Genomic DNA, 55,987 nt, shown 5'->3' on the forward strand with positions numbered 1-55,987 from the left:
CCGCCGGTACGCGGGTTCGGCGAGGCTTGACGCCGCCCTTACCGACCGGAGACCACGGCCGGACGAGAGGCGCCCGAAGGTAGATCGGCGATGCCGTACCGGAATGCGGGCCGCCGGATCTCAGCGTGGGACGGGGCCGGTGGTCGAGCGGATGACCAGGTGCGGCACGACCAGGGTCTGCTTCGGCGCCCGGAACGGGTCGTCGATGCGCGCGCACAGGCGCTCGGCCGCGACCCGGCCCATATCGCGGCGGGGCTGGTCGACGCTGGTCAGCGCGATGTGGCGGATCGCGGCCAGGTGGGTGTTGTCGTATCCGACGATCGAGATGTCGTTCGGTACGCGCAGGCCGCGCTCGTCGGCGGCGGACAGGACGCCGGTGGCGACGAGGTCGTTCGGCGCGAAGATGGCCGTCGGCGGCTCGGCGTGGTCGAGCAGCTTGCGGGCGGCGCGGTAGCCGCCCTCCTCGGTGAAGTCGCCGGGCTCCACGACGATCCGGTCCTCCAGCCCGTGCCGGCGCATCGCGTGTTCGTACCCGGCTCTGCGGTAGTGCGCCGTCGTCGAGGGGGCGCCCTCGATGTGGGCGATCCGGCGATGGCCGAGTTCGACGAGGTGGTCGATGGCGAGCCGTGCGCCGAGTTCGTCGTCGTCGACGACGATGTCCACGCCCTCGATGTCGCGCTCGCCCACGACGACGACGGGGACGTTCTTCGCCGTGTCGGTCAGCGTCTCCGGCACGACGCTGAGCAGCACTAGCCCGTCGACGCGCATTTCCAGGAACGCCTCGACGGCCTCCGCCTCGAACTGCGGGTCCCAGCGTCCGCTGCCGACGAGCATCCGCAGCCCCGCGCCGTGCAGGCTCTCCTGCAACCCGTCGAGGAACTCGGCGAAGAACGGGTTGTGCAGGTCGGCGACCAGCGCGCCGATCAGCCGGGTCCGGCCCTCGACCAGGCTGCGGGCGACCGCGTTGGGGCGGTAGCCGAGCTCCCTGGCGGCCTTCAGCACGGCCTGCCGGCGCGCCTCGCTGACGTGCGGCGACCCGCGCATGACGAGCGATACCAGCGACTTCGACACGCCGGCACGCTCCGCCACGTTACGGATGGTCGGCTTCGCCGCCGGCACCTTGGGCACGGCCGCCTCCTGGCGTGGGTCCTCGGGCATTTGGGGGTTCTCCTGTCCCGGCGACCGCCTGAATCAGGGACAGATACCGGCGGACCGCCGCAAGGGAGGAGATGCCATGATGCCCTTCTATTGCCCTCCTCGCCCCTGACCGTCAGTAATGGGCATGCACGGAAGGCATTTCGGGCCAGGTCACTACATCTGGTCTAGGCGCTGACCAGCCATTGACCGAACCACCGCCGGAAAGCCTGCTCCGATACGCTTCCACTGTGGGTGATCGCGCAACCGCTCCGGACGAACAGTCGGAGCCGCCCCGGCGTTCTGGCGGCGGCCGACCGGCCCGACGTCGGCTGAGCGTCGACGAGCGCCGCGAGGAGCTGATCGCCGCCGCCCTGGAGCTGTTCAGCGACCGGCCGCCCGAGGAGATCTCGATCGACGACGTGGCCGACGCGGCGGGGGCCTCCCGCGCGCTGGTCTACCACTACTTCGGCGGCAAGCAGGAGCTCTACCTCGCCGCGCTGCACACCGCCGCGAAGCAGCTCGGCGAGCTGCTCGACCCGCCGGCGGAGGGCCGGGGCCTGGAGCGGCTGGCCGTGTCGCTGCACCGGTACTTCGACTTCGTCGAGCACTACGCCGCGGCGTTCGTCGCGCTGCTGCGGGGCGGCCCGGCCTACCGGACCGGCGAGATCGGCGAGGTCATCGAGGGCATCCGCAACTTCGTCATGAACCGCATCACCGCCACGATCGGCGCGGACGAGCCGGGCCCGATCCTGCGCATCACGCTGCGGTCGTGGATGGCGTCCGTGGAGACCGCGGGTCTCGACTGGCTCGAACACCGCGACATCCCCCGGGACGAACTCGAACGCCTGCTCATCGACCACCATGTCGTGCTGCTCGACGTCGCCGCCCGGCACGACCCCGAAGTGGCGGCGCTCATCGAGCGGCTGTCCCGAGAGTCCCGCGCCACCTGATCCCCCCAGAGGCGCGACACGCCGGACAGCGTGGATGCCCCGCCCGGTCTCGGGCGGGGCATCCATCACTTGGAGTCCGTGCAACCCCCCGGCTCGGCCCCGAAGTCACGGGACCGGTCGAACCTCACGGAAGCTCCCCGACCTGCCGCTGGCGGCGGACCTCCGCCACCTCGCGGCTCATGCGACACGCCCGGCGACGGCCGGCCGTGCGCCCCCCAGTGAACGTCGCCGGCGGGTCCGTACCGGTCACCGACGACTGATCGGGGTGCTCCGACTACTCCGACCGCTGCTGCGGGATCCCCCCCAGCAGAGCGCGGACCTCGGCCTCGCGGTAGCGCCGATGCCCTCCCAGCGTCCGGATTGACGTCAACTTCCCGGCCTTCGCCCAACGGGTGACGGTCTTGGGGTCGACGCGGAACATCGTCGCCACCTCTGCCGGCGTCAGCAGGGGCTCGGCCTCTGGCGTACGAGCTGACATTTGTGCGGCCTCTCCTCCGTGGACCGATGACAGCGATCCAGCGTTTGAACCTCGCGCGTGCCACTGATGTCTCTTATGGTCTGGATGGACCACTTTGACATCACAAGACGTAACCATGCCACCACTGAGCGCAACAGGCAAGTCCCTGATAGCAACTCTGTGATTTTTGGTGGTCGAGTCACGCTGCGTGATTCTAGCGACACGTATAGTCGCATCGCGCGGTGATTCGGCTAATTTTGCTCAGTTGGCGGATTCAAGAGCTCGTACAACCCGCCACCGGGCGGTCACGCGCTTGTGCATCGCGACGGCGACCTCGGCCTGCCCGGTCTCCAGTCCCATGATCGCAGCAGCGATCTCTCCGACCGACTCATCGGCGCGCAACGCCGCGTCGTCGAGCAGGTGCACCAGTCCGCCGTAGTCGAGTTCCACCAGGGAGTGCGGGTGAAACTCCTCGAGCCAGCGGCCCACCGACTCGACGTCCCCGAGGTCCAGCCCGTCGCCCACCTGACGCCGCAGGACGCCTCGGGCGCGCGCGACACGGCGGCGGGCCTGGGCCATCGGCGTGACGTAGATCAGCGTGCGCGTCGGCGTGGCGGTCATCGGGCCCCCGGACCCGGGCTCCGCCTGACCGCCGAGCACCAGCCAGCGCTCCTTGGCCACGAACGGCAGGAACCAGGCGAGCGGCACCTGCCAGGTACTGGACAGGATGTGCGGGCTCAGCGACCCGGACGACCGCTTCCAGCTCTCGAACGCCTCGTCCGCCTGCGCGGCGACGCGCGGCGGCACGAACATGTCCGCCAGCCCGTCGGGCATCTCCGCGCGGAACCGGTCGAACGCCAGCCATGACCGCAGGCGCGTCTCCCAGGGGCAGACATATGTCACGCCCTCGACACGCCGGACGTACGCGTCACCGCTCTCCCGCGTCGGCGCGACGATGGGCGGAACCGCGATCATCCGCCACAGTGCGCGAGTATGCTCGACGTCCAGCGCGCCGACCCGCCGCGGCCGTTCCTGCGAATCGACGTACGCCGACCAACGGGAGCGCTCCGGATCGGGGTAGGCGGTCAGCGGTTCGTACACCCGGAGGTAGGCGGCGTAAGGCAACACGACCGCATCGTTACACGCCTGTACGGAAAACGCTCGTCGCCAGGGCCGCCGAGATGCTCCTGAGACCTGTTCGGCGTTTACCGTGCCGCTGCCCGCACACCGGTCCCAGGACGCCTACCCTGATCCTGTCGGACTCATGCCCCGGTGCCGGCCCCGATCGTGCGATCCACGATGATGCGGCCGGCACCAGGTGTTCAGCCCATGCCTCACCCCGGCCATGGGCAGCGTGTGCTCAGAGAGGAGCCACCACAGTGACGAAGGTCTTCGGCACACCCCACGAGCAGGTCGTCTTCTGCCACGACGAGACCAGCGGCCTCAAGGCGATCATCGCCATCTACTCGACCGCGCTGGGTCCCGCGCTCGGCGGCACCCGCTTCTACCCCTACGGCTCCGAGGACGAGGCCCTTGACGACGTCCTGAACCTCTCCAAGGGCATGGCGTACAAGAACGCCCTGGCCGACCTCGACCTCGGCGGCGGCAAAGCGGTCATCATCGGCGATCCCGCCGTGGACAAGTCCGAGGCGCTGCTGCGCGCGTACGGGCGCTTCGTGCAGTCGCTGAACGGCCGCTACTTCACGGCCTGTGACGTGGGCACCTTCTCCGAGGACATGGACGTCATCGCGCGTGAGTGCGACTACGTGACGGGCCGTACGGTCGCGCACGGCGGCGCCGGCGACTCGTCGATCCTGACGGCGTTCGGGGTGTTCCAGGGCATGCGGGCGGCGGCCGAGCGCGTGTGGGGCTCGCCGACGCTGCGCGGCCGTCGCGTCGGCGTCGAGGGCGTCGGCAAGGTCGGGCACCGGCTCGTCGAGCACCTGCGCGAGGACGGCGCCGACGTGGTGATCACCGACGTCGACGCGGCCGCCGTCGCGCGCGTACGGGCCCGGCACCCGGAGGTCGACGTGGTCGACGGCCACGCGGCCCTCATCGCCTCCGACATCGACGTGTACTCCCCGTGCGCGCTCGGCGCGGCCCTCGACGACGAGACGGTCGCGGTGCTGGGCGCCAAGGTCGTCTGCGGCGGGGCCAACAACCAGCTCGCCCACCCCGGCATCGAGAAGCAGCTCGACGACCGGGGCGTCCTCTACGCGCCGGACTACGTCGTGAACTCCGGCGGCGTGATCCAGGTCGCCGACGAGATCGAGGGGTTCGACTTCGATCGGGCGAAGCAGAAGGCGAGCGGGATCTTCGAGACGACCCGGCGAATCTTCGCAATCGCCGCAGACGAGGGCGTACCGCCCGCGGTTGCGGCGGATCGACTCGCCGAGCGCCGGATGTCCGAAATCGGTCGCCTGCGAGGCATCCTGCTGAACCCGTGATCAGCGCACGCTGCGGATCCTCCCTCCCGCGAAGGCCACCGGAGCGGGCACGGGAGCGGTGGGTTAAGCTCTAGACCAGCCGCTGCCGTGCAGACGACGTACCGAGCTAGGCGCAAAACGGGTACGGTTGTATCCGTAGCCGGTGCGTGGCGTGTCGTCGCGCCCGGTTGCGGATGCGTAAGCGAGCGTAAGTGGGGCCGATACGACGGGTCCCCGACCATCGAGGGGGTCGAGCCAATGGGGCGCGGCCGAGCCAAGGCCAAGCAGGTTAAGGTTGCTCGCCGGCTGAAGTACAACAGCGGCGGGACGGACCTGGATCGCCTGCGCGGCGAGCTGGGCGTCAACCAGAACTCGCAAGATGACCATGACCCCTACGACGACGACTCGTCGTACGAAGACCTCGCATCGCGCTATGCGGACTACGCCGAGGACTACGACGAGAAGGACGGCACGAGCAAGAGCTGAGTGCCGTCCCGGCGTCTGAGCCGCCCGGTCGCCCCGGCCGACCGAGGTCTGAGGGGTATGCCGGGATGTACGACCGAAAAGCGTCCCCGCTGCCAGGGCGGGGACGCTTTTCGTAACACCCGTTCCGGGTAGGCCCGCGCCCTCCCGCCATGGCACCCGGGCAGCGCAGGCGGCATCCGCGGCGCACGGCGCCAGGTCGTACGGCACGGGCAGCGGACAAGCCACCCGTACGCGACCGCCTGGGACGGACGTCTCGGCGGCTCGGCCGGCGCCCCGGGCGTGTGCAGCATGCAAGCCCCCTGAGGCGCATCCGCCCACGCGTGGGCGCCCCGGCACCCGCGGTCCGACGGCGTGCAGAAGTCTCGGGGAACGCGGCCTCAGCCACTCGATTCGCCGTATCTCGTCCGAGTCGCGACGCGGACCCTGCGGCGTTCGCCGAGCCTTTCGACCGGCAGCGCTACGGATCGTGGCCGGGGCGCTACCCGGCCAAGGTTGGGGCTCGGGGTTTGTAGGGGTTCGCCACTGGCACGTTCCACACAGATGTGCCAGATGGCCGGAAATCTCACTCTTCGTACATTTTTGACGCCATGAGCGTTTTTTCAGAAGTTTTCAAGCTGACAGCGGCCTTGACTCTCGGCCATATGCGGCCGTGATCTTTACCGTTTCTTGGGTGAGGATCGGCGTGTTCGAGACCCGTGATCCGGGTCCCAGCCACCCCGCCAGGAGTCACGTACATGCTCCAACCCCCCACCCGGCGGCGACCTCGTCGCCTCCCCCCTCCGCTCGCGGCGTGGTCCGCGGGCGGACGCGTGGGCGCCATCGTCGTGGCGCTCATGGTGGCCGTTCTGACGGTGATCACCGTTCCGGCGGCGTCCGCCTCCGGCATCCCGGCGAAGAAATCCGCACCGCACGCCAAGGCGACCGGTCCGACCGCGCCGGGGCTGCACCCGACCAGCCGGGTCTGCGCCAAGCCCGCGCGGGCCGGCGAGATGGCCTGCCTGGCGTTCGTCCGCGACGACGCCGTCGGGCCGAAGGGCGTGCAGCCGAACAGCACTCCGGCCGGATGGGCGCCCGCCGATCTGGTCGGCGCGTACGCCCTGCCCGACACCGGGGCGGGGCGGACGGTGGCGATCGTCGACGCGTTCGACAGCCCGAACGCCGAGAGCGACCTGGCCGTGTACCGGCAGCAGTACGGGCTGCCGCCGTGCACGACCGCCAACGGCTGCTTCAAGAAGATCGACCAGCGTGGCGGGACCAGCTACCCGCCGCCGGACTCCGGCTGGGCCGGGGAGATCGCGCTCGACGTCGACATGGTCAGCGCGGTCTGCCCGAGCTGCAAGATCCTGCTGGTCGAGGCGGACGACAACTACATGGACAACCTCGGCGCGGCGGTGAACCAGGCGGTCGCGCAGGGCGCCAAGTTCGTCTCCAACAGCTACGGCGGCAGTGAGGGCTCCGACGAGGGTCAGGCCGACGACGCCTACTTCGACCACCCCGGCGTCGTGGTGACGGCCAGCAGCGGCGACGACGGGTACGGGACGAGTTATCCGGCGGCGTCGCCGTACGTGACGGCCGTCGGCGGCACGTCCCTGGTCAAGGACTCCTCCTCGCGCGGTTGGACGGAGACGACGTGGGACGGCGCGGGCAGCGGCTGCTCCACCTACGAGGCGAAGCCGTCGTTCCAGCAGGACACCGGCTGCGCGAAGCGGTCGATCGCCGACGTGTCGGCGGTGGCCGACCCGAACACCGGCGTCGCCGTCTACAACGGCGGCTGGCACGTCTACGGCGGCACCAGCGCGTCCGCGCCGATCATCGCGTCGGTCTACGCGCTCGCGGGCACGCCCGCGGCGGGCTCCTCGCCGAACGCCCTGCCGTACGCGCACCCGGGCGACCTCAACGACGTGACCAGCGGGTCGAACGGCAGTTGCAGCCAGACGTACCTGTGCACGGCGGGGCCTGGGTACGACGGGCCTACCGGGCTCGGCACGCCGAAGGGCGTCGGGGCGTTCCGCTCCGGGCCGCACGGCATCGTGACCGGCACGGTGACGGACGGCACCGCTCCGCTCGCCGCCGCGAAGGTCGCGGCGGGCGACGCCACGACCACGACGGACGGGCAGGGCAACTACACCCTCAGCGTCCCGCCCGGGACGTACGACGTGACCGCGAGCAAGTTCGGCTACGCCGCCAAGACCGTGAGCGGCGTGCAGGTCGCGGACGGCCAGACGGTGACCGAGAACCTCGCGCTGACCGCGAAGACGCGCGTCAACGTGACCGGCCTCGTACGGGACGGGTCCGGCCACGGCTGGCCGATGTACGCGACCGTCCGCGTCAAGGACGAGCCGACCGCGGTGACCTACACCGATCCGAAGACGGGCCGCTACGCGCTGAGCCTGCCCGCCGACGACACGTACACGCTGCAGGTGGACCCGCTGTATCCGGGCTACACGTCCGACTCCCAGGACGTGCGCGTCGGGTCGGCCGACGCGACGCACGACGTCACGACCCTGGTGGACCAGACGACGTGCAGCGCCCCCGGGTACGGGTTCAACTACTCGGGCACGACGCAGGGCTTCGACGGCACCGCCGCCCCGGCCGGCTGGACGGTCGACGACAAGGCCGGCAAGGGCCAGACCTGGGTGTTCAACGATCCGGGCGGGCGCGGCAACAAGACCGGCGGATCCGGCGGCTTCGCCATCATCGACAGTGACAAGTACGGCTCGGGCAACAGCCAGGACAGCTCGCTGGTCACCCCGGTCCTCGACCTCAGCGGCAAGACGCACCCGATCGTGTCCTTCCGCAGCGACTACTACCACTACTCCGGCCAGGCCGGCGACGTGGACCTCAGCGTCGACGGCGGCCAGACGTGGACGACGGTCTCGCACCACGCGGCGAGCGCGCGCGGGCCGCGGACGGAGACCGTGGACCTGTCGGCGGCGGCCGGCAAGAGCGCGGTCCAGGTGCGGTTCCACTTCACCGGCAAGTTCGGCTACTGGTGGCAGGTCGACGACGTCTTCCTGGGCGAGCGCACCTGCGACCCGGTCTCCGGCGGTCTCGTCGTCGGCCAGGTCCTCGACCAGAACACCGGTGCCGGTGTGAACGGCGCCACCGTGACGTCGGCCGACCGGCCGGCGGAGAAGGCGACCTCGGCGGCGACGCCGGACGACCCGAACCTCGGTGACGGCTTCTACTGGCTGTTCTCCTCGGTGACCGGGAGCCACAGGTTCACGGCGTCGGCGAGCGGCTACTCCGCCAAGGACGCCACCGTGAACGTGGCGGCCGGCTGGGCGACGGCGGCCGACTTCACGCTGGCCGCGCCGCGGATCGCGGTGACGCCGACGGAGCTGACGAAGACGGTCGCCTGGCAGGGCCAGGGCAGCGCGACCCTGACGCTGAAGAACACCGGCTCGGCGCCGGTGACCGCCAAGCTCGGGGAGCAGTCCGGCGACTACCGCCCGGCGGCGCAGGGCGCGCCGCTGCAGAACGTGAAGGGAGACTACGCGGCGGGCCGGTTCCGTCCCGACAAGAGCGCCACGGCCCGTACGAAGGCCGCCGCCAGGGCCGCGGCCTCGCCGTACGCGCCGCCGTGGACGAGCATCGCCGACTACCCATCGACGATCATGGACAACGCGGTCGTGAACGTCGGCGGCAAGGTCTACTCGCTGGCGGGCGTCGACTCCACGTCCGTCCTCAACAAGGCGTACGTCTACGACCCGGTCGGCCAGGCGTGGTCGCCGATCGCGAACCTGGGCGCGGCGCGGGAGGCCCCGGAGGCGGCGACGGTCGGCGGGAAGGTCTACGTCCTCGGCGGCTGGGGCTCCACCGGCGACGCGGTCGCCAAGACGGAGATCTTCGACCCCGCGACCGGCGCCTGGTCGGCCGGGGCGGACAACCCCAAGCCGTACGCCGGGGCCGGCGTCGGCGTCCTGGGCGACAAGATCTACGTCGTGGGCGGCTGCCTGGACGCCTGCGGCGCGACCGACGTGCAGGTGTACGACCCGGCGGCGAACTCCTGGAGCTCGGCGGCGGCGTACCCGGAGAAGACCGCCTGGCTGGCCTGTGGCGGGCTCGGCGGCAAGCTGTACTGCGCGGGCGGTTCGTCGTCCAGCGTCAGCAGCAAGCACGCCTTCGCCTACGACCCGTCGAGCGGGACCTGGTCGGCCGTCGCCGACCTGCCGATCGACCTGTGGGCGATGGGGTACGCCGCGGCCGGCGGTCAGCTCCTGCTGTCCGGCGGCGTGACCAACGGCACCAGCACGCTCACCAACCAGGGCTTCGCCTACCACCCCGACTCCGACTCGTGGACGGCCCTGCCCAACTCCAACAACACCCTCTACCGGGGCGGCGCCGCCTGCGGCCTGTACCGGGTCGGCGGCTCCACCGGCGGGTTCAACGCCGTGAAGAGCGGCGAGACCCTGCCCGGGTACGACCAGTGCGTCGCGGCGGCCGACGTCCCGTGGCTGTCGGAGAACCCGACCGAGGTGACGATCCAGCCGGGCAAGAGCGCCAAGGTCACGGTGACGTTCGACGCGAACGTCGCCGCGATCACCCAGCCGGGGACGTTCACCGCCCAGCTCACGGTCGAGGCCAAGACGCCGTACGGCGGGACCTCGGTGCCCGTGACGCTGACGGTGAAGCCGCCGTCGACCTGGGGGAAGATCACCGGGACGGTGACGGGCGCCGGGTGCACCGGGACTCCGACGCCGCTGGCCGGCGCGACCGTGCAGATCGACAGCTGGACGGCGGGCTACACGCTCAAGACCGACAAGAACGGCCAGTACGTGCTCTGGCTCGACGTCCGCAACAACCCGCTCACCCTGATCGCGGCCAAGGACGGCTGGGCGCCGCAGACGCGGTCCGTAAAGATCGTGAAGCTGGCGTCCACGACGGCCGACTTCGCGCTCAAACCGGATCACGCCTGCGGCTGAGCGGAGCCGCCTGACCGGTGACCCGGTCGGAGACGAGTGAGAGGCACGGGCCGTGGGGTCTTCCCCGCGGCCCGTGCGCCGTCCGGGACGGATTCCCGCTGGTCACCATCCACTGACGATATGTAACTTCCCGGTTAAATCCCCCTGACCAGGCGGCGGGTTTCCGGCGTGAATTGCGGTGATTCGTCCCGAAAAATGGCTGGTCAGCGCCGTATTCGGCACCGTACGACACCTCCCCAGCACGCAGCGTCTCGGGTTAGGCTGACCTCGGTCAATTCAGTCAGGATCCGAGTCGGGGGGACGCGGTGCTGAGGGCGCGCGCAGGCTGGATCGCAGCGGTGCTGCTGATCGCGCTGGCGTTCCTCGGCGGCCCGGACCTCCTGACCGACCACTCCCCGGCCCGCGCCGTCGCCGCGTCGGCGGCCGAGCGCGACAACCGGGTCGGCGAGGAGACCGGCAGCCCTGCCTCGGTCACCGAGCACCTCGCCCTCGGCCGGCGCCGGATGCCGGGGCTCCCACCCGACCAGGACACCCGTCCGGCCGTGGCGATCGGGCACACCGACGGGGTCACCGACGGCGCCCTCGGATCGGCGGGCACGGCAGGCCGCCGGCTCGCGCGGCGCGATACCCGATGCTCTCCCGCGTCGTTGCAGGTGTTCCGCTGCTGATGGACGCCTAGGGCGACCCAGCGCCCGATATTTCCCTTTTCTCCGCAGACGGCCTCGCCCTCGACGCCGCCTGATCGACGCCTGCCCGCGATGGCCCAGCGCCGTGCCTCGCGTGCCGCGTGAACGCTCGCCAGTACCCGTCCGTTCTCGTCGGTTCGACGCCGACGACCACAGAAAGGGCTGTGCCATGCAGTCGCTGATCGACAATGCCCGTCTCTTCCCGAAACGCGCGGCCGACCGGCGCACGGACCTCGGTCGGCTCGCCGAGGGCCAGCACCCCGAGGCACTGTTCATCACCTGCTCCGACTCCCGCGTCGTGCCCACCCTGATCACCGGCGCCGGCCCGGGGCAACTCTTCGAACTCCGTACGGCCGGGAACATCGTCCCGGTCCACGACACCGAGCGGGTGACCGCCGAGGCCGCCACCATCGAGTACGCCGTCGAGGTGCTCGGGGTCACCGACGTCATCGTCTGCGGGCACTCGCACTGCGGGGCCGTGGGCGCGCTTCTGCGCACCGACGGCCTGACCGCCGTCCCCACCGTCCGGCGCTGGCTCAGCCACACCGAACCGCACGACCCCGTACGGGACGCGGTGACCGCCGCGGACGGGCCCGCGATCACCTCCGCCGTCCAGCGGCACGTGCTGACCCAGCTCGACCGGCTCCGCACCCACCCGAGCGTCGCGGCCCGCGTGGCCGACGGACGGCTCGCGCTGCACGCCTGGTACTACGCCATCGACACCGGCGTCGTCAGCGCCCACCGCCCGGACACCGGCGCCTTCCTGCCGCTCTGAACTCCCCCGACCCTGAAACGAGGTGAACATGGCACCGCCCCTCTCCGGACGCCTGTCGGTGTTCCGACAGGACCTGCTCTCGTCGATCGTCGTCTTCCTCGTCGCCCTGCCGCTGTGCATCGGCGTCGCGGTCGCCTCCGGCGTCCCGGCCGAGCTCGGCCTGGCCACCGGCATCGTCGGCGGCCTGGTCGCCGGCGCCCTGCCGGGCAGCAGCCTGCAGGTCAGCGGCCCGGCCGCCGGGCTCACCGTGCTCGTGTACGAGGCCGTGCAGGAGTACGGCCTGCGGTCCCTCGGCCTGATCGTGCTCGCGGCGGGGCTCATCCAGCTCGGGATGGGCGCGCTGCGGCTGGGCCGCTGGTTCCGTGCGATCTCCATCTCGGTCGTGCACGGCATGCTGGCCGGCATCGGGCTGGTCCTGGTCACCGGCCAGGTGCACAGCCTGTTCGACAACAGGTCGCCCGGCGCGGCGATGGCCAACGTCACCGGGCTCCCCGCCCTGTTCGCCGACTCGGCGAACGAGCCGGCCGCCCTCGCCGCCGGCGGGATCGGCATCGGCACCATCGTCGTCCTGGTCTGCTGGAAGTACGCGCCGAAACGCCTGCGGGTGATCCCGGGCGCGCTGGTCGCGGTCGCGCTGGCGACCCTGGTCACGGTCGCCTTCGACCTTCCGGTCAAGCGCATCGAGGTCAGGGGCCTGCTCGACGCGATCCAGCCGCCGGGGACGGGCCAACTCGGCGGGCTGATGTCGGTCGGCGCGATCGGCACCGTGGTGGCGTTCGCGCTGATCGCCTCGGCGGAGAGCCTGTTCAGCGCGGCGGCCGTCGACCGGATGCACCACGGCGCCCGCACCCACTACGACCGGGAGCTGATGGCGCAGGGCGCCGGCAACACCGTCTGCGGGCTGCTCGGCGCCCTGCCCATGACGGCCGTGATCGTGCGGAGCGCCACGAACGTGCAGGCCGGTGCCCGGACGAAGGCGTCACGCATCCTGCACGGGGTCTGGCTGCTGGCCTTCACGGTGGTCTTCCCTGCGGCGCTGGGCTACATCCCGGTGACCGCCCTCGCCGCCATCCTCGTGCACGCGGGCTGGAAGCTGCTGTCGCTGCGGGAGGTCGGCCGACTCTGGCGGACCGAGCGCGGCGAGGCGATCGTCCTGACCGGCACGGCGCTGGCGATCGTCGTCACGAACCTGTTCGAGGGCGTCCTCATCGGCCTGCTGCTGGCCGTCGTGAAGACCGCGTGGGACGTCTCGGATATCCACATCCATGTGGACGAGCAGGCGGACCCGCTCGTCATCCGGCTCACCGGGAACGCGACGTTCCTCCGCCTGCCGAAGGTGCTCGACACGCTCGAGACGATCCCGCACGGGCGGGCGGTCGAACTCGATCTGTCCGGCCTGCGTCACCTCGACCACGCCTGCCGTACGGCGCTGCAGTCCTGGGCCGCGCAGCACGACGGGCGGGACGAGAGATCCTCGGTACGCATCGCGGAGCCGGCCGTCACCGGCTGACCCCGCGGCCGGTCAGGGCCCGCCCGGGCCCTGACCGGCCTGCCCGGTCCGGTTCCATTCAGCTCGGTCCCGGTCTGCTCGGTCCTGGTCTGCTCGGTTTTGGTCCTGCTCAGTTTCGGCTTGCAGCCTCGAGCGCCCGGCGGATCCCGGCCTCGCGGGGGCCGAGATAGTACGGCCGGGGACGCACTCCCACCTCGTAGGTGGCCTTGAGGACGGCCGGGATCTCGCGCACGTACAGGTACTCGGTGGTGGTGCCGGCGTACCGGCTGCTGTCGTCGCCGATGCCCCACGCCTCGATGCCCGCGGCGCGGCACAGGGTGAGGGCCCGCGGCAGGTGGAAGTTCTGTGTCACGAGGATCGCCTGGTCAACGCCGAAGATCTGCTTGGCGCGGGCGCAGGAGTCCCAGGTGCTGAAGCCCGCGTAGTCCAGCACGATCCGCGTCTGCGGCACTCCCTCGGCGATCAGGACGTCGCGCATGGCGGACGGCTCGTCGTAGTCCTTGCGGCTGTTGTCGCCGGTGACGAGCAGGACCCGGACCTTGCCCGCGCGGTACAGCGCCGCGCCGAGCTTCAGGCGTTCGTCGAGCATCCGGGACGGTTGGCCGGAGGAGTAGATCCCCGCACCGAAGATCATGCCGACGGTCACCCGGGGGGCGTGCGCGACGTCCGTCCGGTAGCGGCCCGCCTCGGCGTACATCCACGCGCCGGGAAGGAACAGCGCGTACCCGCCGAGCGCGCCGAGCACGGCCAACGGCGCCCTACAGCGCCAGACGCCACTCCAGAACCGCCTCATACCGAAGAAGATGCCCGGAGCGACCGGTGGGTTCACGGGAAGATCGCTCACCCGGGCGACCCGGGCCGGTTTTTCCTCAGCGGAGGTGGGCCGCCCCTCCCCGGCCAGGCGACCCTGGCCGGTGCCTCCGGCTCAGACCAGGCGGGCCTGGCCGGTTCCCTCGACGATCTCGCCCAGGACCCAGGCCGGCAGGCCGCGCTCGGCCGCCGTCCGCAGCGCGGCGTCGGCGTCGGACGCGGCCACGACGGCGGCCATGCCGACACCCATGTTGAACGTCTTGTCCATCTCCGCGCGCGGCACCCGGCCGTACGCCTCGAGCAGGCCGAAGATCGGCAGCGGCTCCCAGGAGGAGCGCCGCAGGACCGCGTCGCAGCCGGCCGGCAGCGACCGGGCGAGGTTGGCCGCGAGCCCGCCGCCGGTGATGTGCGCGAACGCGTGCACCTCGGCGGCGTCGATCAGGGCCAGGCAGTCCTTGGCGTAGATCCGGGTCGGGGTGAGCAGCTCCTCGCCGACCGTCCGGCTCAGCTCCGGCGGCGTCGACTCCAGCGACAGGTCGCTCTCGCGCAGGATGTGCCGGACCAGGGAGTAGCCGTTGGAGTGGATTCCGGACGAGGCCAGGCCCAGCACCACGTCCCCGGGTCGTACTCGGTGCGGCCCGAGGACCTTGGCGGCCTCGACCGCGCCGGTGCCCGCCCCCGCCACGTCGAACTCGTCGGGCCCGAGCAGCCCCGGGTGCTCGGCGGTCTCGCCGCCCACCAGGGCGCAGCCCGCCAGCGCGCAGGCCTCCGCGATACCGCCGACGATCGCGGCGATCCGCTCGGGGACGACCCGCCCGCAGGCGATGTAGTCGGTCATGAACAGCGGCTCGGCCCCGCACACGACCAGGTCGTCGATGACCATGCCGACCAGGTCGTGCCCGATCGTGTCGTACACCCCGAGACGCCGGGCCAGGTCGACCTTGGTGCCGACGCCGTCGGTGGAGGTGGCCAGCAGCGGCCGCTCGAAGCGTTTTAGCGCCGAGACGTCGAACAGGCCCGCGAAGCCGCTGACGTCCTCGACGACCTCCGGCCGGTGGGACGCGGCGACGCGGGACTTCATCAGCTCGACCGCGCGCTCGCCGGCCGCGATGTCGACCCCGGCCGCGGCGTAGGACGTGCCGGCTGCGGAGTCGTCGGTCACCGGCGGGCCTCTTCGAGCAGGTGCTTGCCGCGGGCGTCGTCGGCGACGTCGATCGGGTAGACGCCGTCGAAGCAGGCCCGGCAGAGCCTGTTCTTGTCCTGCTGCGTCGCGGCGATCAGCTCGTCGAGGGAGATGTAGCCGAGCGTGTCGGCACCGAGCGACTGCCGGATCTCCTCGACCGAGAGGTTCCCGGCGATCAGCTCGGCGCGGGTCGCGAAGTCGATGCCGTAGAAGCACGGCCAGGCGACCGGCGGGCTGGAGATGCGCACGTGCACCTCCTTGGCCCCGGCCTCCCGGAGCATCTTCACGATCGCCCGCTGGGTGTTGCCGCGCACGATCGAGTCGTCGACGACGACCAGGCGCTTGCCCGCGATCGCCTCGCGCAGCGGGTTCAGCTTGAGCCGGATGCCGAGCTGGCGGATCGTCTGCGACGGCTGGATGAACGTGCGGCCGACGTAGGAGTTCTTGACGAAGCCCTGGCCGTACGGGATGCCGGACTCCTCGGCGTACCCGATCGCGGCCGGCGTGCCGGACTCCGGCGTCGGGATCACCATGTCGGCCTCGACCGGGTGCTCGCGGGCCAGCCGGCGGCCGACGTCGACGCGGGTGGCCTGGATGCTGCGGCCGGCGATCGAGGTGTCGGGCCGGGCCACGTAGACGTACTCGAACAGGCAGCCCTTCGGCTCGGCGACGGCGAACCGCGTGGACCGCACGCCCGCCTCGTCGATGGTGATCAGCTCACCCGGCTCGACCTCGCGGACGAACGTCGCGCCGACGATGTCCAGGGCGGCGGTCTCGCTGGCGACCACCCAGCCGTGCTCGAGGCGGCCGAGCACCAGCGGGCGGATGCCCTGCGGATCGCGCGCGGCGTACAGCGTGCGCTCGTTCATGAAGACCAGGGAGTAGGCGCCGCGGGCGAGCGGCAGCACCTTCAGCGCGGTCTCCTCGACGCTGCCCTCCCCGTCGGCCAGCAGGGCGGTGAGCACCTCGGTGTCGGTCGTGGCGGTCAGCTCGCCCGCCGGCACGCGCGCGGCCAGCTCCGGCGTGTTGATCAGGTTGCCGTTGTGGCCCAGCGCCATGCTGCCGGTCTCGGTCGACCGGAACGTCGGCTGGGCGTTCTCCCAGACGCTGGACCCGGTCGTCGAGTAGCGGCAGTGACCGACCGCGATGTGCCCGCGCAGGGTGTTCAGCACGGACTCCTCGAAGACCTGGGACACCAGGCCCATGTCCTTGAACACAACGATCCGGGAGCCGTCGCTGACCGCGATGCCGGCCGACTCCTGGCCGCGGTGCTGCAGGGCGTACAACCCGAAATAGGCGAGCTTGCTGACCTCTTCCTCGGGTGCCCACACGCCGAAGACCCCGCAGGCGTCCTGGGGGCTTCGATCACGGGGGTCGAGGTCGTGACTCAGACGTCCGTCTCCATGCGGCACACGCCCAGTCTAATGCGGTATTCGCCAAGCTCACGCCCGCGCCGGTCGAGCGCACCCACCTGCCCGCACCCGCCGCGCCCGTCGATCGGCGTGCCGCGCCGCCCGGCCACCCGATGATCGAGCACTATTGGTGTCGAGGTGATGACGCTTTGTATCCGCCGATCCGTGAGACGCCGCCGCAGCGCAGGGGCCTGGGCATCGCCGCGCTGGTCCTCGGGATCGCGGGGCTCCTGACGCTCGCGCTCTGCGGGGTCGGCGTGATCCTGGCCCTCGTCGGCCTCCTCATCGGCATCGTCGCGGTGGTCCGGCGGAACGGCCGCGGCATGGCCGTGGCGGGCGTCGTCCTGTCCGCGCTGACGCTCCTCATCGCGATCGGCTTCGCCGTGTGGTTCTACGGCCGCATCGAACCGTGCGCGGACCGGACCCGCTACCCCACGAAGGCGGACCGCGACCGGTGCCTCCAAGAGCGGGTCCCCTTCCTGAAATCCAGCCCGGCCCCCTGACGAGGCACGAACCCGGGCGCTGTTCGCCGTGATGGCCGAACGACTGGAACCGCTCGACCAGGGCTGATTTTCGCCCTACCGGAGTTCGTGCGGGTCGACCGGCAGGTACGGCGACAGGTCGGCCCGTGCGCCGCTCGCCGAGATCCGGTCGGCGGCGTCCGCCCAGGCGAGCCGGCCGGTGGCGAGCAGGACCCAGGTCTTCGGGTCGGTCTCGATGACGTTCGGGGGCGTGCCCCGGGTGTGGCGGGGACCCGCCACGCACTGCACTGCGGCGTACGGCGGCACACGCACCTCGACCGACTTGCCCGGCGCCTCCCCGGCGAGCCGGTCGAGCAGCAGCTTCACGGCCAGGCGCACGGCGGCGCGCTCGGGGTCGGCACCGGCGGCGTACGCGGTCACGACCGCGTCGATCAGGGCGTCGGCGAGGCGGGCGGCCGGGCCCGCGTAGGGCTCCTCGCCGAGGGCGGCGAGCTGGTCGTCGAGTGCGGCGCGCAGCCGCTCCGGTGTGGGTTTGGCCATGGCAGGACAGACGCTACCGGGTCCGAACGACGCCCCTTCTCCCCCTGGACCCGCTAAGTTGTCGTAATCCCCCATATGCCACTTAACCCCACATGCCGCAGGAGTACCGTCTTGTGGCGGTTTCGGCTTTCGTAGCCGGCGCCCCTCCCGGCGCACCCCCTGATTAAGGAGAGCCCCCCTTGAGGGTCCGAGCCAGAAGACTCGTGATCGCAACCTCCGCCGTCGCGGTCGCGGCCGCCGCGGTTCCGGCGTACGCCGCCATCACCAAGCCCAGCGCCCAGGTCGCGGTGGCCTCCGCCGCCGTCTCCTCCCAGGCCGTTCCGGGGCAGTACATCGTCACGATGAAGCACACCGGAGCCCGCCTGTCCCGGGTCTCCGGCCTCCGCCACGTGCACGACTTCACCAACGGCTTCGCGGCCAAGCTGTCGCCCGAGCAGCTCAAGAAGGTGCAGAGCGACCCCAACGTCGCCGCCATCGAGCAGGACCAGATCTACCGGACCACCACCACCCAGACGCCCGTGAACTGGGGACCGGACCGGATCGACCAGCGCAAGCTCCCGCTGTCGCACTCGTACAAGTACACGCACACCGGCGCCGGCGTCGACGCGTACGTCATCGACACGGGCATCGACACGACCCTGAGCCAGTTCCAGGGCCGCGCGGACACGGTGTACGGCAAGGCCGACTGCAACGGCCACGGCACCCACGTCGCGGGCATCATCGGTTCCAAGACGTACGGCGTCGCCAAGGGTGTCAAGCTGCATGGCGTCCAGGTGCTGAACTGCGACGGCGAGGGCTACACCTCCGACGTGATCGCCGGCATCAACTGGGTGATCGCCCACCACGCCGCCACGTCGGTGGCCAACCTGTCCCTCAGCGGCAGCAAGTCGACGGCGCTGAACAACGCGGTCACCAAGCTGTCGAAGTCCGGGGTCTTCGTCGCGGTCGCGGCGGGCAACGACAACGGCGACTCCTGCAAGACGTCCCCGTCCAGCGCGGCGAGCGTCGAGGCCGTCGCGGCCAGCACGTCGAGCGACAAGCGCGCCTCGTTCAGCAACTACGGCAAGTGCGTCGACATCTACGCGCCCGGCTACGGCATCAAGTCGACCGTCCCCGGCGGCACCGCGTTCGAGAGCGGCACCTCCATGGCATCGCCGTTCGTGGCCGGCGTCGCGGCGCTGTACAAGTCGACCTACGGACAGAAGACGTTCGGCACGGTCCAGTCGTGGATCCACTCGAACGCCACCAACAACGTCATCAAGAACAACAAGGCGAACACCCACAACCGCCTGCTCTACAAGAGCACCCTCTGACGTGACCCAGCGAGGAGGCCGCCGTCCCGTCGGGACGGCGGCCTCCTCGCGTTGCCGCGCTCCGGATCGCCGGTGCCTACCGCCTGCGGGGAGGCGGTAGGCACCGGCGATCAGACCCGAGGCGGAGCCTCAACTCCTGGCCAGGGCGCGGTCGAGGAGAGGGAGCAGGCGGTCCCAGTGGTGCTGCAGTGCGGAGGGGTTGAAGGCGTCGGTGTCGGACATCGTGAAGCCGTGGATGGTGCCGGGGTATATCTCGGAGGTGTAGTCGACACCCGCGGCATCCAGGGCCTGGTCGAGCTCGCCGAGGGCCTCGGGCGTGATGTCGGATTCGGCGTGGCCGAAGTGGACCTGGGCGGTGAGCCTGGAGAGGCTGTCGGGCCCCACGGCACCCACGGGGGCGTGGAATCCGGCGACGGCGGCCACCTGGCTGGGGTGGGCCGCGGCGGTGCGCACCGCCAGGAGGCCGCCTATGCAGTAGCCGGTCACCGCGACCGGTCCGGCGCCGACCTCGGGCCGGGTGGTGAGGAATCTGAGGTAGGCGTCGGCGTCGCTCAGGACGCGTTCGGTGGTGTGTGCCTCGATCAAGGGCATCACCTGGGCGAAGACCGCGGGCCGGGCCTCTTCTCCGATGTACTCGGGAAGCTCGACCACTGGTGCCGGGCCGTGCCGGTAGAAGAAGTTGGGGACGAGCACGTAGTACCCGTGCCCGGCCAGTTCGCGGGCCATCTCCCGCAGTACGGGCCGGAGACCGAAGCCGTCCGCGTACATCAGCACCCCTGGGTGCCGCTCGCCGTGGTCGGGGAAGGCGGCGAAGGCGTCGGCCTGACCGTCCGGGGTGGGGATCTGCAGAGTCTTGGTGGGCATGGCTTCTCCTGTCGTGGTCGGTGTGTCGAGCCTGTGATCAACACGACGGAGGCGGAGCCCGCGCGGCAGCGGAGGGTCCTCGATTGAACAGCGGGCCCGCACCGGCCCGTTCGGCGCTCAGAGAAGCACCGGGTCACCGATCCGTGTGTGGCGCAATGCCGTCCCGGTAATCATCGCCGCACACCATAGCCCACCGGAATGCGACGAGGGTGCCCGGCTGGTCGACGGTGGCGGTGGCGAGTCGGGGATCGCGGCGAGCGCGCCGGACAGCGCCGCGCGCAGCTCCGGCGGCAGGACGCCTTCTCGCGCTGAGGCCGATCCCCGCGCGGGGATCGGCCTCGGGGGTCGCGCTCTGCCCTATCGCTTGGTGACCTTGTGGATCCAGGCGAGTTGCTGGGCGATCTCCCCGGCCCCGGCCATCTTCTCCCGGTCGGAGCCGTAGAAGACGCCGAGCAGGGTCTCCTCGCCGTGGGCGCCGATGCTCATCACCGGGGCCCCGGAGTCGCCGCCGGCGGGAATCCCGGACACCTTCTCCAGGCAGAAGTCCGTGCCGCCCGGTACGGCGTAGCCCTCGCAGCGGCGGGCGTCCGACCGTACGACCCGCAGCGTCGACTGCTTGAGCACGGGCGACTGGCAGGTGTTCTCATCGGTGGTGCAGGTGGCGCCCCACCCGTACTGCCGCACGATCTCACCGGGGTGGACATGGGCCGTGGCCAGACGCACCGGGTGGATCTTCATCGGCGAGATCTTGATGAGCATCATGTCGGCGCGCGCGTTCCCCGCCCGCTTGCCCACGGGGCGGACGGTGGTGCCCTTACGCATGTCGAGGTTGCCGACTCGGAACGAGATCCGCTTGTCCGCGACCGCCTGCCCCTGCTCGAAGAAGCAGTGCGAGGCGCTGATGACCCACTGTGTCGTGACCGCCGTCCCGGTGCACACCGGTTGGCCGTCGACGAGCATGCGCACCGCCCATGGGCCGTAAGTGCTCTTCGACCCGCCGATGACGGCGGAGGCCGGCCCGGCCACCATCACCGAGCCCGTCACCAGCAACAACGCGGACACCAACAGCACACGAACGCGGCGCACCATCCGGAACGGCTCCTTTTCTCGGGGCATGGCCTTACTGATGGGGTAGATACGCCGTCAGACCAGAAAGTTTCCGATACGCGTAGTTCGCCGTCCACCGGCCGGTACCGACACCCTCGGCCACGGTGGTCGAGGTCCTTCTCATCGGTGGGCGCCCGGCTGGTCGACGATGGCGGTGGCGAGTTGGGCGGACCAGCCGAGGATCTGGCCCTTCGCGACCCGCGTGGTGCCGCGCTCGTCGGTCGACGTGTGCGCCTTGACGGTGATGGACCGGTAGCCGAGGTAGGCGTACGTGGTCGGGTCGACGATGACGTCGGTGCGCAGGTAGCCCTCGTCGATCCGGTACAGGGCAACGCCATGGCGGCCGGCGGTGTCGGTCACGTCCTTGGCGAACCGCACGCCGGGGATCGCGGCGAGCGCGCCGTACAGCGCCGCGCGCAGCCGGGGCGGCAGGACGCTTCTCCTCATCAGGTCCTCGATCATCGTGAACGCCGCGGCGTCGCGCCCGAGCGGGAACTGCGCGGACTGCCGGTAGACGAGCGCGAGCAGGGCCTTCGGGTCGGTGGGCAGCGATCGGAGGTAGGCGTAGTCGGAGCGGGGCACGGCCGAGCGGTCCATCGGCGTCGTCGTGGCGGAGTCGAGCCGCCCGCCGTCGACCTGGGTCGCCCGCCGGGTGCCGTCGACCCGGAGCCAGCGCTCGACGGTGACGCGGCGGTCGGGCGACCCCGACAGCGCTCCGGCCGTACCAGCGGAGGAGGTCGCGTACGTCTCCTTGACGTAGGTCCACTGGTCCGGTCGCGGCTGGGGTGCCGGTTCGGCCGCGGCCTTCAGCGTGGCGCGGTGCACCAGCTCGGCGGCGGAGGCGACGGGTCCGGCGGGAAGGCCGGGGATTCCGGTGCGGCGGTGGCCGTTCTGGTCCACGCCACCGAGGTTCTGGGCGACGGTCACACCCGCGGCGAGGGTGACGGCCATGGCACCGACGGCCGCCAGCCGTACGCCCATACGAGGCAGCCGGACGCGGGAGGCCCGCTCGTCGAAGCTCGCGGTCACCCGCGCCCGGACCGCGGCGAGGCGCACCGGCTCCGGCTCGGCCAGGGATGCCCGCATCCGGTGCAGGGCGTTCAGTTCGTTCATGGTTCAGGTCCTTACCGGTCGGAGGTCGGGGAGCCGAGAGACGCGCGGAGCTTCCGCCGCGCTCGGTTGAGACGTGAGCGCACCGTGCCGACCGGCACGTCGAGTGCGCGGGCGACCTCCTCGTACGACAGGTCGCCCCAGGTGTGGAGAAGGAGCGTGTCGCGGTCGCGTTTCTTCAGCGACGCGAGCGCCGCGGCCAGGCGCGAGCCCTCCGCCTGAGCGGAGACGACCTCGGCCACCCGCTGGGCGTGCCCCTCGGCGGCGACCGGGTCGGTCCCGGAACGGGCGTACGCGCGGTACATCCGCACCTCGGCGCGCCGGCGCTCGCCGATCAGGTTGGTCGCGATGCCGTACAGCCACGGGGCCGCGTCCGTCCGGGACAGGTCATAGCCGCTCCGGCGGCGGAAGGCGATGAGGAACGTGTCGGCGACGACGTCGTCGGCGGCGTCCGGGCCGAGACGACGCGCCACGTATCCACGCAGCCGGCCTGCGTGCCGGTCGAAGATCGTCGAGAAGAGCTCGGGATCGCTTCTCGACCGTTCGATAAGGCTCGCGTCATCGTCCTGTGTCGATGACGCGGCAGCCGATTGTGGCGGTGCTGCCATGGAGGGGTGTCCATTCGTCAGGCCCGATCTGCGGGCGTGGGGTATGGTCACCCTCTCCTTGGCCGATGGTCCGGCCCGGGTTCACGCTTGCGACTCGATGGTCGTTCAGTGATGGTCGAGGAATGACGCCGACCCGTGATCACGACTCGCAGAACGTGCTCGACGAACAGGTCGCCTACTACCGGGCCCGCGCCCCGGAGTACGAGAGCGGTGTTCTGCCGTTCCTCGGCCCTGAGCTCTCCGAGGCGCTGGACGCGTTCCGCCCGGCCGGCAGCGTGCTCGAACTCGCCTGCGGCCCCGGCATCTGGACCGCTCAACTGCTCCGTCACGCCGCGGACGTCACCGCGGTCGACGCGTCGCCGGAGATGCTCGCCCTCGCCTCGGCGCGGGTGGGCGCCGGGCGGGTGCGGTTCCTATCAGCCGATCTGTTCCGCTGGCGGCCGGACCGTCGTTACGACGTCGTCTTCTTCGGGTTCTGGCTGTCCCATGTCCCGCACGAGCGCTTCGCGTCGTTCTGGTCGCTGGTGGCCGACTGCCTGAAACCGGGTGGGCGGGTGTTCTTCGTCGACGACGCTTACCGAACCGCCGAAGAACTCATCGAAGGCGAGCGGTCCACGACCATCCGACGCCGGCTCGACGACGGAACCGCGTACCGGATCGTCAAGGTCCCGCACCGGCCCGCCGACCTCGAACGGCGACTGGAAGATCTCGGCTGGCGCGTCGAGGTCCATCCGGCCTCGGGACCGTTCTTCTGGGGAGCGGGAGGCCGACGGGGCGAGGTCGGCTGAGGTCTGGACGGCTGAGGATCCCCCTGGGGCGGGGTCAGCCCTCCTTCACCTCGAGGCCGAGCGCCTGGGCGAGCACGATCGCCTGGTAGGGGTCGATCACCGCGCGGGCCAGGACGGCGGTGTGCGGGTCCAGTGACGACAGGTCGCTGCCGCGTAGATCGCATTCCGACAGGTCCGCCTTGTGCAGCGACGCGCCGGAGAAGTCGACCTCGCGGAACGACGCCTTCTGCATCCGCGCGCCCGTGAGGTCGGCCTCCCGCATCCGTACCCGGCGGAACGAGGACCCGCGCAGGTCGGCGCCCGGCAGACCGGTGAAGGACCAGTCCCCGCCCTCCACCTTCACCAGGCCATAGGTGCAGCCGTCGAACAGGCCGCCGACCAGCTTGCATCCGGTGAAGGTGGTGTCGAAGAACGAGCACCGGACGAACGTGCAGTTCACGAAGGCCGAGTCCGTGTACGAGGAGGCGTTGAACCGGACGCCCCGGAACAGGCACTCGGTGAACACCGTCCCCCGCCCCGACGTCTCGGTCAGGTCCACGTCGACGAACTCGACCCGGGTGTGCTCCTGTCCGGACAGGTCCCGGCCGTCCCAGTCCTCGGAGCTGATGGTGCTCTCGGTGGGCGGCGCGGGTCGCCCGTGCTTGCGGTCGGCCATCGTGCTCCCTTCCTCGGCTGCCCGTGCGCGCGACGTTACCCGAGCTCACCGACAGGCCGAACGACCGAAGATCCCTGGCGTTCACTGCCCTCTTGAGGCAGTGAACGCCAGGGATCATCGGGGCCTTTGGCCCCTCGTCATCAGGGCCTCGTCAGGCGACCGGTTCCAGGGCCGGTTCCGTCTCCGCGGGGGTCACCCGTCGGGCGCGCAGGGCGTACAGGCTGAGCGGGACGCCGATGAAGACGATCGCGGCGCCGACCAGGAGGGCGAGCTGGTAGCCCGCCAGGAACGCGTGGGTCGGGGTGGAGCCGCCGCGCAGGACCGCGGACTGGCGGGAGGTCAGGATCGCACCGATGATCGTGACGCCGAGCAGGCCGGACACCTCGCGGGTGGCGTTGAGGACGCCGGAGGCGGCGCCGGCCCGGGCGGGCGGCAGTACGCCGATCACCGCGTCGGTGAGCGGCATCATCGTGAAGCCGGAGCCGACCCCGAAGAGCACGAAGGCGGGCATGAGGTCCATGAAGTGGGCGCCCTCGCCCACGAACGACACCAGGACCAGCCCCGCGACGTTGAGGAAGAGGCCTCCGGCCACGGTGCGGTGCGTGCCCAGGCGGCGCGCGACGGGCCCGGCGAACGGCGTGATGACGATCATCGTCAGCGCCATGGGGACGATGGACGCGCCCGCCTCGGTCGGGGAGAAGCCCAGGATGTTCTGCAGGAACATGGCCGTGAACAGGTAGACGCCCATGACGCCGAAGCCCCACAGGACCATCGCGCCGACACCGCCGCTGAACACCCGGTTCCGGAACATCGACAGGTCCACCATCGGGTCGTCGGCGCGGGTCTCGATCACGACGAACGCCGCCATGGCGACCGCGGCGAGGGTGAAGGCCCCCAGGATCAGCGCGGACGTCCAGCCCCGCTCCGATCCCTCGATCAGCGCGTACGTGACGGAGAACAGGGCCACCGCGGAGGTCAGCAGGCCCGGGAGGTCCAGGCGGCGGCGTGCGGCCTCGGCGGTCTCGCGCATCGACACCGCGATGATGGCGATCGTCACCACGCCCACCGGCACGTTGATGAGGAAGATCCAGCCCCAGTGCCAGCGGTCGCTGATGAAGCCGCCGGTGAGCGGGCCGAGCGCCAAGGCGAGCGCGCCCACGGCGCTCCACACGCCGACCGCCCTGCTCCGCTCCCGTGGGTCGGGGAACGTCGAGGAGATGATCGCGATGGTCGACGGCGCCGACAGCGCCGCCCCGATGCCCTGCAGGACACGGGCCGTGATCAGCATCGTCTCGTCGTTCGCGATCCCGGCCAGCAGCGACGCGCCGGTGAAGACCGTCAGCCCGGCCAGGAACAGCCGGCGACGGCCGTACACGTCGCCGAGCCTGCCGCCGACAAGCATCAGGCCGGAGAAGACCAGGATGTAGCTGCTGACGATCCACTCCAGTCCGGACAGCGTCAGATGCAGGTCGCGCTGGATCGACGGCAGCGCCACGTTGACGACGTTGTTGTCCAGATAGGTCATGAAGGTCGCCAGCGCCACCCCGGTCAGGGTCCACCAGCGTCGACGAGATTCCATCGGTCCCCGCTCCTAAACGACGTTCTTGTACACCGTACATGTACGTCGTATAGGGAAACTTGTACGGCGTATAGTTGTCAAGTGGCCACGACAGAGGAGCGGGCCCGGCTCAGCCGGGAGACGGTGGTGGACGGCGCGCTCGCGCTCGTCGACGAGGAGGGCCTGGACCGGCTGACGATCCGGCGGCTCGCCCAGCGGCTCGGCGTCACGCCGATGGCGCTGTACTGGCACTTCAAGAACAAAGAGGAGCTGCAGGGCGCGCTGGTCAACCGGTTGTGGTCACTGGTCGACACGGACGTCGATCCGGCCACGCCGTGGCACGCCCGGTTGCACGTGCTGATGACGTCGGTCGTGGCCGTGCTCCGCGCGCACCCGAGCGCGGCCCAGCTCATGATGACCGCGGACCTCGAGGCGGCCCCGTACTGCTACGACTCGATGGAGACCGCCCTCGTGCTCCTCGCCGAGGGCGGGTTCACCCCCGGCCAGGCGGCCGCCATCAGCAAGTACGGCCTGCGCACGGCGACGATGCTGGCCGTCCGTGATCCGAAGATGCAGCCGCAGATGACCGCCGAGGAGGTGGCGGAGGCCCGCCGGCGCAAACGCGTCATGTTCGAGACGCTGTCCTCCGACCGGTACCGGCACGTCATCGAGGCCGCCCCGGCGCTCGCCGCCATCGACCAGTCCGACGCCGAGGTCGCCCTCGGCGTCGAGCTGTTCGTCGCCGGCGTGCGGGCCCTGGCCCCGAACGGCTGACGACCGGCCCGGATACGGCCCCGAGCGCGGCGATCGTAGGGCGCCGCCACGAGGTCCTCGCCGCGCCGGGTGGGGACCACCCGGCGCGGCGGATCGCTCAGCCGAACAGGGCGGGCAGGGCGCCCTGGTGCACCTCGCGCAGCTCGCTCAGCGGAATGGAGAACACGCCCTCGACCTCGAACGCGTCGCCGCCGACCGTGCCCAGGCGGCGGATCGGGACCCCGGCCGCCTCGGCCAGCGCCGTCACCCGCTCCTCGTGCTCCGGGTAGACGGCCACGACGGCACGGGCCACCGACTCGCTGAACAGCTCGGTGAACGGGTCGTCCGGCAGGTTGATCACGCAGCCGAGCCCGCCGCGCAGGCACGACTCGACCAGCGACTGCGACAGGCCGCCGTCGGACAGGTCGTGCGCGGCGTTCAGCACGCCTTCGTGCGCCCCGGCCACGAGCACCGACGCCAGCGCCGCCTCGGCGGCCAGGTCGACGCGCGGCGGCAGGCCGCCGAGGTGCTGGAACACGACGTGCGCCCACTCCGAGCCGCCGAACTCCGGCCGGGTCTCGCCGAGCAGCAGCAGCGTGGTGCCCTCGACGTTGAACGACATCGGCACCCGCCGGTTGACGTCGTCGTGGACCCCGAGGACGCCGATCACCGGAGTCGGGTTGATCGGCGTGCTGCCCGTCTGGTTGTAGAAGCTCACGTTGCCGCCGGTCACCGGGACGCCCAGTGCCTGGCAGGCGTCCGCGAGCCCCTCGACGGCGCGCGCGAACTGCCACATGACCTCCGGGTCCTCCGGGGAGCCGAAGTTGAGGCAGTTCGTCACCGCGAGCGGCCGCGCGCCCGTCGTGGCGACGTTGCGGTACGCCTCGGACAGCGCGAGCTGCGCGCCGGCGTACGGGTCGAGCCGGGCGTACCGGCCGTTGCCGTCGGTGGCCAGCGCGATGCCCTGCGGCCCGTCGCCGATGCGGATCACGCCGGCGTCCTCCGGCGTGGCCAGCACCGTGTTGCCGAGCACGAACCGGTCGTACTGCGAGGTCACGAACGTCTTGTCGGCCAGGTTGGGCGAGCCCACCAGCCACAGGACGGTGTTGCGCAGGTCGTCCGCGGTCGCGGGGCGCGGCAGGCGGCCGGGGCCGTCGGCCTGCAACTGCCCCAGGTCCGCCGGCGGCTCGTACGGCCGCTCGTACACCGGGCCCTCGTCGGCGGCGGTGCCCGGCGGGATGTCGACGATCGTCGCGCCGTGCCAGGTCATGCGCAGCCGTCCGGTGTCGGTGACCTCACCGATCACCGTGGCCGGGACGTCCCACTTGGCGCAGACCTCGAGGAAGCGCTCGACCTTGGCCGGCTCGACCACGGCCATCATGCGCTCCTGAGACTCGCTCATCAGGATCTCTTCGGGGCGCAGCGTCGGGTCGCGCAGCGGGACCTTGTTCAGGTCGACGTCCATGCCGCCGGTGCCGGCCGCGGACAGCTCGGTCGTGGCGCAGGAGACGCCGGCCGCGCCGAGGTCCTGGATGCCGACGACGAGGTCCTCGGCGAAGATCTCCATGCAGCACTCGGTGAGGAGCTTCTCCATGAAGGGGTCGCCGACCTGCACCGACGGGCGCTTCTGCTGCGACTCCTCGTCGAAGGTGGCGCTGGCCAGCACGGACGCGCCGCCGATGCCGTCCGGCCCGGTGCGCGCGCCGAACAGGATGACCTTGTTGCCCGGCCCCGGCGCGATCGCCCGCTTGATGTCCTCGGGCTTGAGCACGCCGACGCACAAGGCGTTGACCAGCGGGTTCGCGGAATAGCAGGCGTCGAAGACGACCTCGCCGCCGATGTTGGGCAGACCGAGGCAGTTGCCGTAGCCGCCGACGCCGCGTACGACGCCGTCGAGCACCCGGCGCGTGTCCGGCGCGTCCGGCGGCCCGAACCGCAGGGAGTCCATCACGGCGACCGGGCGGGCGCCCATGGACAGGATGTCGCGGACGATGCCGCCGACGCCGGTGGCCGCGCCCTGGTACGGCTCGACGTACGACGGGTGGTTGTGCGACTCGATCTTGAAGGTGACGGCCCAGCCGTTGCCGACGTCGACGACCCCGGCGTTCTCCCCCATGCCGACGAGCAGAGCGTCGGTCTTCGGGGCCTTGTCGGCGAACTGCCGCAGGTGGACGCGGGAGCTCTTGTACGAGCAGTGCTCGCTCCACATGACGGAGTAGATCGCCAGCTCGGCGGAGGTCGGCCGCCGGCCCAGGATCTCCCGCACGCGGGCGTACTCGTCGTCCTTCATGCCGAGCTCGGCGTACGGCAGCGGGAGCTCGGGCGTCCCCGCGGCGCGGTCGACGGTGTCCACCTCGACCGGCCGCACGGCCGTCGGCTCGGTGGCCGCCTCGGCGGAGCCCGCCACGGCCGGCGCCACCTGCTCCTCGGACCGCTCGTCACCCTGCTCGTTCACCGGACTCTCCGGCACCTGCTCGCTCATGAGGCCCCCTTCGTCGGAGGAGTGACCAGAAGCGCTGTGCTCAATGCTTCGCTCGCTTCGCTCGCTCATGAATGAACCAGTTTCTTGACGACCGAGGTGAAGAAGCCCAGGCCCTCGGTGGACGTACCGGTCAAAGCCTCGACCGCGTGCTCCGGGTGCGGCATGAGGCCGACGACGTTGCCCGCCTCGTTGCAGATGCCGGCGATGTCGTTCAGCGAACCGTTGGGGTTGACGTCGAGGTAGCGGGCCACGACCCGGCCGCTGGACTCCAGCTCGTCGATGGTCGCCTGGTCGGCGACGTAGCAGCCGTCCATGTTCTTGACCGGGATGACGACCTCCTGGCCCTCCTCGTAGTCGGTGGTCCAGGCGGTGTCGGTGTTCTCGATGCGCAGCCGCTGGGCGCGGCACACGAAGTGGAGGCCGACGTTCTGGGTCAGCGCGCCCGGCAGCAGGTGCGACTCGCACAGCACCTGGAAGCCGTTGCAGATGCCCAGCACGGGAAGGCCGTCGCGCGCGGCGGCGACCAGCTTCTCCATGAGGGGCGCGAACCGCGCGATGGCCCCGGCGCGAAGGTAGTCGCCGTAGGAGAATCCGCCGGGCAGGATGACGGCGTCCACGCCGAGCAGATCGCCCTCGGCATGCCACAGGGACACCGGCTCGGCGTCCGCGAGGCGGACCGCTCGTGCGGCGTCCCGGTCGTCCAGCGACCCAGGGAAGGTGATCACGCCCACACGGGCTGACATGGGCACACTCCGATGAAGGAACGGACTCGGGCGTGCCCTAGCTTATCCGGGGTTCTAACCTGCGGTTTTCAGAAGTTGGGGCTCGAGGAGCCGCATGGGCGACTCCTCCTGCCAGCTCAGCCGCTTCTGGAGGTAGACGACGGTGCCCGTGTCCGGGCGGCTGTCGAACGTGACGTCGTCGACGAGCGCCCGCATGATCTTGATCCCGCGTCCGGACTCCGAATCGAGACCCGCGTTCTTCTCCGCGTCGCTCTGGAAGCCGTGCCCCGTGTCGGCGACCTTAAGGACGCAGTGATCCCCGGCGATACTGGCGATCACCTCATAGTGACTCGCCGAATCAACGTGCTGCACGACATTCGTGCAGGCTTCGGATGCGGCCACGAGAAGGTCGGCAATACAGGCTTCCGAAACCCCCAACCCGCGCAGCGTATCGCCCAGGACCCGGCGGATCACCGGGATGCTGAGAGTCTCACGCGGCAAGTCGAGTGAGAACTTCATATCCACCGGTCACCTCGTGTCATCCTTTGACCCCTGACCTGGGGGTCGACCCCGTCTCCGTGATTCTTTCAACGAAGCTAAGGCTTCCCCGGTGGAAACTGGCGTAATCGCGTTACCGAGCTAACTTTAGGCGACTATTCGGCGCGGAGTTCGAACGTCTCGATGACCGGGTTGGCCAGCAACGTCTCGGCCATCTTCCGAACACGTTCCGTGGCCGCTTCGTCGGCCGGTCCTTCCAGTTCGATCTCGAACCGCTTCCCTTGCCGGACCTCGGTGACGCCTTCGAAACCGAGACGCGGCAGTGCGCGGGCGACCGCCTGGCCCTGGGAATCGAGAATTTCCGGCTTGAGCATGACCTCGACGATGAAACGCGCCATGGTGACCCCCTCTGATCTGCAGGTACGGCATCGAAGCGTACGGCACGTCCGGCCACCCGATGACGCGAAGCCTCCTCCGATGGGATCGTAGGAGCCGATCACGCTCTCCGGAGGATTCTTCATGCGCGCCGAGGAACTGACCGAGTCGGAGTCGGCACTGTGGGAGGCGTTCCCCGCCGCGCGGACCGTTGACCTCGGCGGCCGGGGCGAGGTGCGCGCCGAGGTCATCGCGGCGCTGCTCTCGGGCGCACGGCCGCCCGAGCCGGGGCGGGTGCCCGCGGTCCGTCTCACCGGTGCGAAGATCACCGGGCTGCTCGACCTGTCGTTCGCCGACGTGCCGTACGCCGCACTGCTGCGCGACTGCGATTTCGCGGAGACGCCGAGCCTGTACGGCGCCCGGCTCCGGCAGATGAACCTGTCCGGCTCCCGGCTGCCGGGCCTGCATGCCTCCGACGCCCGGATCGACGGCCTGCTCTGGCTGAAGGGCTGCCGGTTCGATGGCCCCGTCCTTCTCGTCGGGACGCAGGTCGACGGCGCGCTGTCCCTAAGCTCGGCGCGGGTCGACGGTGAACGCGCTCTGCAGGCCGACGGCCTGACCGTCGCCCGCGACCTGATCGCCGCCGGCCTGACCGTCTCCGGATCGGCTCGCCTGCGGGGAGTACGGGTGCAGGGCGCGATCATCCTCGACCGCGCCCGGCTGTCCTGCCCGGGCGGTGTGGCGCTGGACCTGGACCGGGCCCGGGTCGAGGGTGCGGTCGCCCTCGGCAACGGTCTGCGCGCCGAGGGGATGGTCAGCCTGCGGTCGGCGGTGATCGGCGGCACCCTGGAGATGAGCGGCGCGGAGCTGGTCAATCCCTCGGGCATCGCGCTGCGCGGTCATCTCCTCACCGTCGGCAGCAGCCTGCGGGCCTCGATCCGGGCGAGCGGACAGGTTTACCTCAACGCCGCGCACATCACCGGGTCGATCGTTCTCGACGGGGCCAACCTGTCGAATCCGGGTGGAACGGCGCTGCGCGCCTCCCGGGTGGAGGTCACCGGCGGCATCTTCGGCAGGTACGGCTTCGCCGCCGACGGCGCAGTCCACCTGGTCGACACGCGTGTCGGGGCGGGCGTCGACCTGTCCGGCGCCCGGATCACCGCGCCGGGGACCGTGGCGCTCAAGGCCGGTGGAATCTCCGTCGGCGGTGCCATGAACTGCTGCGACGGCTTCACCGCCGTCGGCGAGGTGTCGCTCGAGGCCGCCACGGTGCAGGACTCACTCGCCCTGGACGGTGCCCGGCTGTCCAATCCGGGCGGTCCGGCGCTGTCCGCGAACCGGATCGAGGTGGGCGGGACGATCTCGGGCAAAGGCGGACTGACGGCCGAAGGCGGGATCTGGCTCCTGGACGCCCGCGTCGGCGCGAGCGTCGAGTTCAACGGGGCGACGCTGTCCAATCCGGGCGGGCGCGCGCTGACCGCCTCGGGGATCGACGTCGGCCGCGTGGTCGACTGCTGCGACGGGTTCACCGCCGACGGCCGGGTTTCCTTCTCCAGCGCCCGGATCGGCGGCCAGGTGTGCTTCACGGACGCGAAGATCGACGCCTCCGTCACACTGCACGGCGCTCGGGCCGACACCCTGCGGCTCACCGAGGGCACGCGCATCACGGGCCCCCTCGACCTCCAGCACGCGACGATCGGTGTGGTCCGTGACCACCCGGCGGCCTGGCCCGCCGAGACGCTGCTCACGGGGCTCTCCTACGACTCGTTCGACACGCCGCTGTCCGCGACCGACCGGGTAGCCTGGCTCGACGGCGCGGCCGGGTACCAGCCGCAGCCGTACGAGCAGCTCGCGGCCGTCTACCGGCGGCTCGGGCAGGACGCCGACGCCCGTACGGTCCAGCTCGCCCGGCAACGCCGCCGTCGGCGGACCCTGCCGCGCTGGCTCGCCCTCTGGGGCGTGGTGCAGGACTGGACGGTCGGCTACGGCTACCGGCCGCAGCGTGCGGTGCTCTGGCTGGCCGGGCTGCTGCTCATCGGCGCCGCGGCGTTCGGCGCCCACCACCCGCCACCGCTCAAGGCCGGCGAGGCCCCTCCGTTCAACCCGGTCCTCTACACGCTCGACCTGCTCCTGCCGATCATCGGCTTCGGCCAGGAGTCGGCGTACGCGCCGCGCGGCTGGCAGCAGTGGCTCGCCGCCGCACTCGTCGCGTCGGGCTGGATCCTCGCCACCACGATCGCCACAGGCGTCACCCGGGTCCTCTCCCGTCAGTAGCCGGACTGAATTCCTACTTCTTTGATAATCTGACTCCATGAGCGAGCAGGCGTACAGCGTCGGCGAAGGCCCAGCGACCAGGGTGAGTCTCTCCCTACCCGAGGGAACGGCCGAAGCGATCCGCCAACGGGTCGGCAAGCGCGAGTTCTCGGCCTTCATCACGGAAGCGGTCGAGCGCGAGCTGCGCGGCCAGATCCTGGATGAGTACCTGGCCGACTACGAACGCCGCAAGGGACCGGTCTCAGCACGAGAACAGGAGACGGCGCGCCAGGTCTTCGACGAGGTGTTCGCCGAGGAGGGCAATTGGCCCGCCGCAAGCTGAGCCACGAGGGCACCCTCGTGCTCGACTGTGAGGGACTGTCGAAGCTCGTCGATGATCACGAGCGTGTCGTCGCGTTGGTCACGGAATCCCGCAAAAGAGGCATGGAGGTGGTGATCAGCGCGCTGACCATCATCGAAGCCGCGCATCGCCGGACCGACAAGGCGCGACTGGCCTGGCTCCTCTCAGGTGTGCGGATCGTTCACGTCGGCGAAGAGGAGGCCAAGGCCGCCTCGACGATGCTGATCAACGCCGGGTTGCACGGCCATAAGTACGCGATCGACGCCGTCGTGGCCGAGATGGCCGTACGGCAGCGGCGTCCAGTCGTCCTTCTCACCTCGGACATCGACGACATGACGAAGCTCTGCGGTGATCGGATGCGTCTCGTGTCCGTGTAAGCGATCACACCGGTCGGATCGCCGACGCGCTATACATGAAGGTTCTGTCGTCACCCCGGAGCCGTGGATGTTGATCGATGACCTGACCAAGCCCGAGCGGGTGCTCTGGGACGCGTTCCCGCGCGGTGAGACGGTGGACCTGTCCGGCGGCGACCAGGACTTCGACGCCACGAACGCCTGGGGCCCCGAGCGCACCATCCGCGCCGAGGTGATCTCCGCGCTGCTGCTGGGCGCGCGGGAGAACGAGCCCGGCCAGGTCGCCGCCGTACGCCTGACCGGCGCGCGGATCACCGGCACGCTCAACCTCGGGCATGCCCACGTCACCGTCCCGCTCGCGCTCACCGGCTGCCAGCTCACCGACGCCCCGCACCTGTACTGGGCGCAACTGCGCAGCGTCCACCTCATGCGCTGCCGGCTGCCCGGCCTGGTCGCCTCGGGCGTGCGCATCGACGGGCACCTGTGGCTGGAGGGCAGCCACATCTACGGCGGCGTGTGGCTCGACAGCGCCCACATCACCGGCATCCTGAACCTGACCGGCGCCTACCTGTCCCACCCGGGCGGCGACTCGCCGCTGCTCGCCGACCGCCTCATCGTCGACAACAACGTGTACTGCGACCAGGGCTTCACCGCCGAGGGCGAGGTGCGGCTGCCCGGCGCGCACATCGGCGGCCTGCTCAACCTGCGCGGCGCGCGGCTGCGCAACCCGAAGGGCCAGGCGCTGTACGCCAGCCGGCTCGCGGTCGCGGCCAACATGTTCTGCGACGGCGGGTTCAGCGCCGAGGGGGAGATCCGGCTGCGCGGCGCGCGCATCGGCGGGTACCTCTCGATGGTCGGCGCGACCGTGTCCAATCCGGGCCGTACCGCGCTGAACTGCGACGACATGGGCATCGAGACGGACATCTACTGCTCGGACGGCTTCCGTTCCGAGGGCGTGGTCAGCCTGGCGGGTGCGCGGATCGGCGGCCTGTTCAACCTGCGCGGCGGCCGGCTCTCCAACCCGGCCGGGGTCGCCCTGAACCTCCAGCGGGCCCAGGCCGAGGAGGTGATGCTGCGGGCCGCCGAGCCGGTCAAGGGCGTCGTCGACCTGAGCTACGCGCGGATCAAGCTGCTGCGCGACGACCCGCTGTCGTGGGCGCCGAGGTACCAGCTCGACGGCCTGACGTACGAGATGATCGACCCGCCGCTGACCGCCAAGGAGCGGCTCAAGTGGGTGGCCCGCGACACGGACGGCTACATCCCCCAGCCGTACGAGAAGCTCGCGGAGACCTACCGGGTCCTCGGGCACGACGGCGAGCGGCGCTCCGTCCTGCTGGCCAAGCACCGGGCACGCCGGAACACCCAGCCGGTGCCGCGCCGGATCTGGGGGTACGCCCAGGACTGGACGGTCGGCTACGGCTACCGGCCCTTCCTGGCGGCCGCGTGGCTGGTGGCGCTGCTGGCGTTCGGCACCGTGGTCTTCCAGCACCGTCCGCTGATCCAGGAGCCGGGGCACAACACCCAGTTCAACCCGTTCCTGTACACCCTGGACCTGCTGCTACCGGTCGGCTCGCTGGGTCAGGAGGGGGAGTTCGCCCCGCACGGCATCTACCTGTGGATATCCGACGCGCTCGTCGCCGCGGGCTTCATCCTCGGCCTGACCGTCGCCGCCGGAGCGACCCGCGTACTGTCCCGAGAGTGATCCACTCCTACCGAATCAGCGCGTGATTCGCGTTGGTGGCAGGGCACAACCTTCCGGGTACGTTTCCGTAGGAGCAAAGGCTTGCGCCCGGGTACGTGGCCTCTGTCACGATGACGACTACGTCTCCCGTACTCGCCGGGATCCGCGGGAAGGGCGACGCGCAACCAGGCCGACCGCGGCGATCCCGCGAACGGCCCTGAACGCACGAGGAGTGGCACGTGATCGTCGACGCCGCGCGCGGTGCGCCCCTGGGCACCGACGCACAGTCTCCCCCATCGGAACTCGTCCAGCTGCTCACCCCTGAGGGCGAGCGCGTCGAGCACCCCGACTACGACGTGAACCTGACCCCCGAGGAGATCAAGGGTCTGTATCGGGATCTGGTGATCGTCCGCCGGATCGACACCGAGGCCGTCGCGTTGACCCGCCAGGGCGAGCTGGGCATCTGGGCCTCGCTGCTCGGCCAGGAGGCCGCGCAGATCGGCTCGGCGCACGCCCTGCGGCCGGACGACATGGCGTTCCCCAGCTACCGGGAGCACGGTGTGGCCTGGTGCCGGGGCGTCGACCCGCTCGACCTCCTGGGCCTCTTCCGCGGCGTGAACCATGCCGGGTGGGACCCGAAGGAGCACAACTTCCACCTGTACACGATCGTCATCGGCAGCCACACCCTGCACGCCACCGGCTACGCCATGGGCATCCAGCGCGACAGCGCCGAGAACGCCGCCATCGTCTACTTCGGCGACGGCGCGACCAGCCAGGGCGACGTCAATGAGGCGTTCGTCTGGTCGGCCGCGCAGAACGCCCCGATCGTCTTCTTCTGCCAGAACAACCAGTGGGCCATCTCCGAGCCGCTGGAGAAGCAGTCCCGCATTCCGCTGTACCGCCGCGCCGAGGGCTTCGGCTTCCCCGGCGTCCGCGTCGACGGAAACGACGTCTTCGCCGTGCACGCCGTCACCAGGAAGGCCCTCGAGAACGCCCGCAGCGGCCAGGGCCCGACCCTCATCGAGGCGTTCACCTACCGGATGGGCGCGCACACCACCACGGACGACCCGACGCGCTACCGGCTCCAGGCCGAACTCGAGTCCTGGAAGCTCAAGGACCCGATCGAGCGCCTCAAGGCCTACCTCGTGAAGAACCAGCTGGCCGACCGCGCGTTTTTCGACGCGATCGACGCCGAGGCCAAAGAGCTCGGCTCGGACCTGCGGAAACGGTGTCTAGAATTGCCCGACCCGGAGCCGACGGCGATCTGGGAGAACGTCTATGCGACCGAGCACTCGCTGCTCGCGGAAGAACGCGGCCAGTTCGCCTCGTACCTGGCGACGTTCGAGGATGTGTCCCGATGAGGGGGCGGCCGACTCGGGCCGGGGGTACGCGCGGAGGGGAGTGCGACGGTGAGCGCTGAGACGCTGACTCTTTCCAGAGCTATGAACGAGGGCCTTCGCAAGGCCATGGAGAACGACCCGAAGGTCCTCATCATGGGTGAGGACGTCGGCAAGCTCGGCGGTGTCTTCCGGGTGACCGACGGTCTGCAGAAGGACTTCGGCGAGGCGCGCGTCATCGACACGCCGCTGGCCGAGTCCGGCATCGTCGGCACGGCCATCGGCCTCGCGCTGCGCGGCTACCGGCCGGTGTGCGAGATCCAGTTCGACGGGTTCGTGTTCCCGGCGTTCAACCAGATCACCACGCAGCTCGCCAAGATGCGGATGCGGTCGCTCGGCACGCTCGAACTGCCGGTCGTCATCCGCATCCCCTGCGGCGGCGGCATCGGCGCGGTCGAGCACCACAGTGAGTCGCCGGAGGCGTACTTCACCCACACCGGCGGCCTGCGCGTCGTCGCGTGCTCGAACCCGGCCGACGCGTACACGATGATCCAGCAGGCCATCGAGTGCCCCGACCCGGTGATCTTCTTCGAGCCGAAGCGCCGCTACTGGGACAAGGCCCCCGTCGACCGCGACCTGTCCAAGGCCGCGCCCTTCGACAAGGCCGTCGTCGCGCGCCCCGGCGAGGACGTGACCGTGCTCGCGTACGGGCCGATGGTCAAGACCTCCCTCGAGGCCGCGCAGGCCGACGAGCAGCACTCGATCGAGGTCATCGACGTCCGCTCGCTCAACCCGCTCGACGAGGCGACGATCCTGGAGTCCGTACGCCGGACCGGCCGGTGCGTCGTCGTGCACGAGGCGCCGGTCTTCAACGGGTACGGCGGCGAGCTCGCCGCCCGGATCACCGAGAAGTGCTTCTACCACCTGGAGGCACCGGTGCTGCGGGTCGGCGGCTTCTCCACGCCGTACCCGCCGTCCCGTCTCGAGGACCACTACCTGCCCGACCTAGACCGCGTCCTCGACGCCGTCGACCGGACCTTCGCGTGGTGAGCATGGGCGAGCTGAAACAGTTCAAGCTGCCGGACGTCGGTGAGGGCCTGACCGAGGCCGATATCGTCAAGTGGCACGTACGGCCCGGCGACGCCGTCGAGGTCAACCAGACGATCGTCGAGATCGAGACGGCCAAGGCCGTCGTCGAGCTGCCCTGCCCGTACGAGGGCACGGTCGCCGAGCTCCTCGTCGAGGAGGGCACGACCGTCGACGTCGGCGTCCCGATCATCTCGGTCGCGGTCGGCGGCGACGTCCCGGCCACCGGGACGACGGCGGAGGAGACCGCGCCCGCCCCCGCCGCCGAGGGCGCGCGGGAGCCGGGCATGGAGGGCAGCCCCGCCCCGGCGGTCGACCCGGCCGCCCCGGAGCAGAAGCGCGTCCCGGTGCTGGTCGGCTACGGCGTGAAGGCCGGCTCGACCAAACGCCGCCCCCGCAAGGCCGCAGCCTCCAGCGCCCCGGCCGCGTCCGCCGTACGGGCCGAGCCCGCCGCACCGGCGCAGCCCGTCCCCGTCCCCGCCTCCCGGCCCGCCGGGTCGCGGGTCGCGGTGCTGGCCAAGCCCCCGGTCCGCAAGCTGGCCAAGGACCTGGGCGTCGACCTGAGCGGCGTCACCGGCAGCGGCCCGCAGGGGTCGATCACCCGGGACGACGTCCGCCAGGCCGCCGAGGCCCCCGCAACCCCGGTCCGTACGACGGGCGAGCGGCGGGAGGAGCGCATCCCGATCCGCGGCGTGCGCAAGCACACGGCGGCGGCCATGGTGCAGTCGGCGTTCACCGCGCCGCACGTCACCGAGTGGCTGCAGGTCGACGTGACCGAGACGATGAACGCCGTGAAGCGGCTGCGCGAGCTGCCCGACTTCGAGGGCGTCAAGGTCTCGCCGCTGCTGCTGGTCGCCAAGGCGCTGCTGCTGGCGGTCCGGCGCAACCCGCTGGTCAACTCGGCGTGGGACGAGGACGCGCAGGAGATCGTGGTCAAGCACTACGTGAACCTGGGCATCGCCGCCGCGACCGAGCGCGGGTTGATCGTGCCGAAGGTCCGGGACGCCCACGACCTGTCGCTGCCGGACCTGGCCCGGGCACTCACCGACCTCGCCGCCACGGCGCGCGCCGGCAAGTCCACCCCGGCCGACCTGTCCGACGGCACGATCACGATCACGAACGTCGGCGTCTTCGGCGTCGACGCGGGCACCCCGATCCTGACCCCCGGCGAGTCGGCCATCCTCGCCGTCGGCCAGATCCGGGACATGCCCTGGGTGCACGAGGGCGAGATCAAGGTCCGCAAGGTGACGACGCTGGCGCTGTCGTTCGACCACCGCATCGTCGACGGCGAGCTCGGCTCCGCCGTCCTCCGCGAGGTCGGCGCCATGCTCGAGGACCCCATGCGCATGCTCGCCTGGTCCTGACGGAGAGGAGAAGGGCTCCGGGCCGCCGACGCGGCCCGGAGCCCTTTTCTCTGCGTGACCACAGGCGGAGCCCGCTCACTGGCAGCGAGGTACGTTAAGTACTCGACGTACTTGCCGTAGTCACAAAAACGGCATGACCGGTGACAGGGAGTGGCATCATGTCGTCTGTGCACTTCAACAGCTACACGGAGGCTCGCGCGCATCTGAAGGATCTCCTCGACGCGGCAGAGCTGGGATGCACGGCGACCGTACGCCGGGAGTCCTCGATGGCAGCGGTCGTCGACGCCGCTCGGCTGCGGCACTTCCTTGCCGTCGTGAGTCCGGTCCGGGCGCAGGTCGTGGCCGAGGACGGCGGCTGGTCGGTCTTTCTCCCCGGGTTGCCCATCTCCGCCGACGGCGCCACGTTCGACGAGGCCATCGACGAGATGGTGGATGCCCTTCGTGAGTACGCCGCCGACTGGCAAGAGCGACTACGCGAGGCCCCTAACCATCGTCAGCATTGGGGCCTGGTGCAGCTGATCAATCTCAGCGACGACGGCCAGCTACGCGCCTGGCTCACCGGGGACGGCACATGACCTGGCCACAGCCCACCCGGAAGGATCACGAGTGCTTCTGCGTGACCGAAGGGTGGCGTCGGGTGCGCGACGCGCGCGGACGCGTCGGAACACATCATGCGACCTACGAGCTGGACCTGCCCGACGGGTCGATCCTACGGACGAGGATCTCCCATCCGGTTGATCGCAGCGGCTATGGCACGAGTCTTTGGGCGCACATCCTCCGCGACCAGCTCGACGTCTCAGAGCAGGAATTCTGGGCCTGTGTTCGCGATGGTCGGAAACCTGCGCGAGGAGCTTCCCCACCGGACAAGAGCCCGCTCCCCGCCGAAATGGTGCATCTCCTGATCGCACGGGTCGGCCTTTCGGAGAAGGAGGTCGCCGAGATGACTCGGGAGGAAGCCATCATCCGGCTGCAGCAGTACTGGCTGGACGGCATCTAGAAGATCGGCGGCGTCGGATCCACCCCGCTGATCCCCGGTGATAGCAGCCGATAGGGCGCAGCAGACGCCAGGGATCAAGGTTGCCGGGCCTCCAACGCAGCATTGGCGGTGTTGTCTCGGCGGCTGGTGAATCCGCAACCTTCTGAGCCACACTGTCGGCGATACGGACGTATCGCCGACAGGGCGTTCGGTCAGGGGCAGGTCTGGCGTTTGGCGGTGAGGTCGAGGGTCTTGCGGATGGAGCTGAGCTTCAGGCGCTTGGACTCGGCGCAGAACTTGCTCAGCGGCAGGTCGTACTCGGCGTGGAAGACGGGCTTGCCCGCCGTGATGAACGGCTTGAGGGCGGAACACTCGTCGTACTCGGCGCACTGCTCGTTCACCGCGAAGTCGAAGTCCTTGACCAGGGTCGGGATCTGGCCGAGGTCGTTCTTCAGGCCGACGGCGAGGCCCTTCTGGTGGGCGACGCTCGCCAGCATGCGGTTGAACGCCAGTTGCTGCTTCGCGGTCACCGGGAAGCCGGACTTGTTCTGGTACGCGTCGGCCAGGTCCGGTTCGACGCCGTCGAAGCCCTTGGCCTTGCACTGGTCCAGGCGCGCCGCCCAGATCGGCCGAATCACGTCGATCTTCCGGATGTCGACCCAGCGCTCCTGCGGCCAGCCGTCGACCTTGTTGCCGAGGATGGACTTGGGGAACTTGGCGTAGTCGGGCCGGCCCTGCTCCGCCGCGCCGATGTCGATGTAGCAGATGACCTTACGGCCCTTGGCGTGCAGCGCGGTCACCGTCGACTTGGGCGTGTCGAACATGTCGACGTCGTAGACGCTCGCGTTGACCGACGTGTCGATCTTGCCGCTGAGCTGCCACTGCCAGCTCACACCGGTCTTCGGCTTCCACCAGGAGGCCGAGGCCGCCTGCGCCTTCGCCGACGCCGTCTCGTGGGCGGCCACGTCGCGGGCGCCGCCCGAACCGCCGCAACCCGCGACGGCAGCGAGGGACAGCGCGAGGATCGCGTATTTCAGTGCCATAGGTGAGCAAACTAGCCGGACGCGCCGACACGGCAGGATTTCGGGAAAGTGATGATCTTGGATCCAGGCGGCACTTAGCCCGGTTGAGCCCCAATTGTGACCTGGGTTACAGGTGTGGAGCCGCCGTGATCGTGGAAATCCTTCGACATCTCAGTAAAGAGCGTGAAAAGCCTGCCTGGGAGGCGCGGCATGAAGATCACGCGAGCGGCGGCGGCCGTCATGGCGACGGGCCTCATCGTGGCGGGGTGCTCGGGCGGGGCGAGCGGGGGCGGCGGGACCACGATCCGGATCAGCGCCAACGGCGTCAAGGGCGGCAAGAACGCCGCCGGCGCCGAGTGGGTCACCGACTACGTCATCCCGAAGTTCACCGCGTACGAGAAGAGCAAGGGGAAGAAGGTCACGGTCCGCTACCTGGGGACGGGCGTGGACGACGCCCCGTACAAGGAGAAGACGGCGCTCGACCTGAAGTCGGGCGGCGGCGCGGACCTGCTGCAGATCGACGGCATCTGGGTCGGTGAGTTCGCCCAGGCGGGATACATCAAGCCGCTCGACCAGACCGTCGGCGCCGCCGCGAACCAGTGGGACGGCTTCGCGCAGATCCCCGGGCCGGTGCAGAACATCATGGCCTTCGACGGCAGGCGGTACGGCCTGCCGAGCGGCACCGACGGCCGAGTGATCTTCTACAACCGGAAGCTGTTCCAGCAGGCCGGGCTCCCCGCTGACTGGCAGCCGAAGAGCTGGGACGACGTCCTCGCCGCGGGCCGGCGGCTCAAGGGCGTCAAGGGCGTCAAGGGCGTCACGCCGATCCAGCTCAACGCGGGGACCGCGATGTCGGAGGCCACGTCCATGCAGGGCGTGCTGCCGCTGCTCGCCGGCACCGGCCACCAGATCTACGAGAACGGCAGGTGGCTGGGGAACACCCCGCAGATCCGCGACGTCCTCGACGTCTACAAGAAGGTGTACTCCGGCGGACTCGGCGACCCGCGCCTGCAGCAGAACCCGCAGGGCCGGGACGAGTCGTTCCAGCGGTTCGCCCAGGGCAAGGTCGGCATGCTGCTGGAGAGCGACTACTTCTGGCGTGAGGTCGTCGGCCCGGACGCCGAGGTGGCGCCGATGAAGGACCGGGACCAGACGGTCGGGTACGCGCTGATCCCCGCCGTGCGGCCCGGCGGCGGCGTGCGCGGCCAGGACTTCGTCAGCCTGTCCGGCGGCAGCGGCTGGGTGATCAATCCGCACACGAAGAACGCCGCGCTGGTCTGGGACCTGCTGACGTTCATGCAGTCCCACGACGCGGTCAAGGAGGAGGTGCGCCGCACGGCCGTCGGCATCAGCCCGCGCACCGACGTGAACGCCGAGACGCTCGCGAGCGATCCGCTGCTGAACTTCATCTCGACCAAGGTGCTGCCGATCACCGTCGTACGCCCCGGCCTCGCCGCGTACCCGCAGGTCTCCACGGCCCTGCAGAAGGCGACCGGCGACGTGGTGGCGGGCGGGAGCGTCGACGCGGCGGCGAAGGCGTACGAACAGAACCTCGAGCAGGCCGTCGGTGGCAGTGGCGGCGTCAGCACCGGCTGAGCGGCGGGCCGGGCTCGCGTTCGTCCTCCCGGCCCTGCTGCTCATCACGGTGTTCCTCATCCTGCCGGCGCTGTGGACGCTCTACCTGGGGCTGACCGACTACCGGCTCACCGGGACGGCGGCCGCCCACCCCCGGATCGTCGGCACGGACAACTACACGCGGGCGCTCGGCGACAAGGACTTCCGCGACGCCCTCGGCCGTACGCTGCTGTTCGTCTTCGGCTCGGCCGTCATCGGGCAGAACGTCCTCGGATTCCTCCTCGCCTGGTCGTTGCGTTCCACCCCCGTGGCTTCGCCCCACCGCCCCCCGCGCTCGGCGCGGGCGTGGGTCAGGGCGACGGTCGAGACGGTCGTGCTGCTCGCCTGGGTCCTGCCGGGCGTGGTGGTGGCCTGGCTGTGGATCGCGTTCCTGAAGGACCAGGGCGGCACGCTCAACGCGATCCTGCGCACGCCGGGCCACGACTGGTGGTTCGAGCATCCGATGGGCGCGCTCATCGTGTTCAACACGTGGCGGGGCACGGCGTTCTCGATGATGCTGTTCTCGGCCGCGCTGTCGAACGTCCCGCCGAGCCAACTGGAGTCCGCCCGGCTGGCGGGCGCCCGGGGATGGCAGCAGTTGCGCGACGTCGTCCTGCCGAACATCCGCGGCCACATCCTGACCAACACGCTCCTGATCAGCCTGTGGACGTTCAACGACTTCACGCCGTACCTCATCACCAAGGGCGAGCCGCACGGCGCGTCCGCGGTGCTGCCGGTGTACATCTACCTCACCGCGCTGCCGGGTGAGCGGCTCGGCTTCGCCAGTGCGATCTCACTGATCATGCTGCTGATCAACCTCGTGCTCGCGCTGGCGTACGTGCGGATCCTCCGGAGGCGCCCATGACCGAGCGAAGCGAGGGAATCGACAGCACAGCCCCTCCGGTCACTCCTCCGACGAAGGAGGGTCCATGACGGCCGTACGGACGGTGCTGCGGCGGATCGGGTTCTACGTGCTCGTCTCTCTGGTCACGGCGTTCTTCGCGCTGCCGATGCTGTGGCTGGTCACCGCGCCGTTCACGCGGCATCCGACGTTCGCGGTGCGGTGGCCGGACTTCACGCTCGCCAACTTCCGGGCGCTCGGCGACGACCCGAACGCGCTGCCCTCGCTGTACAACTCGGCCGTGCTGTCGCTGTGGACGATGCTGCTCACCGTCGGCGCCGCCGCGCTCGCCGCGTACGCCCTGAGCAAGGCGCGCGTGCCCGGCCGGGACGCGATCCTCTACCTGCTCCTGCTGCTGTCCTCGGTGATCACCGGGACCGCCGCGATGGTGCCGATCTTCCAGCTGATGTTCCGGCTGCGCCTGCTCGATCAGGACCTCGGTGTGATCCTCGTGCTGACCGGCGGGCTGCTGCCGGCCGCCATCTTCATCCTCAAGGACTTCATGGACACCATGCCCCGATCGCATGAGGAGTCCGCGCGGGTCTTCGGCGCGAACTCGCTGCAGGTCTTCGGCCACGTCGTGCTGCCGAACGTACGGCCCGGCCTCGCCACCATCGCCGTCTGGGCGGTGGTGAACGTCTGGGGCAACTTCCTCATGCCGTTCCTGCTGTACCGCAGCCCGGAGAAGCAGCCCGCCGCCGTCACCCTCAACACCTTCTACACCGAGGGCGGCCAGCCGGACCTCGCGCTGATCTCGACGTTCGCGCTGCTCTACTCCGTTCCAGTGGTCGTCATGTTCCTGTTCGTCAGCCGCCGCTACGGCTTCCGTTTCCACGGAGGGATCAAAGGGTGAGAGTCGCACTGGAGGCGGTGACGAAGGTCTACGACGGCGACGTACGAGCGCTGGACGACCTCTCACTGGAGATCGCGGACGGGGAGTTCTTCGCGCTGCTCGGCCCGTCCGGCTGCGGCAAGACGACCCTGCTCCGTACGATCGCCGGGCTCGAGACGGCCACGTCCGGCACCGTACGGATCGGCGAGCGCGACGTCACCCGCCTGCCGCCCGGCGACCGGGACGTGGCGATGGTGTTCCAGGACTACGCGCTGTTCCCGCACATGACCGTGGCCGACAACATCGCCTACCCGCTCCGGCTGAAGAAGGTGCCGCGCGCCGAACGCCGGGCGAAGGCGGCCGGCACCGCCGCCGGGCTGTCCCTCGGCCCGTACCTCGATCGCCGCCCGGCGCAGTTGTCCGGCGGGCAGCAGCAGCGCGTCGCGCTCGCGCGGGCGATGGCCGCCCGGCCCACCGTCTTCCTGCTGGACGAGCCGCTGTCCAACCTCGACGCACGCCTCCGCCTGGAGGCCCGGACGTTCCTGAAGAAGCTGCAGCACGACCTCGGCGTCACCACCGTCTTCGTCACCCACGATCAGGCGGAGGCCCTCGCGCTCGCCGACCGCATCGCCGTCATGGAGGACGGGCGCGTCCGCCAGATCGGCACGGCTCGCGAGGTCTTCCAGCGACCCGCGAACATCTTCGTCGCCGGCTTCATCGGCTCGACCCCGATGAACCTCCTCGAGGGCGAGTGCGTGCCCGGAGACGGCGATCCGACGAGCTCGTGGACCGACGAGATCGACGTGGCGGGCCTGCGGCTGCCGGTCCCCGAGGAGGCCACCGGCCTCGTCGGGCCCGGCGACAAGGTCATCGCCGGGTTCCGGCCCGAGTACGTCCAGGAGGCCGCGGACGGCATCGAGGGCCGGGTGGAGATCGTCGAGAACCTCGGCACGACGTCCCTGGTGACGCTGGCGACCTCGGGCCCGAACGTCCAGCTCACCGTCCCCGAGGACCGCGAACCGGCGGTCGGCGCGACGATGCGGGTCGCCCCGCGGCCCGGCCGCACCCTCCTCTACCGGGCCGACGACGGCGACCTCATCGAGGACTGCTGAATGCATGACCCGATGGCCGAAATCGGACATTCGTCACAATAGGTCGGGGATCTGCTTAAAATAATCGTCCCGACGGGGTCAGTTACGGCGACGGGATGTCCGATGGACCTGAGAAGCGCCGAGGTCGACGACTTAATCTCTCGTACGAGGAACGTGCTCGAATCCCTCGGGACGGCGGGCTCCGGCGGCGCCCGCGAGGTCCGCGGGGTCGGCGAGTCGCCCGACGGCCGGGTGAAAGCCGTCGCGGTGGCGGGACACATCGAGTCACTGGAGCTCGACCCGCGTGTGATGCGGATGCCATCACAGGAGTTGGCCGAGCACATCACGGCAGCGGTGAACGCGGCCCTCGACGGTCTCGCGGCGCAGCCTCCCCCGGCGGAACAACCCGCCTTACCGAGGCCGGAGGTCATCGCGGCGCAGCTCGCCGAAATCCAGGAACAGAGCGTACGCCAACTGGCGGCCATCTCCGAAGCGATCAGCGCGGCGGTCCGGCAGGCTCAGGAGGCCATGTGAACGACAGAATGCTGGTCGACAGGAAGACCACGCTGACGCATACGGCGAACCTTCACCAGACGGCCGGATCGCTCGACGCGTTACAGCAGGATTTCGACGACAAGGTGCAGAGCCTGGTGGAGGAACCGGGCAACGACCTGATCAGCCCGTTGATCTGGGCCGCGCATGACGCGGTCCGCGGAATCCTCCAGAAGTGCGTCTCCTCCAACGTGCACGGCATACGCAGCCACGCCGACAAATGGACCACCCGGCAGCAGCTCCATGACGCCGTCGAGAAAGTGAACATCCAACAAGCACGCAACTCGCTACCGCCACGGTGACGACCATGGGAACGGGGATCAGACTTCCGGACTGGGCCGAACGGCTACTGAACGACCTCGGCTACCAGTGGCCGGAGATCAGCGAAGGCAACCTCGTCGAACTCGGCGGGCTCTACACGCAGCACGGCACGACGCTCGCGCAGGTCCGCGGCCAGGCTCACGGATCCGCCCAGGAGCTCGTCGACGCCAACGCCGGGGACTCGGTCGACGCCTTCCGGCAGAAGTGGCAGGAAAGGCAGCAGCCGCACGACAACCTGGGCATCGCCCAGAAGGCCAGCATCGGGACCGGCATCGGAATGTACGGCTCCGCGGCCATCGTGATCGGCTTAAAGGTCTACACGTTCGTGCAACTGGCGATCCTCGCGATCGAGATCATCGAGGCGATCGCCACCTCGCCCGAGACGTTCGGTGGATCCCTGCTGGAGATTCCGGTCTTCAAGGAGATCCAGGGGATGCTCATCAACGCGGGGATCAACGAGGCCGTCAACGCGCTGCTGTCCGCGTGATCACGTCCATGACGACCGTACGGCCGGGAGAAAGGCGCGCTCATGGCCGGCGGTGCCGCTGAAGGCGAGGCCGGCGCCAAGATCATCTCCTGGGTCGTCAAGGACCTGGCCAAGGCGATGTGGAGGGACACGGAGGCCGACGCCGCGAAGGTCACCGAGGCCGAGGTCCGGGCGGCGACGGAGAAGGCTCTCGCCCGAATGACCGATGACCTCGCCGGGAAAACCGAGAAAGAGGTTCAGGAGGCGCTTCGCAAGGAGGCCGAAGCGCAACTGAAGCGGCAACTGGAAAACCAGGCGCGGAAGCTCCGGCTCCCGGCAGACAGCATCGCCTTCCGATATCGGAACCTCACCGTGGAGGATTACGCCGGGCGGTTCCTGCGCGGCGGAGTGTGGCGCGAGCTGGGCAGCGAATACCGTCAGATGACGGTAGAGGAGGCACTCAAGACGGGGAACAGCAAAGTGCGGAAGATATTGACAGATCTGCGGGACAAGTTCCGGAAGTAGGCGCCTGCCGTAGGATAAAGGCTCCTCGTCCGGCGACGGAAAGGTTGTCGATGGATCGTTCGCCACTCGCCCGCAAGGACCCGGCGGTCCGCGAACTGGTCGATCGATTCGCCGCCGACCTGGGCGCCGAATCGTTCGACCTGGTGGACCACTGGGAAGACCTGATGGCGATCGGACTCGCCCGCCCGAGCGACCATGACGTACTCGTCTACGTCGCGATAGCGATCAACGACGAAGGTGACGTTCTCGAATCTGAGGACAGATATTATTACGAATGCGAGACGCCGTCCGACGCCGATGAGCTCGGATATACCGTCGCCCGCAGCGGCGACCACGTCTCCTACGAGGAGATGCTGAGAGCGGCCGCCGCACACCTCCGGACACAACAGGCTTGATCGCCCGATCCCGTACGGCCGCCTGCTACTGACCGCGCCACCAGCCGACCAGGGTGCGCCACCAGCGGGGCCGCTCCGTGTCCGAGAAGTCCGGCCGCTCCGGCATGGCGAGCGGCGCCGGCGGGGCCGGGGGGTTCTCCGTCGCCACGGGCACGGGAGCGGGCACCGCCACGGGCGGGAAGCGGACCGGGAGCGCGGTCAGCGCACGGTGGAACATCCCCGGTCGCCACTGCAGCCCTTCGGGGGGAGGCGCGAGTTCCATGCCGGGGAGCTTGTCGAGGAGCTTCTCGATCGCGGCCGTGGCGATGAGACGTCCGTGGCTCTGCGCCGGGCAGGTGTGCGGCCCCGCGCCCCACGCCAGGTGCGCCCGGTTGCCCGCCCGTACGTCGGACGCCAGCGACGGATCGGTGTTCGCGGCGGCGAAACTGACGACGACCGGCTGGTCGGCGGGCAGCCAGACGCCGTCGAGGTCCGTCTCCTTCGGCGGGTAGGTGGCCGCGTAGTTCGCGATGGGCGGGTCCATCCACAGCACCTCGTCCAGCGCGTCCTCGATGGGCAGGCTGCCCCCCGACAGGCCGTCCGCGAAACGATCGTCGGACAGCAGCAGCAACATGGTGTTCGCGATGAGGTTCTGCACGGGCTCGGTCCCGGCTCCGATGAGCGTGACGAGCTGGCTCAGCATCTCCTCGTCCGTCAGCTCCGCCGGGTGGGCCATCAGCCAGGAGGTCACGTCGGGGCCCGGGTTGGCGCGTTTGTAGGCCACCAGCTCCATGATGGCCTCGCCCAGGATCATGTTGAACTTCTCGGCCTCGATGCCTTCGAAGATGCCGCTCATGCCCTGGACCAGCCGATCCCCGATCACCGACGGGCAGCCGAACATGGAGTTGAACACGAGGAGGGGCAGGACGCGGGCGTAGTCGGTGATCAGGTCCATCTGGCCGACGTGCGCGTTCTGCGCGATGAGGGAATCGGCGGTGGTCTCCACCCAGCCGCGCAGAACGTTGGAGTCCACCTGCGCCAGACTCGCCGTCACCGCGGACCGCAGCCGGGTGTGGACGGCGCCGTCGGTGAACAGGGCGTTCGGCCGGTAGCCCATCATCGGCAGCAGCGGGCAGTCGGGCGCGACGTTCGCCTGCCAGCGGCGGGGGTCCTTGGGGAACCTGATCGGGTCGCGCAGGACGTCGAGCGCGGCCTGGTAGCCGACGACGAGCGTGCCGGGCACGCCGGGTGACAACTCGACCGGCGCGGCGCCTCCGTACCGGCGCAGGGCGGCGTAGGTGCCATGGGGATCGGCGGCGAATTCCGGCCCGTACAACGGCAGGCGGCCGGAGTGGGCGGGGCATCCTGAGGAAGGTCCGGTGCCGAACTGGTCGGGAGTCACGCGGGCTCCTTTTCGAGGGGGTCGGGGAGCCTCTGCCGCGAATCAAGGCGTCCACGGTCGGCCGGACCGGAGTCCGGACGCCCATAACGACCGACGAAAGAAACGCGGGCAGCGCCAAGGAGCCGAAAGGCTACAGCCGGTGATTCCCAAATTCCAGTGAGATGACCGAATTCGGGCCGCTCAGCCGAATCGGTACGGGGTGAGGTACTCGGGCACGACCACCTTGGTGCGCGGGCTGATCTTCTGTACGGTCGCGATGAAGTCGTCCATATGCGGCTTCGTGCTCGGGTCGGGCTTCGGCGGGTTCTCCAACTCCACCTCGAAGTCGTCCCAGTGGACCGGCACGATGACGGAGGGCCGGTTCAGCGCCGTGATGACACGGTCCGCGTAGTCGTAGGTCGAACCGCTCGCCTGCATGGCGATCATGGCGATGTCGGGCGAGAGGCCGGTCACGTTGCGCTCCACGAAGTCGCTCGCGCCCATGAAGAAGACCGCGGGGCCGTCCTTCAGGGTCACCTGGAAGTTCAGCGTGTCGCCCTCCGGCAGGTCGCCCACCGTCTTCGGCTTCTCGGGCCGGCTGAGGCGCACACCGGGGAACGCGACCGAGTACGCGGCGTTGCGGCTGTGCAGCGAAGCGACCACCTCGACGGTGTACGCGCCGAAGTCGAGCACCTCACCGCCCTTGACCGGGCTCAGCTGCGAGGACGGCACGTCGCACGCCAGCGCGAGGTTGTAGGTCGTCATGGTGCCGAGGACCCGCGCACCCGTCTTCTGCGCGATGTACGGGACGTCGTTGAAGTGGTCCCAGTGCGAGTGGGTCACCAGGATCGTCTCCGGCCTGCCGACGTTCTCATCGATCGTCTTGGTGTCCACCGTCAGCTCTGTGGCGGGGTTGAACTTCCCGTCGAACATGCCGGTGGAGTACCGGCTGAGGTACGGGTCGATGAGCAACGTCCGCGACCCGATGTCGATCCGCCATCCCGCCGTACCGAACCAGCGGAACGTCGCGGCGGTGCTCTTCTTCCTGGCCCGTGGCGCCGCCGGGGCCTGGCCGGTCGTGGGTGGTGCGAACACGGATGCCGCCGCCACCGAAGCGACGGTGGCGCCTCCGGCGCCGCGCAGAAAAACCCGGCGGCCGACTCGTTGTCCGGACATGCTGATCTCCCCTTTCGGGTCGGCTGAGCGACTGATCAGCGCAGACTCAACCATCAGGCGTCCGCCCACGTCCAAGATCGTCCCAGCTAACCGTGGATACGCGGATGGATATCAGGGCAGGTCGGCGGCGGTGTGACTACGCGCGTCGCGCGACCGAAGCGCCTCCACCGCGATGCGCGCGGCCTCGCCCATCGCCAGGTCCACGTCCAGGCTGCGGGTGCCGAGCCGTTCGGTCCGCGCGAAGATCGCGATGGCGTACCGTCCCCCATCGGGGTACTCGGCGACGCCGGCCTCGATGTGCAGGCCCGGCAGCGTCCCCGTCTTGGCGGGCACGCGCACCTCGGACGGGAATCCGGCGGGGAGCCGCGTCCAGAAGATCTGACGTCCCATCAGCTCCCGCACCATCGCGCACGCCGGCGCCGGACCCGCCTCGTCCCGCCAGATCAGGCTCAACAGCCGGGTGATCTCCCGTGCCGTGCTGGAGGTGGTGCGCTCCGGATCCAGCACGCTCAGCCCTCGGACCCGCTCCTCCGAGAGGGTCGAGAAGATGCGGGCGAACTCCACGTCCGTCCGGGCGCCGACGTCGGCGAACATCGACTCCAGGAGTTCGCGCGGGCCGCCGATCAGCCGCGTGCGTGTCAGGCCCAGCTCCGCCGTCAGCAGGGACAGGGTGTCCGGCCCGACGCGGCGCAGCAGCAGGTCGGCCGCCGTGTTGTCGCTGACCGACATCGTGAAGTAAGCCAGATCGCGGAGCGACACCTCGGCGTCGTCCGCGCAACCGGCCAGTCCCCAGCCGCCGAGCCGGTCCCGGGCCCGTACGACGACGCGCTCGGCGGGGTCGAGTTGCCCGGCGACCACCTGCCGGGCGAACTCGAGCACCAGCAGGATCTTGAAGACCGAGGCGATGACCACCTGCTCGTCGGGGCGCACGCCGATCTGCCGGCCGTCGCGGATGTCGACCACGTGAAGGCGGGCGGTCGCCGAGGCCCTGGCGAACGTCTGGGTGATCAGCTCCTCCGTCCGCACGCGGCCACGCTATCGGAGTGGTCGGCCCGATCCGCGTTCGAGTGATAGCCGACCGCCTATCGTGTCGGCGTGGACCTTTCCCGGCACCTGCGGTACTTCGTCGTCGCCGCGGAGGAACTGCACTTCGGCCGTGCCGCGGAGGTCATCGGGATCGCGCAGCCGCCACTGAGCCAGTCGATCCAGCGGCTGGAGCGCGAGCTCGGGGTCGAGCTGTTCGACCGTTCCCGGCGACAGGTGCGGCTCACGACGGCCGGGCACCTGCTCCTCGACGAAGCGCGCGAGCTCCTGGCCAGGGAGGAACGCCTGCGCACGCTCATGCGGAAGGCGGGTGACGGAGCGCTGGGCGTCCTGCGTGCGGGCGTCCCTCCGGAAACGCCGGCCGTGGCGTTGCAGGCGCTGTCGCGGCGCATCACCGACGAGGTCCCGGAACTCGACGTGGACCTGCAGGAGCTGACCACGGCCGAGCAACTGCGTCTGCTCGCCTCGGCGCAACTCGACGTCGGACTCGTACACCATCCCGTGGACGCCGCCGACCTGCGCTTCGGCCCGACCGTGGACGTGGCGCTGGGCGTCGTGCTGCCCCGTACGTCGCCGCTGGCGCGGCTGCGCGAGCTCGGGCTGTGCGACCTGGCCGGCCATGACCTCATCCTCGCCCCCCGGGCGACCGCACCGGGTTGGCACGACCATGTGCTCGACGTGTGCCGGGCCGACGGCTTCACGCCCGCGCGCATCCGCCATGCCCGTAACCCGGAGTTCCTGCTCGGCCTGGTCCTGAGCGGGCATGGCGTCGCGTTCGAGCAGGAGGCACTGGCCCGCCGCGAGCCGCGCGTCGCGTGGCGCCCGCTGGCCGGCGATCCGCTGCGCCGCGGCATGTCCGCCGCCTGGCCCGCCGACACGGCCCATCCGGCCGCACCGAGATTCGGTGCCCTGGCGGCGGCCGTCCTCACCGGCGAGGGCACCCCGGCCACGCCGCCCGCCCCGGACACGCCGCGCCCGTGGTCGGTGGTCTACACCCCGAACCGCTGATCGATCAGTCGGAGTTGCTCCACATCAGGACGCCTGGTCCGTCCGGTGTCCGGACCGGGATCCACGCCTCGTCCGCCTCGGCGATCCGCGCGTCGTCGAGTCGCAGTTGGTGCGGCTCGTCGTCGACGCCGTCGGACGTCCAGAAGGTGACACCCTCGACGATGCGCCGCAACGTGGTCACCTCACCGTCCGACCAGCGGTGATTCCAGGTCCCCGAACCACGGAAGTGCGTCACGAACAGCTCCCCGAACGCGTCCAGGGCGTCCGGCCCGAACACGGGCACCAGGTAGCCCTCGGCCTTCCCCTGGCGGCACGCCGTTCCGCCGTACTGCTGCTGGTAGCAGACCCCGGTGGGGGCCTCGACGACGACGTACAGCCACCCGTCGTCCATGCCATCGGGGTCAAGGAAAACGAACCGCCGCGCGTTCACCCGCCCAGTCTCCCGGCCCACCGCCGCCCCCACAACGCCTTTTCAGCGACGGCGCCGCTGAGCTTCATCGGACGGGTCCGAGCTGAACGGTCGCGATGCGATCCCAGATGTAAGAGTGGCCCACGCGTTCCTGGCTGACGAGATCGATCGCGTCGATCCGTACGTCGACCGGTGCCGGTGGAGACTGCATAGCGCTGATCACTGGTTCCGCCGGAGCCTCCGAGTTGCTGTAGGCGACGGAAAGATGGGGCACCCAGTCCGGGTCGTCAGTGAGCCGGTTGGCGCGTACGGTCATGGCGACTGCCTGCCTGACTCCTGCTCGCACCGCATCCAAGCCGTCTCTTGGATCGACGCCCAGAACCAGCGCCTCGCTGTGGAACAACGGACGCCCGAGACTGACGCTCGTCGGCGCTACTGATCGCATACGCTCGGAAACAGCAGTGATCATATTCTGAAGCTCCGAATCGCTGATCTCATCCGTGAAGCCGACGATCTGTGTCGTCATGTGGAGCCATGGTGTCGGCACGGAATCCAACCCAGGAAGGCCAGCGAGACGGTCTCGGCACTCTTCAACGAGCTTCTCGGCACCTGGCCGATCGTCGAACAAGACGTGCCACACGTAAAGTCGACGTCCTGGGCGTACGCCGGGACGCCACCACCAATGATTCGTCATTCTTTTCGGCAGAGGACTCATCGAACCTCCCGAGTACGCCCTTCTCTGGCATCCAACGACTCCAAGCGAAACCTACGAATCTGCTCTCGTAGAGTGGTGGCCGTATCGCTCGCTCGATAGCGACGGTCTTCGAGTCCCCGTCCTATCGCTTTCATTCGACCACTGATCGTGGTGACTCGAAACGCAGGACCGATCTCGAAGACGGAAGTGAGCTCCGCTTGAGCACCTTCTGGGTCGCCGTTCAGTAGATGAGCGAGTGCTGCGCCGATTCTGACTTGTGCCCACGTTCCGTAGACCCAGGGATCTCCGTCCGCCCACGCGCCATCGGCAGTCTCGGCCGCGCGCAGCATCGCCCCAGGATCACGGGCACCGAGGTGAACCTGCAACGCATAAGTCGCTTGGCGCGCACGCGGGCACGACCAAGCAGTGGCGTCTTCGTCGAGAGATGCGATCTCGTCTCGAGCGCCGTCTGCGGCCACGAGGGCGCATCTGGCTCTCTCAAGATCCCCGAGCGACTTCAAGGCTGTGGCCTTCGAAACAGCCAACAGCACTTTCTCAGGCCCAGCCGGGCTGAGCTCCAGTCCCTTGCCCGCGAGGTTCGCGGCCTCAGCGAAGTCTTTCTCCCAACGGGCCGTCTTGGATTGGGCGATTAAGACGAGAGCTCGAGCGAAATCCGAGTCCGCCTCCTCCGCACATGTCCAGGCGGTGCGGCCACAAGCTCCAGCAACACGGTAACGTCCGACATCGCCGGCGAGCAATGTTAGCAGGGCGAGCAGTTCCGCAGAGACTTCGAGAAGCGCCTTTGTCTGATTGATTCTCTGCCGACCGGACCGCAGAATGGTCGCGACACCGTTCTGCAGAACTTCAGTATCGGCCATCACGTCGAGAGGCGGCCGCCGAGGATACTCATAAGAGAGTCGCCGGGAGTTCTCACGCAGCATTTCAATAGCCGAGTCACCGACATTCGATTGCTCGAGCCAGGCCGCGAACTCGATCGTTTCAGACACGACCGATTTACCCGTATCGACCAAGGATGACTGTTTCGCCGTGGTGTTCTCCGGATCTGGGAAGAGATCCTCTTCCGCCATGTCGAACGCGCGGCAGTAGAGCAGACGGTAGCGCTCGGAGATGCCGACGGTGCCGCGCTCCCAGCGCTTCACATAGGTGAGCAGGCACTCATAGTCGGGGAGTGAACCGCGGGCGTCTCCGGCGGACCGCGCGAGCTGGCGTGCCATTTCCGGTTTGTCCCAGCCGCGAGCCTTGCGTTCGGTGCGGACGCGCTCGGCGTGCAACCGGCGAGTGTCGACGGACATTTTCCAGCACCTCTGCTGACGTCCCAGAACACCGAGGGCGTGTTCTGCCTTGTTCCCGCATTGTCCCCTGTCGCTCCCCAAGGCGCACCGACTTCACTGAAGGTCACCGAAGGGATACACGAGCGAAGGCAGGGAGGTCGCCGCGGTGACCGATTCGACGACGGATCCACAGCCGGGAGTGGCGCGGATCGAACAGACGATCCGCGCACGGCTCGATGAGCTCGCCGAGGCTCTACGGAACCAGAGCCTGGCGGTTCGGGTGGGGACCAGTGCGCTGGTGGCCTGGAACCCCGCCGCGTCGGTGACCGATGACCCACGCGGACAGGCCATGAACCCGGGCCTGTCGCAGTACGTGGCCATCGCACCGGATGGCGGGTCACCGCACTGGTACTGGTGCTGGACCGGCCCCACCCGCGACGCGTCGCTGGAGACCGAATACATGTGCCCGGCCGAGGAGATCGACCGCGCCGCCACCCTGATCACCAAGGTACTGCGCGTCGACGGGCACGACGAGTGTCGGTCATGACCGATGCCTGGCCCCGCTCCCGTGTCGGGCAAGAAGCCGATACACACATCGATCAACCGCGCCCATGCCCGTACGGTCCCGATGCGGGGATGTGGCTCGCGCGGCTGCGGGCCGAGTTTCCCCGCTGGGGCATCCTGTTCGACCCGTGGAGATCCACCTGGATAGCGGTCCGGGGCCGGCACCAGATCGAGATCGCGCCCACAGCGATCGCGTTACGCGCCGCACTGTGGGCACGGAGGCCTTGATCGCTGGCATGTGCTGCGCCCTATGGTCACCGATCACCAGGGATCACATGCTCGGGCGGCTGCGTACCGCGCCGCCGGTCCCTGGCCGGTCACGCCGTACAACGTGGAGGTCCCGCCGTCGGCTCGGCCGGCGGCGGGACCTCTTGAGCGCACGTCAGGTGGTCTGGGTCAGAAGGCCTCTTCGGGGAGGTCCATCAGGTCGGCCGTGGTGGCCTCGGTGATCGCGCGCTCGGCGGCGAGCTTCGGCAGCTGGGTCGCGCAGAAGAACTGGGCGGCCGCGATCTTGCCGGTGTAGAACGCCTTGTCGGCCTCGGAGACCTCGCCGCCCAGCTTGGTGAGCGCGACCTCCGCCTGGCGGCAGAGCAGCCAGGCGATGACGACGTCGCCGAGCGCCATGAGGAGGCGGGTCGTGTTGAGGCCGACCTTGTAGATCTCCTCCGACCGCTCCATCGAGCCGAGCGCCCAGCCGA

56 protein-coding genes (1 of these 56 cut by a window edge) are annotated in these 55,987 nt (G+C 69.9%); 31 read left to right on the forward strand and 25 right to left on the reverse strand.

The annotated features are described in order from the left end of the window. Positions 1–120 precede the first annotated feature (120 nt). Complete coding sequence (locus AB0L00_RS19085; protein ID WP_364435575.1) at positions 121–1,158, reverse strand: LacI family DNA-binding transcriptional regulator; 1,038 nt, start codon at positions 1,156–1,158, stop codon at positions 121–123. A gap of 227 nt (positions 1,159–1,385) precedes the next feature. Between AB0L00_RS19085 and AB0L00_RS19090 the strand changes: the two genes are divergently transcribed. Continuing rightward, entirely contained in the window at positions 1,386–2,087 is a 702-nt protein-coding gene (locus AB0L00_RS19090) for a TetR/AcrR family transcriptional regulator (RefSeq protein ID WP_345367128.1), read from the forward strand. Between the two features lie 274 nt (positions 2,088–2,361). Here the strand turns inward: AB0L00_RS19090 and bldC are convergent, their stop codons facing one another. Beyond that, complete coding sequence (bldC, locus tag AB0L00_RS19095; protein WP_141956617.1) at positions 2,362–2,565, reverse strand: developmental transcriptional regulator BldC; 204 nt, start codon at positions 2,563–2,565, stop codon at positions 2,362–2,364. Between the two features lie 240 nt (positions 2,566–2,805). Then, positions 2,806–3,672, reverse strand: coding sequence for a hypothetical protein (locus AB0L00_RS19100; RefSeq protein ID WP_364435578.1), 867 nt, complete (start codon positions 3,670–3,672; stop codon positions 2,806–2,808). A gap of 251 nt (positions 3,673–3,923) precedes the next feature. Here AB0L00_RS19100 and AB0L00_RS19105 point away from each other — a divergent pair, with 251 nt between their 5' ends. From AB0L00_RS19105 to AB0L00_RS19130, 6 genes are all read left to right on the forward strand, one after another. Beyond that, on the forward strand, positions 3,924–4,991 hold the full coding sequence (locus tag AB0L00_RS19105) for a Glu/Leu/Phe/Val dehydrogenase dimerization domain-containing protein (protein ID WP_364435581.1): 1,068 nt from the start codon (positions 3,924–3,926) through the stop codon (positions 4,989–4,991). A gap of 237 nt (positions 4,992–5,228) precedes the next feature. Then, positions 5,229–5,456, forward strand: a complete 228-nt coding sequence (locus AB0L00_RS19110) for a DUF3073 domain-containing protein (protein ID WP_345367125.1) — start codon at positions 5,229–5,231, stop codon at positions 5,454–5,456. Positions 5,457–6,190: 734 nt separating this feature from the next. Then, positions 6,191–10,381: a carboxypeptidase regulatory-like domain-containing protein gene (locus AB0L00_RS19115; protein WP_364435584.1), complete on the forward strand. Its 4,191-nt coding sequence runs from the start codon at positions 6,191–6,193 to the stop codon at positions 10,379–10,381. A gap of 305 nt (positions 10,382–10,686) precedes the next feature. Then, positions 10,687–11,049, forward strand: coding sequence for a hypothetical protein (locus tag AB0L00_RS19120; protein ID WP_364435587.1), 363 nt, complete (start codon positions 10,687–10,689; stop codon positions 11,047–11,049). A 187-nt stretch (positions 11,050–11,236) separates the two neighbouring features. Then, a complete protein-coding gene (locus AB0L00_RS19125) occupies positions 11,237–11,842 on the forward strand; it encodes a carbonic anhydrase (protein WP_364435589.1) in 606 nt (201 codons plus the stop codon). Between the two features lie 28 nt (positions 11,843–11,870). Further along, entirely contained in the window at positions 11,871–13,352 is a 1,482-nt protein-coding gene (locus AB0L00_RS19130; RefSeq protein WP_364435592.1) for a SulP family inorganic anion transporter, read from the forward strand. A 109-nt stretch (positions 13,353–13,461) separates the two neighbouring features. On the opposite strand, the gene AB0L00_RS19135 is transcribed toward AB0L00_RS19130, so the two are convergent. The 3 genes from AB0L00_RS19135 to purF all read right to left on the reverse strand — a co-directional run bounded on the left by AB0L00_RS19135 (position 13,462) and on the right by purF (position 16,757). After that, positions 13,462–14,145 carry an ElyC/SanA/YdcF family protein gene (locus tag AB0L00_RS19135; protein WP_364435595.1) on the reverse strand — a complete coding sequence of 228 codons (684 nt, stop codon included), beginning with the start codon at positions 14,143–14,145 and terminating at the stop codon, positions 13,462–13,464. 132 nt (positions 14,146–14,277) lie between these two features. After that, positions 14,278–15,324, reverse strand: coding sequence for a phosphoribosylformylglycinamidine cyclo-ligase (gene purM / locus AB0L00_RS19140; RefSeq protein WP_364435598.1), 1,047 nt, complete (start codon positions 15,322–15,324; stop codon positions 14,278–14,280). Beyond that, positions 15,321–16,757: an amidophosphoribosyltransferase gene (gene purF / locus AB0L00_RS19145; RefSeq protein ID WP_364435601.1), complete on the reverse strand. Its 1,437-nt coding sequence runs from the start codon at positions 16,755–16,757 to the stop codon at positions 15,321–15,323. The genes purM and purF overlap by 4 nt, the downstream gene beginning before the upstream one ends. A 149-nt stretch (positions 16,758–16,906) precedes the next feature. Between purF and AB0L00_RS19150 the strand changes: the two genes are divergently transcribed. After that, a complete protein-coding gene (locus tag AB0L00_RS19150; protein ID WP_364435604.1) occupies positions 16,907–17,260 on the forward strand; it encodes a DUF4190 domain-containing protein in 354 nt (117 codons plus the stop codon). A 75-nt stretch (positions 17,261–17,335) separates the two neighbouring features. Here AB0L00_RS19150 and AB0L00_RS19155 read toward each other — a convergent pair whose 3' ends face one another. Beyond that, positions 17,336–17,779 (reverse strand): sterol carrier family protein, encoded by a 444-nt coding sequence (locus tag AB0L00_RS19155; RefSeq protein WP_364435607.1) that lies wholly within the window; start codon positions 17,777–17,779, stop codon positions 17,336–17,338. Between the two features lie 203 nt (positions 17,780–17,982). Between AB0L00_RS19155 and AB0L00_RS19160 the strand changes: the two genes are divergently transcribed. Then, a complete protein-coding gene (locus tag AB0L00_RS19160) occupies positions 17,983–19,092 on the forward strand; it encodes a S8 family peptidase (RefSeq protein ID WP_364435609.1) in 1,110 nt (369 codons plus the stop codon). A 129-nt stretch (positions 19,093–19,221) separates the two neighbouring features. Here the strand turns inward: AB0L00_RS19160 and AB0L00_RS19165 are convergent, their stop codons facing one another. The 4 genes from AB0L00_RS19165 to AB0L00_RS19180 all read right to left on the reverse strand — a co-directional run bounded on the left by AB0L00_RS19165 (position 19,222) and on the right by AB0L00_RS19180 (position 22,781). Beyond that, positions 19,222–19,956, reverse strand: a complete 735-nt coding sequence (locus tag AB0L00_RS19165; RefSeq protein WP_364435611.1) for a dienelactone hydrolase family protein — start codon at positions 19,954–19,956, stop codon at positions 19,222–19,224. A 357-nt stretch (positions 19,957–20,313) separates the two neighbouring features. Beyond that, the gene (locus AB0L00_RS19170; protein WP_364435614.1) at positions 20,314–21,045 is read right to left on the reverse strand and encodes a trypsin-like serine protease; all 732 of its coding nucleotides are present in this window, start codon (positions 21,043–21,045) and stop codon (positions 20,314–20,316) included. Between the two features lie 138 nt (positions 21,046–21,183). Further along, positions 21,184–22,176 (reverse strand): CU044_5270 family protein, encoded by a 993-nt coding sequence (locus AB0L00_RS19175; protein WP_364435616.1) that lies wholly within the window; start codon positions 22,174–22,176, stop codon positions 21,184–21,186. Between the two features lie 11 nt (positions 22,177–22,187). After that, positions 22,188–22,781 (reverse strand): RNA polymerase sigma factor, encoded by a 594-nt coding sequence (locus AB0L00_RS19180; protein ID WP_364435619.1) that lies wholly within the window; start codon positions 22,779–22,781, stop codon positions 22,188–22,190. 122 nt (positions 22,782–22,903) lie between these two features. Here AB0L00_RS19180 and AB0L00_RS19185 point away from each other — a divergent pair, with 122 nt between their 5' ends. Further along, positions 22,904–23,569, forward strand: a complete 666-nt coding sequence (locus AB0L00_RS19185; RefSeq protein ID WP_364435622.1) for a class I SAM-dependent methyltransferase — start codon at positions 22,904–22,906, stop codon at positions 23,567–23,569. 34 nt (positions 23,570–23,603) lie between these two features. On the opposite strand, the gene AB0L00_RS19190 is transcribed toward AB0L00_RS19185, so the two are convergent. Both AB0L00_RS19190 and AB0L00_RS19195 read right to left on the reverse strand, forming a co-directional pair. Continuing rightward, positions 23,604–24,224, reverse strand: a complete 621-nt coding sequence (locus AB0L00_RS19190; RefSeq protein ID WP_364435625.1) for a pentapeptide repeat-containing protein — start codon at positions 24,222–24,224, stop codon at positions 23,604–23,606. A 151-nt stretch (positions 24,225–24,375) separates the two neighbouring features. Then, positions 24,376–25,803, reverse strand: coding sequence for an MFS transporter (locus AB0L00_RS19195; RefSeq protein WP_364435628.1), 1,428 nt, complete (start codon positions 25,801–25,803; stop codon positions 24,376–24,378). Positions 25,804–25,884: 81 nt separating this feature from the next. Here AB0L00_RS19195 and AB0L00_RS19200 point away from each other — a divergent pair, with 81 nt between their 5' ends. Further along, a complete protein-coding gene (locus tag AB0L00_RS19200; protein WP_364435630.1) occupies positions 25,885–26,556 on the forward strand; it encodes a TetR family transcriptional regulator in 672 nt (223 codons plus the stop codon). A 97-nt stretch (positions 26,557–26,653) separates the two neighbouring features. On the opposite strand, the gene purL is transcribed toward AB0L00_RS19200, so the two are convergent. The 4 genes from purL to purS form a co-directional block, all read right to left on the reverse strand. Beyond that, positions 26,654–29,017, reverse strand: a complete 2,364-nt coding sequence (gene purL, locus AB0L00_RS19205) for a phosphoribosylformylglycinamidine synthase subunit PurL (RefSeq protein ID WP_364435632.1) — start codon at positions 29,015–29,017, stop codon at positions 26,654–26,656. A 65-nt stretch (positions 29,018–29,082) separates the two neighbouring features. Next, entirely contained in the window at positions 29,083–29,760 is a 678-nt protein-coding gene (gene purQ / locus AB0L00_RS19210; RefSeq protein WP_364435635.1) for a phosphoribosylformylglycinamidine synthase subunit PurQ, read from the reverse strand. Between the two features lie 54 nt (positions 29,761–29,814). Next, positions 29,815–30,258 (reverse strand): ATP-binding protein, encoded by a 444-nt coding sequence (locus tag AB0L00_RS19215; protein WP_364435638.1) that lies wholly within the window; start codon positions 30,256–30,258, stop codon positions 29,815–29,817. A gap of 134 nt (positions 30,259–30,392) precedes the next feature. Then, positions 30,393–30,635, reverse strand: a complete 243-nt coding sequence (gene purS, locus AB0L00_RS19220; RefSeq protein WP_345367101.1) for a phosphoribosylformylglycinamidine synthase subunit PurS — start codon at positions 30,633–30,635, stop codon at positions 30,393–30,395. Positions 30,636–30,756: 121 nt separating this feature from the next. On the opposite strand from purS, the gene AB0L00_RS19225 reads away from it, so the two are divergent. The 9 genes from AB0L00_RS19225 (at position 30,757) to AB0L00_RS19265 (ending at position 40,044) form a co-directional block, all read left to right on the forward strand. Next, positions 30,757–32,886, forward strand: a complete 2,130-nt coding sequence (locus AB0L00_RS19225) for a hypothetical protein (protein ID WP_364435641.1) — start codon at positions 30,757–30,759, stop codon at positions 32,884–32,886. Positions 32,887–32,923: 37 nt separating this feature from the next. Then, positions 32,924–33,208 carry a hypothetical protein gene (locus AB0L00_RS19230; RefSeq protein ID WP_345367099.1) on the forward strand — a complete coding sequence of 95 codons (285 nt, stop codon included), beginning with the start codon at positions 32,924–32,926 and terminating at the stop codon, positions 33,206–33,208. Further along, complete coding sequence (locus tag AB0L00_RS19235; RefSeq protein WP_364435643.1) at positions 33,190–33,603, forward strand: DNA-binding protein; 414 nt, start codon at positions 33,190–33,192, stop codon at positions 33,601–33,603. The genes AB0L00_RS19230 and AB0L00_RS19235 overlap by 19 nt, the downstream gene beginning before the upstream one ends. A 67-nt stretch (positions 33,604–33,670) precedes the next feature. Continuing rightward, entirely contained in the window at positions 33,671–35,281 is a 1,611-nt protein-coding gene (locus AB0L00_RS19240; RefSeq protein WP_364435646.1) for a hypothetical protein, read from the forward strand. 218 nt (positions 35,282–35,499) lie between these two features. Further along, positions 35,500–36,621: a pyruvate dehydrogenase (acetyl-transferring) E1 component subunit alpha gene (gene pdhA, locus AB0L00_RS19245; protein ID WP_364435649.1), complete on the forward strand. Its 1,122-nt coding sequence runs from the start codon at positions 35,500–35,502 to the stop codon at positions 36,619–36,621. A 48-nt stretch (positions 36,622–36,669) separates the two neighbouring features. Then, a complete protein-coding gene (locus tag AB0L00_RS19250; RefSeq protein WP_364435652.1) occupies positions 36,670–37,647 on the forward strand; it encodes an alpha-ketoacid dehydrogenase subunit beta in 978 nt (325 codons plus the stop codon). Between the two features lie 2 nt (positions 37,648–37,649). Beyond that, positions 37,650–39,047: a dihydrolipoamide acetyltransferase family protein gene (locus AB0L00_RS19255; RefSeq protein WP_364435655.1), complete on the forward strand. Its 1,398-nt coding sequence runs from the start codon at positions 37,650–37,652 to the stop codon at positions 39,045–39,047. 158 nt (positions 39,048–39,205) lie between these two features. Continuing rightward, a complete protein-coding gene (locus tag AB0L00_RS19260) occupies positions 39,206–39,622 on the forward strand; it encodes a prevent-host-death protein (RefSeq protein ID WP_364435658.1) in 417 nt (138 codons plus the stop codon). Next, positions 39,619–40,044, forward strand: coding sequence for a cytotoxic translational repressor of toxin-antitoxin stability system (locus AB0L00_RS19265; RefSeq protein ID WP_364435661.1), 426 nt, complete (start codon positions 39,619–39,621; stop codon positions 40,042–40,044). Before AB0L00_RS19260 ends, AB0L00_RS19265 begins: the two co-directional genes overlap by 4 nt. Before the next feature lie 191 nt (positions 40,045–40,235). Here the strand turns inward: AB0L00_RS19265 and AB0L00_RS19270 are convergent, their stop codons facing one another. Beyond that, on the reverse strand, positions 40,236–41,066 hold the full coding sequence (locus AB0L00_RS19270; RefSeq protein ID WP_364435663.1) for an endo alpha-1,4 polygalactosaminidase: 831 nt from the start codon (positions 41,064–41,066) through the stop codon (positions 40,236–40,238). A gap of 189 nt (positions 41,067–41,255) precedes the next feature. On the opposite strand from AB0L00_RS19270, the gene AB0L00_RS19275 reads away from it, so the two are divergent. The 9 genes from AB0L00_RS19275 (at position 41,256) to AB0L00_RS19315 (ending at position 47,742) form a co-directional block, all read left to right on the forward strand. Next, positions 41,256–42,641: an extracellular solute-binding protein gene (locus AB0L00_RS19275; RefSeq protein ID WP_364435665.1), complete on the forward strand. Its 1,386-nt coding sequence runs from the start codon at positions 41,256–41,258 to the stop codon at positions 42,639–42,641. Continuing rightward, positions 42,613–43,524, forward strand: a complete 912-nt coding sequence (locus AB0L00_RS19280; protein WP_364435668.1) for a sugar ABC transporter permease — start codon at positions 42,613–42,615, stop codon at positions 43,522–43,524. Before AB0L00_RS19275 ends, AB0L00_RS19280 begins: the two co-directional genes overlap by 29 nt. 64 nt (positions 43,525–43,588) lie before the next feature. Then, positions 43,589–44,413, forward strand: coding sequence for a carbohydrate ABC transporter permease (locus AB0L00_RS19285; RefSeq protein WP_364435671.1), 825 nt, complete (start codon positions 43,589–43,591; stop codon positions 44,411–44,413). After that, positions 44,410–45,504 carry an ABC transporter ATP-binding protein gene (locus AB0L00_RS19290; RefSeq protein ID WP_364435673.1) on the forward strand — a complete coding sequence of 365 codons (1,095 nt, stop codon included), beginning with the start codon at positions 44,410–44,412 and terminating at the stop codon, positions 45,502–45,504. Before AB0L00_RS19285 ends, AB0L00_RS19290 begins: the two co-directional genes overlap by 4 nt. Before the next feature lie 102 nt (positions 45,505–45,606). Next, entirely contained in the window at positions 45,607–46,017 is a 411-nt protein-coding gene (locus AB0L00_RS19295; RefSeq protein ID WP_364435676.1) for a YbaB/EbfC family nucleoid-associated protein, read from the forward strand. Further along, on the forward strand, positions 46,014–46,337 hold the full coding sequence (locus AB0L00_RS19300; protein WP_364435679.1) for a hypothetical protein: 324 nt from the start codon (positions 46,014–46,016) through the stop codon (positions 46,335–46,337). The genes AB0L00_RS19295 and AB0L00_RS19300 overlap by 4 nt, the downstream gene beginning before the upstream one ends. A gap of 5 nt (positions 46,338–46,342) precedes the next feature. Continuing rightward, the gene (locus AB0L00_RS19305) at positions 46,343–46,843 is read left to right on the forward strand and encodes a hypothetical protein (RefSeq protein WP_364435682.1); all 501 of its coding nucleotides are present in this window, start codon (positions 46,343–46,345) and stop codon (positions 46,841–46,843) included. 42 nt (positions 46,844–46,885) lie between these two features. Further along, positions 46,886–47,347 (forward strand): hypothetical protein, encoded by a 462-nt coding sequence (locus tag AB0L00_RS19310; RefSeq protein ID WP_364435685.1) that lies wholly within the window; start codon positions 46,886–46,888, stop codon positions 47,345–47,347. A 50-nt stretch (positions 47,348–47,397) separates the two neighbouring features. Further along, positions 47,398–47,742 carry a hypothetical protein gene (locus AB0L00_RS19315; protein ID WP_364435688.1) on the forward strand — a complete coding sequence of 115 codons (345 nt, stop codon included), beginning with the start codon at positions 47,398–47,400 and terminating at the stop codon, positions 47,740–47,742. Between the two features lie 25 nt (positions 47,743–47,767). On the opposite strand, the gene AB0L00_RS19320 is transcribed toward AB0L00_RS19315, so the two are convergent. The 3 genes from AB0L00_RS19320 to AB0L00_RS19330 all read right to left on the reverse strand — a co-directional run bounded on the left by AB0L00_RS19320 (position 47,768) and on the right by AB0L00_RS19330 (position 51,304). Next, positions 47,768–49,123: a cytochrome P450 gene (locus AB0L00_RS19320; RefSeq protein WP_364435691.1), complete on the reverse strand. Its 1,356-nt coding sequence runs from the start codon at positions 49,121–49,123 to the stop codon at positions 47,768–47,770. 180 nt (positions 49,124–49,303) lie between these two features. Further along, on the reverse strand, positions 49,304–50,278 hold the full coding sequence (locus tag AB0L00_RS19325; RefSeq protein ID WP_364435693.1) for an MBL fold metallo-hydrolase: 975 nt from the start codon (positions 50,276–50,278) through the stop codon (positions 49,304–49,306). Positions 50,279–50,389: 111 nt separating this feature from the next. Next, a complete protein-coding gene (locus tag AB0L00_RS19330; RefSeq protein WP_364435696.1) occupies positions 50,390–51,304 on the reverse strand; it encodes a serine hydrolase in 915 nt (304 codons plus the stop codon). Between the two features lie 69 nt (positions 51,305–51,373). Here AB0L00_RS19330 and AB0L00_RS19335 point away from each other — a divergent pair, with 69 nt between their 5' ends. Then, on the forward strand, positions 51,374–52,330 hold the full coding sequence (locus tag AB0L00_RS19335; RefSeq protein ID WP_364435698.1) for a LysR substrate-binding domain-containing protein: 957 nt from the start codon (positions 51,374–51,376) through the stop codon (positions 52,328–52,330). A gap of 4 nt (positions 52,331–52,334) precedes the next feature. On the opposite strand, the gene AB0L00_RS19340 is transcribed toward AB0L00_RS19335, so the two are convergent. From AB0L00_RS19340 to AB0L00_RS19350, 3 genes are all read right to left on the reverse strand, one after another. Then, on the reverse strand, positions 52,335–52,721 hold the full coding sequence (locus tag AB0L00_RS19340) for a DUF6210 family protein (RefSeq protein WP_364435701.1): 387 nt from the start codon (positions 52,719–52,721) through the stop codon (positions 52,335–52,337). A 103-nt stretch (positions 52,722–52,824) separates the two neighbouring features. Further along, positions 52,825–53,454: a 2'-5' RNA ligase family protein gene (locus tag AB0L00_RS19345; RefSeq protein ID WP_364435704.1), complete on the reverse strand. Its 630-nt coding sequence runs from the start codon at positions 53,452–53,454 to the stop codon at positions 52,825–52,827. After that, complete coding sequence (locus AB0L00_RS19350; protein ID WP_364435706.1) at positions 53,451–54,746, reverse strand: hypothetical protein; 1,296 nt, start codon at positions 54,744–54,746, stop codon at positions 53,451–53,453. The genes AB0L00_RS19345 and AB0L00_RS19350 overlap by 4 nt, the downstream gene beginning before the upstream one ends. A gap of 145 nt (positions 54,747–54,891) precedes the next feature. Between AB0L00_RS19350 and AB0L00_RS19355 the strand changes: the two genes are divergently transcribed. After that, on the forward strand, positions 54,892–55,272 hold the full coding sequence (locus AB0L00_RS19355) for a hypothetical protein (protein WP_364435709.1): 381 nt from the start codon (positions 54,892–54,894) through the stop codon (positions 55,270–55,272). 413 nt (positions 55,273–55,685) lie between these two features. Here the strand turns inward: AB0L00_RS19355 and AB0L00_RS19360 are convergent, their stop codons facing one another. Then, positions 55,686–55,987, reverse strand: partial view of an acyl-CoA dehydrogenase gene (locus AB0L00_RS19360; RefSeq protein ID WP_364435711.1) — the final stretch only. It continues 1,531 nt past the right edge of the window; the window shows 302 of its 1,833 coding nt (coding positions 1,532–1,833); the start codon falls outside the window, past its right edge; the stop codon is at positions 55,686–55,688.

Source organism: Actinoallomurus sp. NPDC052308, assembly GCF_040679195.1.
Lineage (GTDB): Bacteria > Actinomycetota > Actinomycetes > Streptosporangiales > Streptosporangiaceae > Actinoallomurus > Actinoallomurus liliacearum.

What these genes read in the sequence shown, in the direction of transcription:
- AB0L00_RS19085 (WP_364435575.1), bottom strand. Translation starts at nt 1,158, where the DNA reads ATGCCCGAGGACCCACGCCAGGAGGCGGCCGTGCCCAAGGTGCCGGCG.
- bldC (WP_141956617.1), bottom strand. Translation starts at nt 2,565, where the DNA reads ATGTCAGCTCGTACGCCAGAGGCCGAGCCCCTGCTGACGCCGGCAGAG.
- AB0L00_RS19110 (WP_345367125.1), top strand. Translation starts at nt 5,229, where the DNA reads ATGGGGCGCGGCCGAGCCAAGGCCAAGCAGGTTAAGGTTGCTCGCCGG.
- AB0L00_RS19115 (WP_364435584.1), top strand. Translation starts at nt 6,191, where the DNA reads ATGCTCCAACCCCCCACCCGGCGGCGACCTCGTCGCCTCCCCCCTCCG.
- AB0L00_RS19125 (WP_364435589.1), top strand. Translation starts at nt 11,237, where the DNA reads ATGCAGTCGCTGATCGACAATGCCCGTCTCTTCCCGAAACGCGCGGCC.
- AB0L00_RS19130 (WP_364435592.1), top strand. Translation starts at nt 11,871, where the DNA reads ATGGCACCGCCCCTCTCCGGACGCCTGTCGGTGTTCCGACAGGACCTG.
- AB0L00_RS19135 (WP_364435595.1), bottom strand. Translation starts at nt 14,145, where the DNA reads ATGAGGCGGTTCTGGAGTGGCGTCTGGCGCTGTAGGGCGCCGTTGGCC.
- AB0L00_RS19155 (WP_364435607.1), bottom strand. Translation starts at nt 17,779, where the DNA reads ATGGCCAAACCCACACCGGAGCGGCTGCGCGCCGCACTCGACGACCAG.
- AB0L00_RS19165 (WP_364435611.1), bottom strand. Translation starts at nt 19,956, where the DNA reads ATGCCCACCAAGACTCTGCAGATCCCCACCCCGGACGGTCAGGCCGAC.
- AB0L00_RS19170 (WP_364435614.1), bottom strand. Translation starts at nt 21,045, where the DNA reads ATGGTGCGCCGCGTTCGTGTGCTGTTGGTGTCCGCGTTGTTGCTGGTG.
- AB0L00_RS19175 (WP_364435616.1), bottom strand. Translation starts at nt 22,176, where the DNA reads ATGAACGAACTGAACGCCCTGCACCGGATGCGGGCATCCCTGGCCGAG.
- AB0L00_RS19180 (WP_364435619.1), bottom strand. Translation starts at nt 22,781, where the DNA reads ATGGCAGCACCGCCACAATCGGCTGCCGCGTCATCGACACAGGACGAT.
- AB0L00_RS19185 (WP_364435622.1), top strand. Translation starts at nt 22,904, where the DNA reads ATGACGCCGACCCGTGATCACGACTCGCAGAACGTGCTCGACGAACAG.
- AB0L00_RS19190 (WP_364435625.1), bottom strand. Translation starts at nt 24,224, where the DNA reads ATGGCCGACCGCAAGCACGGGCGACCCGCGCCGCCCACCGAGAGCACC.
- AB0L00_RS19195 (WP_364435628.1), bottom strand. Translation starts at nt 25,803, where the DNA reads ATGGAATCTCGTCGACGCTGGTGGACCCTGACCGGGGTGGCGCTGGCG.
- purL (WP_364435632.1), bottom strand. Translation starts at nt 29,017, where the DNA reads ATGAGCGAGCAGGTGCCGGAGAGTCCGGTGAACGAGCAGGGTGACGAG.
- purQ (WP_364435635.1), bottom strand. Translation starts at nt 29,760, where the DNA reads ATGTCAGCCCGTGTGGGCGTGATCACCTTCCCTGGGTCGCTGGACGAC.
- AB0L00_RS19215 (WP_364435638.1), bottom strand. Translation starts at nt 30,258, where the DNA reads ATGAAGTTCTCACTCGACTTGCCGCGTGAGACTCTCAGCATCCCGGTG.
- purS (WP_345367101.1), bottom strand. Translation starts at nt 30,635, where the DNA reads ATGGCGCGTTTCATCGTCGAGGTCATGCTCAAGCCGGAAATTCTCGAT.
- AB0L00_RS19225 (WP_364435641.1), top strand. Translation starts at nt 30,757, where the DNA reads ATGCGCGCCGAGGAACTGACCGAGTCGGAGTCGGCACTGTGGGAGGCG.
- AB0L00_RS19230 (WP_345367099.1), top strand. Translation starts at nt 32,924, where the DNA reads ATGAGCGAGCAGGCGTACAGCGTCGGCGAAGGCCCAGCGACCAGGGTG.
- AB0L00_RS19240 (WP_364435646.1), top strand. Translation starts at nt 33,671, where the DNA reads ATGTTGATCGATGACCTGACCAAGCCCGAGCGGGTGCTCTGGGACGCG.
- AB0L00_RS19255 (WP_364435655.1), top strand. Translation starts at nt 37,650, where the DNA reads ATGGGCGAGCTGAAACAGTTCAAGCTGCCGGACGTCGGTGAGGGCCTG.
- AB0L00_RS19260 (WP_364435658.1), top strand. Translation starts at nt 39,206, where the DNA reads ATGTCGTCTGTGCACTTCAACAGCTACACGGAGGCTCGCGCGCATCTG.
- AB0L00_RS19265 (WP_364435661.1), top strand. Translation starts at nt 39,619, where the DNA reads ATGACCTGGCCACAGCCCACCCGGAAGGATCACGAGTGCTTCTGCGTG.
- AB0L00_RS19270 (WP_364435663.1), bottom strand. Translation starts at nt 41,066, where the DNA reads ATGGCACTGAAATACGCGATCCTCGCGCTGTCCCTCGCTGCCGTCGCG.
- AB0L00_RS19275 (WP_364435665.1), top strand. Translation starts at nt 41,256, where the DNA reads ATGAAGATCACGCGAGCGGCGGCGGCCGTCATGGCGACGGGCCTCATC.
- AB0L00_RS19285 (WP_364435671.1), top strand. Translation starts at nt 43,589, where the DNA reads ATGACGGCCGTACGGACGGTGCTGCGGCGGATCGGGTTCTACGTGCTC.
- AB0L00_RS19295 (WP_364435676.1), top strand. Translation starts at nt 45,607, where the DNA reads ATGGACCTGAGAAGCGCCGAGGTCGACGACTTAATCTCTCGTACGAGG.
- AB0L00_RS19305 (WP_364435682.1), top strand. Translation starts at nt 46,343, where the DNA reads ATGGGAACGGGGATCAGACTTCCGGACTGGGCCGAACGGCTACTGAAC.
- AB0L00_RS19310 (WP_364435685.1), top strand. Translation starts at nt 46,886, where the DNA reads ATGGCCGGCGGTGCCGCTGAAGGCGAGGCCGGCGCCAAGATCATCTCC.
- AB0L00_RS19315 (WP_364435688.1), top strand. Translation starts at nt 47,398, where the DNA reads ATGGATCGTTCGCCACTCGCCCGCAAGGACCCGGCGGTCCGCGAACTG.
- AB0L00_RS19325 (WP_364435693.1), bottom strand. Translation starts at nt 50,278, where the DNA reads ATGTCCGGACAACGAGTCGGCCGCCGGGTTTTTCTGCGCGGCGCCGGA.
- AB0L00_RS19340 (WP_364435701.1), bottom strand. Translation starts at nt 52,721, where the DNA reads ATGGACGACGGGTGGCTGTACGTCGTCGTCGAGGCCCCCACCGGGGTC.
- AB0L00_RS19345 (WP_364435704.1), bottom strand. Translation starts at nt 53,454, where the DNA reads ATGAGTCCTCTGCCGAAAAGAATGACGAATCATTGGTGGTGGCGTCCC.
- AB0L00_RS19350 (WP_364435706.1), bottom strand. Translation starts at nt 54,746, where the DNA reads ATGTCCGTCGACACTCGCCGGTTGCACGCCGAGCGCGTCCGCACCGAA.